The 52,293-nt window shown below is 61.6% G+C and carries 71 protein-coding genes (2 of these 71 running past the window's edge); 57 read left to right on the plus strand and 14 right to left on the minus strand.

Annotation, left to right across the window (positions count from 1 at the left end; all coding sequences use genetic code 11):
• The 3 genes from ACYU0X_RS06375 to ACYU0X_RS06385 all read right to left on the minus strand — a co-directional run.
• Positions 1–558: the 5' portion of a hypothetical protein gene (locus ACYU0X_RS06375; RefSeq protein WP_418908927.1), read on the minus strand. The gene continues 435 nt to the left of window position 1, outside the view; 558 of the gene's 993 nt are visible here — the first part of the coding sequence; its start codon is at positions 556–558; its stop codon lies off the left edge, out of view.
• Positions 558–2,342 carry a hypothetical protein gene (locus ACYU0X_RS06380; protein WP_418908928.1) on the minus strand — a complete coding sequence of 595 codons (1,785 nt, stop codon included), beginning with the start codon at positions 2,340–2,342 and terminating at the stop codon, positions 558–560. Before ACYU0X_RS06380 ends, ACYU0X_RS06375 begins: the two co-directional genes overlap by 1 nt.
• Positions 2,343–2,444: 102 nt before the next feature.
• Positions 2,445–2,783 carry a helix-turn-helix domain-containing protein gene (locus ACYU0X_RS06385; protein ID WP_418908929.1) on the minus strand — a complete coding sequence of 113 codons (339 nt, stop codon included), beginning with the start codon at positions 2,781–2,783 and terminating at the stop codon, positions 2,445–2,447.
• Positions 2,784–3,035: 252 nt separating this feature from the next.
• On the opposite strand from ACYU0X_RS06385, the gene ACYU0X_RS06390 reads away from it, so the two are divergent.
• Positions 3,036–3,452 carry a helix-turn-helix domain-containing protein gene (locus ACYU0X_RS06390; RefSeq protein WP_461902459.1) on the plus strand — a complete coding sequence of 139 codons (417 nt, stop codon included), beginning with the start codon at positions 3,036–3,038 and terminating at the stop codon, positions 3,450–3,452.
• A 425-nt stretch (positions 3,453–3,877) separates the two neighbouring features.
• On the opposite strand, the gene ACYU0X_RS06395 is transcribed toward ACYU0X_RS06390, so the two are convergent.
• Positions 3,878–4,216 carry a hypothetical protein gene (locus ACYU0X_RS06395; protein ID WP_418908931.1) on the minus strand — a complete coding sequence of 113 codons (339 nt, stop codon included), beginning with the start codon at positions 4,214–4,216 and terminating at the stop codon, positions 3,878–3,880.
• A gap of 388 nt (positions 4,217–4,604) precedes the next feature.
• The gene (locus ACYU0X_RS06400; protein ID WP_418908932.1) at positions 4,605–5,129 is read right to left on the minus strand and encodes a phosphoribosylamine--glycine ligase; all 525 of its coding nucleotides are present in this window, start codon (positions 5,127–5,129) and stop codon (positions 4,605–4,607) included.
• A gap of 112 nt (positions 5,130–5,241) precedes the next feature.
• Between ACYU0X_RS06400 and ACYU0X_RS06405 the strand changes: the two genes are divergently transcribed.
• Positions 5,242–5,973 carry a TIGR02391 family protein gene (locus tag ACYU0X_RS06405; protein ID WP_461902460.1) on the plus strand — a complete coding sequence of 244 codons (732 nt, stop codon included), beginning with the start codon at positions 5,242–5,244 and terminating at the stop codon, positions 5,971–5,973.
• A 53-nt stretch (positions 5,974–6,026) separates the two neighbouring features.
• Here the strand turns inward: ACYU0X_RS06405 and ACYU0X_RS06410 are convergent, their stop codons facing one another.
• Positions 6,027–6,203, minus strand: a complete 177-nt coding sequence (locus ACYU0X_RS06410; RefSeq protein WP_418908934.1) for a hypothetical protein — start codon at positions 6,201–6,203, stop codon at positions 6,027–6,029.
• A 254-nt stretch (positions 6,204–6,457) separates the two neighbouring features.
• The gene (locus tag ACYU0X_RS06415; protein ID WP_418908935.1) at positions 6,458–7,999 is read right to left on the minus strand and encodes a recombinase family protein; all 1,542 of its coding nucleotides are present in this window, start codon (positions 7,997–7,999) and stop codon (positions 6,458–6,460) included.
• On the opposite strand from ACYU0X_RS06415, the gene ACYU0X_RS06420 reads away from it, so the two are divergent.
• The 4 genes from ACYU0X_RS06420 to ACYU0X_RS06435 all read left to right on the plus strand — a co-directional run bounded on the left by ACYU0X_RS06420 (position 7,987) and on the right by ACYU0X_RS06435 (position 10,997).
• Positions 7,987–9,003, plus strand: a complete 1,017-nt coding sequence (locus ACYU0X_RS06420) for a CpaF family protein (protein WP_461902461.1) — start codon at positions 7,987–7,989, stop codon at positions 9,001–9,003. The two genes, ACYU0X_RS06415 and ACYU0X_RS06420, sit on opposite strands and share 13 nt — an antisense overlap.
• Complete coding sequence (locus ACYU0X_RS06425) at positions 9,000–9,851, plus strand: type II secretion system F family protein (protein WP_461902462.1); 852 nt, start codon at positions 9,000–9,002, stop codon at positions 9,849–9,851. Before ACYU0X_RS06420 ends, ACYU0X_RS06425 begins: the two co-directional genes overlap by 4 nt.
• Positions 9,848–10,789 (plus strand): type II secretion system F family protein, encoded by a 942-nt coding sequence (locus ACYU0X_RS06430; protein WP_461902463.1) that lies wholly within the window; start codon positions 9,848–9,850, stop codon positions 10,787–10,789. Before ACYU0X_RS06425 ends, ACYU0X_RS06430 begins: the two co-directional genes overlap by 4 nt.
• 67 nt (positions 10,790–10,856) lie before the next feature.
• On the plus strand, positions 10,857–10,997 hold the full coding sequence (locus ACYU0X_RS06435) for a hypothetical protein (protein ID WP_461902464.1): 141 nt from the start codon (positions 10,857–10,859) through the stop codon (positions 10,995–10,997).
• On the opposite strand, the gene ACYU0X_RS06440 is transcribed toward ACYU0X_RS06435, so the two are convergent.
• The 4 genes from ACYU0X_RS06440 to ACYU0X_RS06455 all read right to left on the minus strand — a co-directional run bounded on the left by ACYU0X_RS06440 (position 10,994) and on the right by ACYU0X_RS06455 (position 14,894).
• Positions 10,994–12,451, minus strand: coding sequence for a recombinase family protein (locus ACYU0X_RS06440; protein ID WP_461902465.1), 1,458 nt, complete (start codon positions 12,449–12,451; stop codon positions 10,994–10,996). The genes ACYU0X_RS06435 and ACYU0X_RS06440 overlap by 4 nt on opposite strands.
• Positions 12,452–12,544: 93 nt before the next feature.
• Positions 12,545–12,946, minus strand: a complete 402-nt coding sequence (locus tag ACYU0X_RS06445; RefSeq protein ID WP_461902466.1) for an ImmA/IrrE family metallo-endopeptidase — start codon at positions 12,944–12,946, stop codon at positions 12,545–12,547.
• Between the two features lie 129 nt (positions 12,947–13,075).
• Positions 13,076–14,269, minus strand: a complete 1,194-nt coding sequence (locus ACYU0X_RS06450; protein WP_461902467.1) for a hypothetical protein — start codon at positions 14,267–14,269, stop codon at positions 13,076–13,078.
• Positions 14,262–14,894 (minus strand): helix-turn-helix domain-containing protein, encoded by a 633-nt coding sequence (locus tag ACYU0X_RS06455; RefSeq protein WP_461902468.1) that lies wholly within the window; start codon positions 14,892–14,894, stop codon positions 14,262–14,264. The genes ACYU0X_RS06450 and ACYU0X_RS06455 overlap by 8 nt, the downstream gene beginning before the upstream one ends.
• Before the next feature lie 555 nt (positions 14,895–15,449).
• Here ACYU0X_RS06455 and ACYU0X_RS06460 point away from each other — a divergent pair.
• The 38 genes from ACYU0X_RS06460 (at position 15,450) to ACYU0X_RS06645 (ending at position 40,712) form a co-directional block, all read left to right on the plus strand.
• A complete protein-coding gene (locus ACYU0X_RS06460; protein ID WP_461902469.1) occupies positions 15,450–15,719 on the plus strand; it encodes a hypothetical protein in 270 nt (89 codons plus the stop codon).
• A 386-nt stretch (positions 15,720–16,105) separates the two neighbouring features.
• Complete coding sequence (locus tag ACYU0X_RS06465; RefSeq protein ID WP_461902470.1) at positions 16,106–16,252, plus strand: hypothetical protein; 147 nt, start codon at positions 16,106–16,108, stop codon at positions 16,250–16,252.
• Complete coding sequence (locus tag ACYU0X_RS06470) at positions 16,249–16,599, plus strand: hypothetical protein (RefSeq protein ID WP_461902471.1); 351 nt, start codon at positions 16,249–16,251, stop codon at positions 16,597–16,599. The genes ACYU0X_RS06465 and ACYU0X_RS06470 overlap by 4 nt, the downstream gene beginning before the upstream one ends.
• Entirely contained in the window at positions 16,583–16,885 is a 303-nt protein-coding gene (locus ACYU0X_RS06475) for a hypothetical protein (protein WP_461902472.1), read from the plus strand. Before ACYU0X_RS06470 ends, ACYU0X_RS06475 begins: the two co-directional genes overlap by 17 nt.
• Positions 16,882–17,202, plus strand: coding sequence for a hypothetical protein (locus ACYU0X_RS06480; protein ID WP_461902473.1), 321 nt, complete (start codon positions 16,882–16,884; stop codon positions 17,200–17,202). Before ACYU0X_RS06475 ends, ACYU0X_RS06480 begins: the two co-directional genes overlap by 4 nt.
• Positions 17,202–17,435, plus strand: coding sequence for a hypothetical protein (locus ACYU0X_RS06485; RefSeq protein WP_461902474.1), 234 nt, complete (start codon positions 17,202–17,204; stop codon positions 17,433–17,435). The genes ACYU0X_RS06480 and ACYU0X_RS06485 overlap by 1 nt, the downstream gene beginning before the upstream one ends.
• A gap of 47 nt (positions 17,436–17,482) precedes the next feature.
• Positions 17,483–18,994 carry a ParB/RepB/Spo0J family partition protein gene (locus ACYU0X_RS06490; protein WP_461902475.1) on the plus strand — a complete coding sequence of 504 codons (1,512 nt, stop codon included), beginning with the start codon at positions 17,483–17,485 and terminating at the stop codon, positions 18,992–18,994.
• Positions 18,994–19,410, plus strand: coding sequence for a hypothetical protein (locus ACYU0X_RS06495; protein ID WP_461902476.1), 417 nt, complete (start codon positions 18,994–18,996; stop codon positions 19,408–19,410). The genes ACYU0X_RS06490 and ACYU0X_RS06495 overlap by 1 nt, the downstream gene beginning before the upstream one ends.
• Before the next feature lie 19 nt (positions 19,411–19,429).
• Positions 19,430–19,726 carry a WhiB family transcriptional regulator gene (locus ACYU0X_RS06500; protein ID WP_461902477.1) on the plus strand — a complete coding sequence of 99 codons (297 nt, stop codon included), beginning with the start codon at positions 19,430–19,432 and terminating at the stop codon, positions 19,724–19,726.
• Entirely contained in the window at positions 19,723–20,997 is a 1,275-nt protein-coding gene (locus ACYU0X_RS06505; RefSeq protein WP_461902478.1) for a DNA polymerase III subunit beta family protein, read from the plus strand. The genes ACYU0X_RS06500 and ACYU0X_RS06505 overlap by 4 nt, the downstream gene beginning before the upstream one ends.
• Before the next feature lie 47 nt (positions 20,998–21,044).
• The gene (locus ACYU0X_RS06510; protein ID WP_461902479.1) at positions 21,045–21,416 is read left to right on the plus strand and encodes a BRO-N domain-containing protein; all 372 of its coding nucleotides are present in this window, start codon (positions 21,045–21,047) and stop codon (positions 21,414–21,416) included.
• 2 nt (positions 21,417–21,418) lie between these two features.
• The gene (locus ACYU0X_RS06515; RefSeq protein ID WP_461902480.1) at positions 21,419–21,580 is read left to right on the plus strand and encodes a hypothetical protein; all 162 of its coding nucleotides are present in this window, start codon (positions 21,419–21,421) and stop codon (positions 21,578–21,580) included.
• A complete protein-coding gene (locus ACYU0X_RS06520; RefSeq protein WP_461902481.1) occupies positions 21,577–21,861 on the plus strand; it encodes a glutaredoxin family protein in 285 nt (94 codons plus the stop codon). Before ACYU0X_RS06515 ends, ACYU0X_RS06520 begins: the two co-directional genes overlap by 4 nt.
• 2 nt (positions 21,862–21,863) lie before the next feature.
• Positions 21,864–22,436 carry a hypothetical protein gene (locus ACYU0X_RS06525; protein ID WP_461902482.1) on the plus strand — a complete coding sequence of 191 codons (573 nt, stop codon included), beginning with the start codon at positions 21,864–21,866 and terminating at the stop codon, positions 22,434–22,436.
• 113 nt (positions 22,437–22,549) lie between these two features.
• Positions 22,550–22,903 (plus strand): hypothetical protein, encoded by a 354-nt coding sequence (locus ACYU0X_RS06530; RefSeq protein ID WP_461902483.1) that lies wholly within the window; start codon positions 22,550–22,552, stop codon positions 22,901–22,903.
• Positions 22,896–23,300 carry a hypothetical protein gene (locus ACYU0X_RS06535; RefSeq protein WP_461902484.1) on the plus strand — a complete coding sequence of 135 codons (405 nt, stop codon included), beginning with the start codon at positions 22,896–22,898 and terminating at the stop codon, positions 23,298–23,300. Before ACYU0X_RS06530 ends, ACYU0X_RS06535 begins: the two co-directional genes overlap by 8 nt.
• Positions 23,297–23,530 carry a hypothetical protein gene (locus tag ACYU0X_RS06540; RefSeq protein ID WP_461902485.1) on the plus strand — a complete coding sequence of 78 codons (234 nt, stop codon included), beginning with the start codon at positions 23,297–23,299 and terminating at the stop codon, positions 23,528–23,530. The genes ACYU0X_RS06535 and ACYU0X_RS06540 overlap by 4 nt, the downstream gene beginning before the upstream one ends.
• The gene (locus ACYU0X_RS06545) at positions 23,527–23,745 is read left to right on the plus strand and encodes a hypothetical protein (RefSeq protein ID WP_461902486.1); all 219 of its coding nucleotides are present in this window, start codon (positions 23,527–23,529) and stop codon (positions 23,743–23,745) included. Before ACYU0X_RS06540 ends, ACYU0X_RS06545 begins: the two co-directional genes overlap by 4 nt.
• An 84-nt stretch (positions 23,746–23,829) precedes the next feature.
• Positions 23,830–25,227 carry an HNH endonuclease gene (locus ACYU0X_RS06550; protein WP_461902487.1) on the plus strand — a complete coding sequence of 466 codons (1,398 nt, stop codon included), beginning with the start codon at positions 23,830–23,832 and terminating at the stop codon, positions 25,225–25,227.
• Positions 25,227–25,982, plus strand: a complete 756-nt coding sequence (locus ACYU0X_RS06555; protein WP_461902488.1) for a hypothetical protein — start codon at positions 25,227–25,229, stop codon at positions 25,980–25,982. Before ACYU0X_RS06550 ends, ACYU0X_RS06555 begins: the two co-directional genes overlap by 1 nt.
• A gap of 593 nt (positions 25,983–26,575) precedes the next feature.
• The gene (locus ACYU0X_RS06560) at positions 26,576–27,112 is read left to right on the plus strand and encodes a hypothetical protein (RefSeq protein WP_461902489.1); all 537 of its coding nucleotides are present in this window, start codon (positions 26,576–26,578) and stop codon (positions 27,110–27,112) included.
• Positions 27,113–27,127: 15 nt separating this feature from the next.
• Positions 27,128–28,573, plus strand: coding sequence for a hypothetical protein (locus ACYU0X_RS06565; RefSeq protein WP_461902490.1), 1,446 nt, complete (start codon positions 27,128–27,130; stop codon positions 28,571–28,573).
• Positions 28,551–28,733: a hypothetical protein gene (locus tag ACYU0X_RS06570; protein WP_461902491.1), complete on the plus strand. Its 183-nt coding sequence runs from the start codon at positions 28,551–28,553 to the stop codon at positions 28,731–28,733. The genes ACYU0X_RS06565 and ACYU0X_RS06570 overlap by 23 nt, the downstream gene beginning before the upstream one ends.
• Complete coding sequence (locus ACYU0X_RS06575; protein ID WP_461902492.1) at positions 28,730–29,881, plus strand: phage portal protein; 1,152 nt, start codon at positions 28,730–28,732, stop codon at positions 29,879–29,881. The genes ACYU0X_RS06570 and ACYU0X_RS06575 overlap by 4 nt, the downstream gene beginning before the upstream one ends.
• Positions 29,827–30,597: an HK97 family phage prohead protease gene (locus ACYU0X_RS06580; RefSeq protein ID WP_461902493.1), complete on the plus strand. Its 771-nt coding sequence runs from the start codon at positions 29,827–29,829 to the stop codon at positions 30,595–30,597. The genes ACYU0X_RS06575 and ACYU0X_RS06580 overlap by 55 nt, the downstream gene beginning before the upstream one ends.
• Positions 30,598–30,690: 93 nt before the next feature.
• Positions 30,691–31,902: a phage major capsid protein gene (locus ACYU0X_RS06585; RefSeq protein WP_461902494.1), complete on the plus strand. Its 1,212-nt coding sequence runs from the start codon at positions 30,691–30,693 to the stop codon at positions 31,900–31,902.
• Positions 31,903–31,978: 76 nt separating this feature from the next.
• On the plus strand, positions 31,979–32,389 hold the full coding sequence (locus ACYU0X_RS06590) for a hypothetical protein (RefSeq protein WP_461902495.1): 411 nt from the start codon (positions 31,979–31,981) through the stop codon (positions 32,387–32,389).
• Positions 32,390–32,391: 2 nt separating this feature from the next.
• Positions 32,392–33,162 carry a hypothetical protein gene (locus ACYU0X_RS06595; RefSeq protein WP_461902496.1) on the plus strand — a complete coding sequence of 257 codons (771 nt, stop codon included), beginning with the start codon at positions 32,392–32,394 and terminating at the stop codon, positions 33,160–33,162.
• The gene (locus ACYU0X_RS06600; RefSeq protein WP_461902497.1) at positions 33,159–33,629 is read left to right on the plus strand and encodes a hypothetical protein; all 471 of its coding nucleotides are present in this window, start codon (positions 33,159–33,161) and stop codon (positions 33,627–33,629) included. The genes ACYU0X_RS06595 and ACYU0X_RS06600 overlap by 4 nt, the downstream gene beginning before the upstream one ends.
• A gap of 9 nt (positions 33,630–33,638) precedes the next feature.
• On the plus strand, positions 33,639–33,806 hold the full coding sequence (locus ACYU0X_RS06605; RefSeq protein WP_461902498.1) for a hypothetical protein: 168 nt from the start codon (positions 33,639–33,641) through the stop codon (positions 33,804–33,806).
• On the plus strand, positions 33,803–34,828 hold the full coding sequence (locus ACYU0X_RS06610) for a phage tail tube protein (RefSeq protein ID WP_461902499.1): 1,026 nt from the start codon (positions 33,803–33,805) through the stop codon (positions 34,826–34,828). Before ACYU0X_RS06605 ends, ACYU0X_RS06610 begins: the two co-directional genes overlap by 4 nt.
• Positions 34,828–35,409 carry a hypothetical protein gene (locus ACYU0X_RS06615; RefSeq protein ID WP_461902500.1) on the plus strand — a complete coding sequence of 194 codons (582 nt, stop codon included), beginning with the start codon at positions 34,828–34,830 and terminating at the stop codon, positions 35,407–35,409. The genes ACYU0X_RS06610 and ACYU0X_RS06615 overlap by 1 nt, the downstream gene beginning before the upstream one ends.
• Positions 35,410–35,415: 6 nt before the next feature.
• On the plus strand, positions 35,416–35,787 hold the full coding sequence (locus ACYU0X_RS06620) for a hypothetical protein (protein ID WP_461902501.1): 372 nt from the start codon (positions 35,416–35,418) through the stop codon (positions 35,785–35,787).
• A gap of 80 nt (positions 35,788–35,867) precedes the next feature.
• Positions 35,868–35,996, plus strand: coding sequence for a hypothetical protein (locus tag ACYU0X_RS06625; protein WP_461902502.1), 129 nt, complete (start codon positions 35,868–35,870; stop codon positions 35,994–35,996).
• 14 nt (positions 35,997–36,010) lie between these two features.
• The gene (locus ACYU0X_RS06630; RefSeq protein WP_461902503.1) at positions 36,011–38,002 is read left to right on the plus strand and encodes a phage tail tape measure protein; all 1,992 of its coding nucleotides are present in this window, start codon (positions 36,011–36,013) and stop codon (positions 38,000–38,002) included.
• Positions 37,992–38,756, plus strand: a complete 765-nt coding sequence (locus tag ACYU0X_RS06635; RefSeq protein ID WP_461902504.1) for a hypothetical protein — start codon at positions 37,992–37,994, stop codon at positions 38,754–38,756. The genes ACYU0X_RS06630 and ACYU0X_RS06635 overlap by 11 nt, the downstream gene beginning before the upstream one ends.
• 9 nt (positions 38,757–38,765) lie before the next feature.
• The gene (locus ACYU0X_RS06640) at positions 38,766–39,839 is read left to right on the plus strand and encodes a hypothetical protein (RefSeq protein WP_461902505.1); all 1,074 of its coding nucleotides are present in this window, start codon (positions 38,766–38,768) and stop codon (positions 39,837–39,839) included.
• Positions 39,840–39,845: 6 nt separating this feature from the next.
• On the plus strand, positions 39,846–40,712 hold the full coding sequence (locus ACYU0X_RS06645; protein WP_461902506.1) for a hypothetical protein: 867 nt from the start codon (positions 39,846–39,848) through the stop codon (positions 40,710–40,712).
• Here the strand turns inward: ACYU0X_RS06645 and ACYU0X_RS06650 are convergent.
• Positions 40,709–41,131 carry a hypothetical protein gene (locus tag ACYU0X_RS06650; protein ID WP_461902507.1) on the minus strand — a complete coding sequence of 141 codons (423 nt, stop codon included), beginning with the start codon at positions 41,129–41,131 and terminating at the stop codon, positions 40,709–40,711. The genes ACYU0X_RS06645 and ACYU0X_RS06650 overlap by 4 nt on opposite strands.
• A gap of 228 nt (positions 41,132–41,359) precedes the next feature.
• Here ACYU0X_RS06650 and ACYU0X_RS06655 point away from each other — a divergent pair, with 228 nt between their 5' ends.
• From ACYU0X_RS06655 to ACYU0X_RS06670, 4 genes are read left to right on the plus strand one after another with little or no spacing between them, the layout of a single operon-like run.
• Positions 41,360–41,872 carry a hypothetical protein gene (locus ACYU0X_RS06655; protein ID WP_461902508.1) on the plus strand — a complete coding sequence of 171 codons (513 nt, stop codon included), beginning with the start codon at positions 41,360–41,362 and terminating at the stop codon, positions 41,870–41,872.
• Positions 41,873–41,881: 9 nt separating this feature from the next.
• Positions 41,882–43,753 carry a pyocin knob domain-containing protein gene (locus ACYU0X_RS06660; protein ID WP_461902509.1) on the plus strand — a complete coding sequence of 624 codons (1,872 nt, stop codon included), beginning with the start codon at positions 41,882–41,884 and terminating at the stop codon, positions 43,751–43,753.
• An 8-nt stretch (positions 43,754–43,761) separates the two neighbouring features.
• Positions 43,762–44,019 carry a hypothetical protein gene (locus tag ACYU0X_RS06665; RefSeq protein ID WP_461902510.1) on the plus strand — a complete coding sequence of 86 codons (258 nt, stop codon included), beginning with the start codon at positions 43,762–43,764 and terminating at the stop codon, positions 44,017–44,019.
• Between the two features lie 3 nt (positions 44,020–44,022).
• Positions 44,023–44,460 (plus strand): hypothetical protein, encoded by a 438-nt coding sequence (locus ACYU0X_RS06670; RefSeq protein WP_461902511.1) that lies wholly within the window; start codon positions 44,023–44,025, stop codon positions 44,458–44,460.
• A gap of 28 nt (positions 44,461–44,488) precedes the next feature.
• Here ACYU0X_RS06670 and ACYU0X_RS06675 read toward each other — a convergent pair whose 3' ends face one another.
• Positions 44,489–44,683: a hypothetical protein gene (locus tag ACYU0X_RS06675; RefSeq protein WP_461902512.1), complete on the minus strand. Its 195-nt coding sequence runs from the start codon at positions 44,681–44,683 to the stop codon at positions 44,489–44,491.
• 156 nt (positions 44,684–44,839) lie between these two features.
• Between ACYU0X_RS06675 and ACYU0X_RS06680 the strand changes: the two genes are divergently transcribed.
• The 3 genes from ACYU0X_RS06680 to ACYU0X_RS06690 all read left to right on the plus strand — a co-directional run bounded on the left by ACYU0X_RS06680 (position 44,840) and on the right by ACYU0X_RS06690 (position 47,184).
• The gene (locus tag ACYU0X_RS06680; RefSeq protein ID WP_461902513.1) at positions 44,840–45,784 is read left to right on the plus strand and encodes a peptidoglycan recognition protein family protein; all 945 of its coding nucleotides are present in this window, start codon (positions 44,840–44,842) and stop codon (positions 45,782–45,784) included.
• Between the two features lie 12 nt (positions 45,785–45,796).
• The gene (locus ACYU0X_RS06685) at positions 45,797–46,102 is read left to right on the plus strand and encodes a hypothetical protein (RefSeq protein ID WP_461902514.1); all 306 of its coding nucleotides are present in this window, start codon (positions 45,797–45,799) and stop codon (positions 46,100–46,102) included.
• Between the two features lie 200 nt (positions 46,103–46,302).
• The gene (locus tag ACYU0X_RS06690; RefSeq protein ID WP_461902515.1) at positions 46,303–47,184 is read left to right on the plus strand and encodes a hypothetical protein; all 882 of its coding nucleotides are present in this window, start codon (positions 46,303–46,305) and stop codon (positions 47,182–47,184) included.
• A gap of 393 nt (positions 47,185–47,577) precedes the next feature.
• Here the strand turns inward: ACYU0X_RS06690 and ACYU0X_RS06695 are convergent, their stop codons facing one another.
• A complete protein-coding gene (locus ACYU0X_RS06695; RefSeq protein WP_461902516.1) occupies positions 47,578–48,270 on the minus strand; it encodes a hypothetical protein in 693 nt (230 codons plus the stop codon).
• 183 nt (positions 48,271–48,453) lie between these two features.
• Between ACYU0X_RS06695 and ACYU0X_RS06700 the strand changes: the two genes are divergently transcribed.
• The 6 genes from ACYU0X_RS06700 to ACYU0X_RS06725 form a co-directional block, all read left to right on the plus strand.
• Positions 48,454–48,846 (plus strand): TadE/TadG family type IV pilus assembly protein, encoded by a 393-nt coding sequence (locus ACYU0X_RS06700; RefSeq protein WP_461902517.1) that lies wholly within the window; start codon positions 48,454–48,456, stop codon positions 48,844–48,846.
• Positions 48,839–49,294: a hypothetical protein gene (locus ACYU0X_RS06705; protein WP_461902518.1), complete on the plus strand. Its 456-nt coding sequence runs from the start codon at positions 48,839–48,841 to the stop codon at positions 49,292–49,294. Before ACYU0X_RS06700 ends, ACYU0X_RS06705 begins: the two co-directional genes overlap by 8 nt.
• Before the next feature lie 58 nt (positions 49,295–49,352).
• Positions 49,353–49,754, plus strand: a complete 402-nt coding sequence (locus ACYU0X_RS06710; RefSeq protein WP_461902519.1) for a hypothetical protein — start codon at positions 49,353–49,355, stop codon at positions 49,752–49,754.
• A gap of 62 nt (positions 49,755–49,816) precedes the next feature.
• Positions 49,817–50,932, plus strand: a complete 1,116-nt coding sequence (prfB, locus tag ACYU0X_RS06715; protein ID WP_418908942.1) for a peptide chain release factor 2 — start codon at positions 49,817–49,819, stop codon at positions 50,930–50,932.
• A 138-nt stretch (positions 50,933–51,070) separates the two neighbouring features.
• The gene (locus tag ACYU0X_RS06720; RefSeq protein WP_461902520.1) at positions 51,071–51,850 is read left to right on the plus strand and encodes a CoA transferase subunit A; all 780 of its coding nucleotides are present in this window, start codon (positions 51,071–51,073) and stop codon (positions 51,848–51,850) included.
• Between the two features lie 4 nt (positions 51,851–51,854).
• Positions 51,855–52,293 carry the 5' portion of a CoA transferase subunit B gene (locus ACYU0X_RS06725; protein WP_461902521.1) on the plus strand. Its footprint extends 191 nt past the window's final position, so the window shows 439 of its 630 coding nt (coding positions 1–439); the start codon lies at positions 51,855–51,857; its stop codon lies beyond the right edge, outside the window.

Raw genomic sequence — 52,293 nt, forward strand, 5'->3', positions numbered from 1 at the left:
CTGGGCGCGGGCCTGAGACCATATGCCCGCGCTGACTGGCCTGCGCGTGAACGTCACCCAGTGGTCGAGCAGGATCTCGTACCATCCGTGCTCCTCACGCAGCACGCGCTTCGATGATGCGATGCCGTGGTGATGGAAGTTGTCCGGTATCGCGGCCACGAGGTGATAGCCCCGACCGGACATCGAGGTCTCGGAGTACAGGAACCCGGGCAGTGCGAGCAGATTGGCGGCGATCTCAGCCGGGCAGGACGGTTCGACGTCGATGACCATCAGGCCATCTACCGCCGCCTGCAGGTAGAAAGCCGCATTGGCAGCGTTCGGAAGCGAATCCGCCAGATCCTCCAGTGTGACGAGGCACTGGTCGCTGATCGACCAGGCCCCGCGCACCCGACCAGTATCGAGCAGGGCGCGCATGTCGATGGGCGCCTTGCCCTTCGCAGTGATGTCGTTGCCCAGGCGTCCGGAGACCGTCCAGCGATGCGCCCCGGCAAGGGCCTTGATCGCCGAGTTGCCATAGAACTCGGGGAAGAGAGACGTGGGTGAGACGTAGAAGCTCATTACTGTCCGACCTCCTGGGCATCAACGCGGTCGGCGACGATCCGGTCGAATGAGGCGAGCGTCAGGCCCAGCCGGCCCAGTTCGTCGAAGAGGCGCTGGTCGATGGACTGCGAGGCACGGGCCATCGACTGGAGACTTGCTTCTCCGTGGAACTTGGGACTCTCCCTCAGCACCAGCGCTCGTTCGCCAGCGTCCCCGGGATGCATGCCGTCGGCGATGAGGCGTTCGGTCCACCGCGCGACGTCGAGCTCGTGCAGCTCGCGAGCTGCCTGCACGACGGCGATGTCAGCGGCAGTGATGAGATCCGCGCCAGGAGGCACCAGGACCCAGGTCTTCGGGCGCTTGCTCTTCGGGTCGGGCACGACCTGCTCGACGGTCCAGCCGGCCTTGCGGAGGTCTGGGGCGACCTTCTTGAGCTTCCCGCTGACGCCACGCTGCTCGGGCCAGAACTTGTCATCGAGGGGTCGGGGCAGCAGTGCGTGCAGGTCCTTGCCGGTTCCTTCCCAGCGATCGGTGATCTGTGCAGAGATCGCAGAGAGGAACTTGTCGGTGGCGACGATCTCCTCGGAGACCAATTCCTGCGACCGGACGTAGTGCTCCAGCCCATTCGTGCCGGTGGCGAGATCGACTGCCGCCAGGATCTCGGCGAAGTCCGCCATGCGCGGCTTCTCGTCGAGGTCCACTTCCGGAAGCTTCTCGAGGGTCATCGCGACGAGGTCGAACAGTCCGCCGACCATCGAAGGATAGGCCTCGTCCCACATGGCATTGAGTTCGCGTTCTGAGCGGCGCGAGCTCCTGGAGATCACGCAGAGGTCGGCCCAGACGCACCGCTCAGCGAAGTCCCCGGCGAGGGCTCCGACATCGATGCCGGTGAAGCCGACCACGCCCTGGAATGCGATGATGCGCTGTTCGTCGTCGGTGTACAGCGCCCTGTCGACGTCCGAGCCGCCGGTGACGGCCTGGCAGAGGATGTCCGACATCCACTTGGGGATTGACGACAGGTTGTCGAAGCCGGAGGACCTCGATCCGTGCAGCGAGTGAAGGAGCTTGCTGGCGTCCTTGGGCGGCATCCGAACTTCGGCCTTGGTCGGGTCGAAGAGCTGGAAAATCCTACGCATGGCGCTCGACTTGGCAGTGCCCTGTTCTCCGAGCAGTGCCAGGACAGGGCAGGGGAGACCGACGAGCATTACGGCTCCGACGAGCCAGCCGCGGATCACCTGCCGGTCGTGCTCGCGAGGCGAGTTGACGAAGTTCCAGAGCAGATCGAGGTTGCCCCCAGACATCGGGGTCGGCAGCGCGAGGGTCAGGGCCGAGCGGCGGAAAAGAACTGGGACATCGGCGTCGCCGTCGAGGATTTCCCAGCCGGCGGCGGTGATCCGGACGACGCGTTCGGTCTGGTCTCCGAGGTCGACATAGACTTCGCCGTCGTGCGGCCGTGCCACCCTCACCGCGAGCTCGACCGGCTCCGTCTCCGTGGCCTCGAACTCGAGGACATCCAGCGCCTCGGCCAGGGCGTTCTGCGACGCGGTCTTGCCGCTCATGCGGTAGAAGAGGCCGCCCAGCTCCTTCCGGAGCGATCGCTTGCCGCCCTTGAGCGGGCGCGTCACGTGGCCTCCCTTGCGTACGGCGAAGGGCTTGTCGTCGGTGTCCACGCCGAGGTCGTAGCACTCTAGCGCCAGCGCGACGAGCTGCTGCGCCGCCGACTTCTTCCCGGGTGCGCGGCTTGCCTCCGAGAAGTCCTGGTTGTCCTGCGCAGCGTTGCTGCGCGCAACGGGTTCTGACATAATGGTGTTGTCCTTTCGGATCGTCCACGAGCGGCCACTCGTGATCTGATTGGGTGATGCATTTGAAGAGCCCTCGCTTCGGCGGGGGCTTTCTTCGTGGAATCAGGAAACGGCGACAAGCCTACTCAGTTCAGCCTTGAAGTCTTCGGGCAGGCGAGGCCAGAGTTCGATGATGCGCTCGGCGAGCCAACGCGGGTCGACGGGAGAATGGCCGCTGATTTCGGCAGCTACGACCGGATGGACGACTCTTTTGAGATCTGACTCGTAGACACGGAATTCTGATCGCATGCCGATGCCGACCCGGTGCGCCGGCAACAGGCCGGAGTGGATGTATTCTCGAACGGTCTGGGGGTGGCGCTTCAGCCGTCGCGCGACCTCGGGAACAGTCAGTTCGTCGTCTTTGCGGTGATCGATAGAGCTGGTGGCAGGAGTCGCAGCCATCGCGTTCGTCCTCTCGGAGAGATCGTATTCTCGATCCGAGTCCGCGCCTGCCTCAGCCGCGACGGCCACTACGACCGAACGCTCTTGTGCGGCCGCATCCTTCAGAGGACGCTAAGCGATTGGCCGCACGCGGAGGGCTGCACTTCCGAGTGCCGCCTTACTTCCATCCTAAACCAACTGTGTTGGTCCATCAACTACTGAGTCCATGTAATGTTAGATCAACACATGCGGTCAAGTAGACGAGGAGCAGGTGTGCCAAAGTACAGTGAAGTGTTCGCTGGACGCCTCAAAGAAGAGCGTCAGAATGCGGGCATGAGCCAGGCGGAGTTGGCGGAGCGAACGTCGGCGATACTGAACGTCAATCTCGATGCCAGTGCGATTTCGAGGATCGAGAACCCCAACTCGGGACGCATGATCAAGCTCGATGAAGCCGCGGCCGCTGCCGAGGTGCTCGGGATTGCGCTCAGCGCCCTCGTGAGCAACGGCGGGAGGATCGAAGCCAGGATCGCCGAACTGCACCATAAGCTCTCGAAACAGAGCGAGCGCGCGAGCGGTGCCGAGTGGGAATTCCACCAGGCACAGGCCGCGATGGTCGCCATCGAGCATGAGATCGCTCAACTGGAGGAAGGGCGAGGCGACCGGACGCCCGGCCAGTACCGACAGAATTAACTTGAGCAGTCGTCTCGTCGTGGTGCACCGTCCGTCCGTCCAAGTGCGGCTCGGGCGGCCTGCACAAGCGCCGGCTTCGGCATAGATGCCGCGGAACTGCGGAAGTTTTCCACCTGCTTCTCTTTGCATGCAATGCCCCTATCTTCTTTTCGACCAACAAGGAGAGAAATAGGGGGATTCCGTCCGCATTTCCGCGCAGCTGCGCCGCTTTCGTGAGCGTCACCTGCGCAAATGGGTGCCGGAAGTCGGTGCGGAACGCAAATCGGAACCCGTAGCGCAGCGAGTTCCGCCGTGGGTTCCGCCGAATCATTCGACGCTTTCCTGCATCATCCAGTCACGGCACGAACGGGTGTGAAGCCTCGGGCAGAAGATGCCCTTGCCCGTTCTGAGGCGAAGCGCTGGACCCCGCTAGCCGGTATGAGGATCTAGCGGCGATCCTTGAACCAGTTCAGGATTCCTCGCGCGTCCTTAACCTCGGTACTGGACTCGCCGCTTTGGCCGTCATCATCCTTGTAGGAATTGTTAATTCGTATTCCGACCTCGTCGGTGAAAGTATCCGTGGTGGTCTCCACCCGGGTGTATTTCCCGTCTGAGCTCCAGCCAGTATAACTGCTCGTCCGAGTTTCCGACTTGCCCCGATACTCGTCGTAGCCGTCGACGAAGTCATTCAAGAATCGTGCCTCGTCGTCCGTCAATCGTGCGTTCGAAACGTCAATGTGCTCGCTGATGTGCTCGCGCATTTTCTTTTTCTCGTTGCGATCCATGATCTCTCCAAAAGTGATGTTTCAGCGACCTTCGAGTACCGGTCATTTCGAATTAGTGACCCTCTACAAGCTGTGCAGAGTTGAAGTGAGGAACGTGTTTGTGGTTAGCAGTGGCCTGTAATCATGCATACAACCTTACTCATGAACTAAGTGAGCAGGACTATTCAAAGTTCGGTCTAAATAAATTGCTTCGAGATCGACGATGCGGCGCGACGGCTTGCCACGGCATCAACTAGGACTTGAACGCGACGTTCTATCGAAGCTCCTTGTCGCGCCGTTCCTCGGGCGATGATCTACGGCAGTCGATCCGGTAAGTCAGTCATCCCACAGGGTTGCGAATGGACCTTGTCCCAAGTGCGCCCTGAGCCTTGCTGAACCTTCACGATAGTTAAGCTCGAAGCGTTCGACGGGTTTTGATCGACTTCCCTGTGCCCAATTGGGCCGACATGTAGACCCCGGATACTTTCTCTCGGAGAACTTCACGTGAAGAAGCTATCAGTCTTGTGGCGTGGAGATAGTCGACATACCAGCTGGAATTTGCGCCGGGTTCAAGTTTATATGGCAGATCGGGACCAATTAATTCACCCAAAGGTACAAGTGACATGGTGCCGCCTCGAGGAAATAACGTGATTTTCTCGATAATGACAGGTGCGCGTCCATGGTTAGTAATCTGGATTCCAATGGCTTCAACTCCGGAAATGCCCTGTTGGAGCAGTCCGTCCAAACTGCGCTTCTTCTCATCGCTCCCAACCGGACCCGTGTATGCCGCAGCGCTAGACACCAGCCCATGCAGAAGCGTTGCCTTGGGCCGGCCTGCTGACAGCAGGTATTGCGCGATCTGCCATCCTATTGAAAGTGCGGCTATGACCAAGGACAGCAATGAGATGATGAGCGCAATCGACTCTGTATTCATAATCAAAATGCTAGCCAATGAGACCAGCGAAATAAGCCAATAATTTGAGCGAGGTGCAAAGTTCTGGATTGAAACTTCAAGATTTTTCTAACAGCCGGTATTAATTAGACTTATGACGAGATTAGACACCCAGTGGGCAGTTGCCGAAATTGATGCGTTCCTGAAAGTCACTGCACAAGTGACCCCGAATATGGGGCCAGGAGTTGCTTACTTCGGTACGGTGATGGTTGGCCCCAAAACTGAGGCAGCACAGCGGGCACACGTCATAGAACAGATTCTCGATCGCGTACTGCCGGGGTGGGCTAACGACCGCCCTGCGAAGGACAAGGATTACACATGGCTTCGTGACCAAGCATCCAGAGCCAGAGCCGCCCACATGCGGCAGGACGAATTGGCTGAAAAGTTGGGCGACAATGCCCCAGACATGGATGCCGCTAACCTCCACCCCTGGGCATGGGAGAATGGCCGATCGTATTGGAACACGGGACACTATCACCAAGCCGTGATGCAAGCCGCCATCCGGATCAACGCCGAGACTCAGGCGAAGCTTGGGAGAATGGACATCTCCGAGACTGCGCTTTTCAATGAGGCCTTTTCGCTGGCCGAGCCCAAGGACGACGCCCCTAGGCTCCGAGTAGCAGAAGACGACGGCGGTAAGACGTACCAGAATCTCCACCGAGGTGCTCGGGCATTCGCGGAAGGCCTCTATTCGGCCATACGCAATCCTGGTATGCACCAGCCCTCGACTGACTCTGGGGGACAAGAACAACTGGCCCTGGAGCAATTGGCTGCATTCAGCCTTCTGGCTCGCTGGGTCGATCAAGCGAAAGTTGTGCGTCCTTGATGGATGCACCGTCGCTGGACGTAGCGCTCAACCCAGATAGTTGGGTATGGAGATCATGCCGCCTTTGAGATGCGGATTGCGGGTTCTGCGTTGGATTGCTGGGGCCTCAGCGCCGCCCCTAGCCGGTCGCGCATCTCATCAGTGAACGCAGGGCGGGTGGCGAGGAAGCGCTCGATCGATGCTTCGAGATACTCCTCGGCGGTGGTGTGCTCGGCGACTGCAGCGGGCATGACGGTCCCTCCAGGACGTGTCATCCGGAGCCGTGCCCGTCGTGGCCGTGTCGCCGATCCATTGACGGGTGCGGCGGTCGCCGCTCGCTCCATCCCGGGCCGAGCGTCTAAATGAGAAGTGTTCGGGTCGCTCGTCCCTGCGCTTTGTCGTCGTTGGCCCCGCGGCCGATCTTCGCGCTGATCCCATTATAAAAATTCATGGCGACAGGCGCAGTCCTCGGTGGCAGCGTGTCGCGCTCACGGTGAAGCGGCGATCAGCCGCCGGCTCCGTCCCACTCGACCCTGATGCCCCTGTAGGGATTCGCCCCCGAGGCCGAGAAGGCCCCGGGACCGATCTTGTCCACCGTGATCGTCAGGCCGGTCATCTCGATCAAGGCGCGGAGCAGCAGCCGCTTCTTCTCGACCGTTGCGGCGTCCCACGCGGCGGCAGCCGAGGATCCCGTGAATTCGTCCAGCCCGTCGGCCGGGCGCGCCGACCTCAGCCTGGCCTGCTCGGCCTCGAGCTGCGTCGTCAGCCTGGCGTTCTGGCGTCGGAACTGCTCCTCGTCCATGCCGCCCTCGCTGGCCGGGGTCATCACCAGGTCGGAGAGCAGGGCCTTCCTCGCCTTGATCTCCTCGATCCGCTGCTGGGCTTCGTCCACGACCGCTTGGTCGCCGCCCAGCATGCGCACGCCCTCGGTCTCCAGGAGGCGGACGACATGCCGCTCGACGAACTCGTCGACCACGTCCATCCGGCGCGTGATGCCGTGGCAACCTTGATGCGCGCACGTGTACTTCGCGTAGTAGTGGCGTTCCCTGCTCGGCGATTGCGATCCGTCAGCGCGCGTGTAGCCCTTCACGGTGTACTTGTAGCCCTTGACGCCGACCATGGGCCTGCCGCACACGCCGCACAGGACGATCCACGTCAGCAAGTACTTCAGCGCGGTATCGCCCTTGTTGGTGATCCTCGACGGGTCGGTCAGCTTCGCGAGGACCCGCTCGTGGGTCTCCCGATCGATGATGGGCTCCCAGGCCGCTTCGAAGAGCTGGGGCTGCCCGACCCACTGGCCGTCCTTGTACTCCTGGTGCTTGCGGTAGCCGGCCTGGGTCCACCGCATGAGCATCCGGCGCAGCGTCTGCGTCTGCCAGGCATTCCCTGCGGCCGTCTCGATTCCGCGGGCGCTCAGGTCCTTGGTGATCGCCCAGAGACTCTCGCCGTCCAGAACCCGGCGCGCGCACTCCCGGATGACGGCCGCTTCGGCCGGGTCGACGACCAGCTGCTTGCCGGAACCTCTGATCGTGGAGCCGTCCTGGTCCGCTGCGAAGCGGTAGCCGAACGGCCTGGGCCCGATGTACCGGCCGGCCTCCGCCATTTCCTTGTGCTTGGCGCGTTGCCGCCGGGCGACCGTCTCGGCTTCGAGCCGGGCGAAGACGCCCTTCATGCGGGCCATGGCCCGGCCCTGCTCGGTGGCCAGGTCGATCTCGCCGCCGACGCTGGCCAGGCTCAGCCCGAGCTTGTTCGCGTGGTCGATCCAGTCCTCGAGCTCGCGCGGCTTCCTCGTCAACCGGTCGACGTCCCAGACCACCACCGCGTGGACGCGCCGGGTCTCCACGGCCCGCATCATCTGCTCGTAGGCCGGCCTCGGCTTCTTCTTCGAGGCGGAGACGTCGTTGTCCGTGAAGACCTCGACGACGCGCCAGCCGAGACGCTCGGCGAGGGCCCGGCAGTCCTTCTCTTGGCGCTTGACCCCGAGTCCCTGGGCCTCGGAGTCCCGTGAGATCCGGACGTAGATCGCGGCATCGATTGGACTGGTCATGGGTCGATACTAGCAAGAGAAGTTTTGAAGTTCGTGAGCCGCATCAGGTCTTTTGCGCACGCAGCGGCCAAAGCGAGTTAACGCATATCCGACTGGATGCTGGTCAAATCGCGGATCTGGTCGAACGCATGCTGAAAATGTCGGGGCGACGGCTCGACCTCTCACAACCCTTCGTCGACTGCCAATTGCCCGACGGGTCGCGTCTGCATGTGGTCATTCCCGACATTACCCATGAGCACTGGGCCGTGAACATCCGCAAGTTCGTGGCCCGCGCGGCATCGCTGGAAGATCTCATCGCACTGGGCTCCATCAGCGAAACGGCCGCACAGTTTCTTTCCTGGTCGATCGCCGCCGGCATGAATATTGTGGTCACTGGCCCCACGCAGGCCGGTAAAACGACCATGCTCAACTGCTTAGCCTCCGCGATTGGCTCCCGCGAACGAATTATCACCATCGAGGAAATTTTTGAGGTGAAGCTGTCCCATCGAGACGTGGTCGGGCTACAGACCCGCTTGCCGAATCTCGAAGGCACTGGAGAAATCACGATGCGGCGTCTGGTCAAGGAGGCGTTGCGAATGCGCCCGGACCGCATCGTGATCGGCGAGGTCCGCGAGGCAGAGTCGCTCGACATGCTGATCGCGTTGAATTCCGGGATCGCCGGTCTTTGCACCCTGCATGCCAACTCCGCGCGAGACGCCATCACAAAGATCTGTACACTGCCGCTACTAGCGGGACCAAACATCACAGCTGACTTCGTAACGAAGACGGTGGCGTCCTGCATTGATCTTGTCGTGCACTGCACAAGAGACGCTGAAGGGCAGCGCTACGTGGAAGAAATTATCGGCCTGAAGAACCGTGTCGAAGACGGCGGTCAGATCGAGACGTCGACACTCTTTGAACGGCACGGCGACCGGCTCGTTCCGGCGGGCGGCGCGGATTTCAGCCATCGTAAGTTCGAGTTGGCCGGTGTGAACATTTCCCAAATGTTGGGGGACCGGATATGAGCCTGCTCATTGGCGCCACATTGGGGTTAGGAATCGCCTTGGCTGTGGACTGGTTACTGTTCGACCCTTGGCGCAAACCGGTGCGGAAACCGTCGCGAATCCGGCAAGCCTTACTCCGGGCCGGCATTATCGGACTGAGTCCGGCGAAATTTGTCATGATTGCCTTCGCCTGCGCCACCGTCAGTGCCCTGCTGACGATAGCGCTGACCGGTTCGATGCTTTTCGCAGCCATCTTCTTCCTCTTTGGCGCCGGTGCGCCATGGGCCTACCTGCGGCATCAGGCCACGAAACGACAAGCCTTGTTGCGCGAACAATGGCCCGAGGTTGTCGACCACCTTCGCAGTGCGATCCGAGCCGGTCTGTCGTTACCCGAGTCGCTTAGCCAACTCGCTGAGGTTGGGCCGGAGATATTGCGCCCCGCTTTTCATGAATTTGCGCTTGATTACCGGGCAACGGGAAAGTTCACCATCGCCTTGGAGCAGCTCGCCGACCGCCTCGCAGACCCGGTGGCGGATAAGATTCTGACCACATTGCGAATCACTCGTGAAGTCGGTGGCACCGATCTGGGGACGACGCTCAGCACGCTCGCCGCATTCCTCCGCGATGAGGTACGCACTCGTGGTGAATTGGCAGCCCGCCAATCGTGGATCGTTTCGGCATCTCGTCTGGCCGTCGCGGCACCGTGGATCCTATTGCTAGTCCTTGGCACACAAGACGCGGCTCAACAGGCGTACACAAGCCCAGCCGGGGTGATGCTACTCATCGGCGGACTGCTCATCTCGCTAATCTGCTACCGCATCATGCTGCGCCTAGGCACCCTGCCAGTGGAAGAGCGGGTACTGACATGAGCGGCTATTTCGGGTGGGCAGTCTTGTGCGGGCTCGGCATCGGCGTGGGATTGTGTCTTGTCGTGGCACGGGTTCCAGCTTGGCGCTCAAGTACTTTTGTCGACCGCATTGCCCCGCATATTCGTGTCGGTCAGCGCCCTTCGCGGCTGCTCGTCGAAGGATGGACACAACACCACAACCGTTTGGCTCTGGTCCAGTTCCTTGATCCGCTCGTTGAGCAGATCCGTCGTCGCATTCGAACCCATAATCCCGGAAATCAGGTATTGCGTAAACGACTGGCCGCTGCCGGTTCGCAGATGTCGGTCATCGATTTCCGAACACAACAGGTACTGAGCATGATGGCAGGCATCTTCCTCGGGGCAGTAGTGGTGACGTTGGCAGGGTTCGGCCGCAGTTTGGACCTAGTGCCATCTGTCTTCCTCGTCGCCACCTGTGGGGTAGTGGCCTACCTGTTCAGAGGTTGGATCCTCGGTGAACAAGTGGCAAGACGTCGACGCAAGATCCTGACACAATTTCCCACCGTGGCCGAGGTCATGGCCTTGGCCGTTGGGGCCGGTGAGTCAACGGTAGGTGCCATTGAACGGATCTCTGCAACGTGCCGTGGAGTTATCGGTGAAGAATTTGCGGCCATGATCAACGAAATTCGTGCTGGCTCCTCCGTTGCCAAAGCACTGAATGAGATGGCCGACCGAGTCCAGGTCAGTGCGATCACGCGCTTTGTCGACGCGGTCAACGTCGCCACAGAACGCGGAACTCCCATTGCGCAAGTCCTGCGAGACCAAGCCCAAGACGTTCGAGATGCTGCGAAGCGTGAACTCATGGAAGTCGCTGGCAAAAGAGAAATCAGCATGCTGGTCCCCATAGTGTTCGGCGTTCTGCCCCTTACCGTCATTTTTGCGGTCTTTCCTGGCCTCGCATTGTTGGAGGTGAGTTATTGACCAATTCCTCCGTCGTTCATCAATTTCCCGCTACCCTAACCGATCAGGAGAACTCACCATGGACCGCATGACCACCATCTTTTTCCAACTACTGAACACATTGCGCCGGATCGTTGAACGTACGTGGGCACGCTGGGCGCCCACCGTGCGCGATAGCCGTGGAGACGTACCCGGCTGGGTAATGATTACTCTCGTGAATAGGGCCTAATTGCTACTACGCCCTGACTTGGCCGTATCCTCCCATTTAGCCACAATCCTAACCTCCGACTGCGGCCGTTTCGAGGTCACGACAATTTTTCCCAGGACACGGGACAGGATCTCTCGCCGTACCGTCAACGGCATCTGATCCCAGTGGTCCATCAAATCCGGTGCGAGCTCTACGGCAGGCTTCCGCGCATTCACCCGGGCCTCCATCAGCTCACTCTCCAACCGGCCCTTCTCCGCCAGCAGCTCGTCCCGCATCCGCTGGTACACGTCCGCCGGGATCAGCTCATCAATGAACCGCGTGGTGAGGTTGTCCAAACGCGCGCCGTTCTTGATCAGCTGCCGATTCAGCGACGCAGTACGGTCCGGCAGTGCCGGCATCTTCACAGTGGCGCTCGCCGCCTGGGCGTTGAGTTCTTCGACAAGTTCACCGAGCCAGGGGAGCAGCGCTGCCATGATGACTTTCTCGGTGACATACCCGCCGGAGTGGATACGGAAATTGGCGGCACCTGAGCAGCGGTATTTGAGTGTGCGGTTGTGGCCGAAGAGACCGGCATACATGCCGTAGCCGCACTGGCCACAGTAGATGTACCCGGTAAGCAGGTACTGAGTCTTTTCCCCACGGCGGTGCACATAACGGGCTTTCCTGCGCACCAGATACTCTTCCCACTGCTCCTCGGTGATGAGCGGTTCGTGGATACCCTTGTGGAGTTCGCCCTTGTGTGTGAACTTACCGGCCGAGAACGGGTTGTCCAGGACTCGCTGGATGGCGCGATCGGACCAAAGCCCGCTCTTCGTGGGGCCGTAGCCGGGGCTGGGGCGGACGTCGGTGCTGTTCAGCCAGGCGGCGATGGTCTGGAAGGATTCACCGAGCAGGTAGCGACGGTAGCTTTCCTGGACGATTGGGCCCTCGACGGGGTGTGGAGTGAAGCCTGTCGCTCGGTCGTAGTTGTACCCGAACCGCTTCCTGCCGCTAGCTGGTCGGCCGCTCTCGACGCGGCGCCGGTGTGCTTCGCGCCAGGTGTCGCCGATCCTCTCGGATTCGAAGGCAGCGAACTCGGCGAGCATGCCGCGGGCGAAGCGCCCGGTCGAGGTGGAGACGTCTACGGACTCTGTCGCGGATTCGATCCGGCCGCCAGCGGTTTCTACCTTGTCGATGGCCACAGCCCAGTCCAGCCGGGCGCGAGAGAGCCTGGACCACTTCCACAGGACGATGACCTCAGCGTCCCCGTTCTCGATCATGCCCATGACGCGCTGCACTGCGGGGCGGTTCCATGTGCGCCCGCTGATACCAGGGTCGGCTTCGACAGCGACGACTTGGTATCCGGCCTGCTCGCAGTAGCGTCGGCCGGCATCTTCCTGTAGTTCGAGACTGATTGAGTCCTCGCGGGCGATCGACTGCCTGAGGTATAGCACGGCGCGGGGCCGTATTGGAGTTGTCTTTTTCTTTGTCTTCATGATGAGTGCCCCTCGTTTCATAGGAGGTTTCTCTGAGTCTGGCGCGGCACACCATTGGCGAGGCGGGATGCAGAGCGAACTGTGGATCTCTGCTCATGCGACGTGGTCACTTGGCGGCCACAGCTGCTGAATCTGGTCGCCGTCGAGGGTCTGCAGCCGGTCGATGACCACATGCTCGGTAACCCCCAACTCCTCGGCCATATCCGCCGGGCAAGTAGCCCAACCAGCAACACGGCGAAGATCGTTGAACGAGACCAGAATACGAGCGACTTCGAGGCAAACCTCGCGCTCAACGGCTGGCGGCTGGCAACCACGATGACCACTACTGACATGGAACATTTCGTGCATCAAGGCGCAGCGGATCTCCGCACGGCTCAGATCAGGATCAATCCAGATGCGCTCGCCGTCGGTAGCGGCGGGCATGGTGGGGTTGGGACGCTCCCAGATGATTGTTGCTGGGGCGATACGGGGTTTGTGTGTCGACTGGTGCAACATGATTAGAAGATATGTTCGAATACATGCGACCTCAAATGTTACATGCTGGAATTTCTAGTTCAGTGCGACAAAGTACCTGAAATTATTGATGGAAAATCGTCTAGGTTGTCGCGGAATATGACGCCGGGACTACTGCCCTTTTTGCGTGTTCCGCAACATCTCGGCGAGAACCGGGATCAGTGACGAGGCGCTGTCATTGGGTTGACTCGAGCCGACCTCCGGGTTGGGTTCGTTCCCGAAAACGCGTCTGGAGAACTCGGCCCTGAGGATGTTCTTCTCAGTTGGGTCAGTGATGTCGGCGGTGTAGGCGTCGAAAGTGTTGAGCTGAACGACGATCGAGCGTGCCCAAGTTGCGTGCGCTCGGAAGTGGGAAGCCTGCTTCAGGAGTAAGCCGCCAATCGCGACGGCCCCGGAGACTAGAGCTATTCGCCAGGCAACGCTCGCCCATAGCTCGCCGCCTGCGGAACTGTTGGGGTTGGTAATGACGCTGGTAAACCGGACGGCCTCCCAGCCGGCAATAATGAAAATAACAACGCCTATGCCCAAGAATAGCCAGTAGCCGGACGAACTTCTCCTAGCATAATTCTTATAGTGCCGTGAAACCTTATCAGCCCCTTCCTGGTGGCGGAGTTGCTTAAGTTTCTTCAGCTCACTCTCGTACTCCATACGGGAAGACGCCAGCGCCGCAACCTGTTCTGTTGTGGAATCGCGGAGTTTATCAATCGTGGATTCCCAAGTCTCCGCCTTCTCGTTCAGCTCGAGGAGCTGAGTTTCGGCTTTTCGAAGCTTCTGCGCATACAGGCGAGCACGCATCGCGATCATAGTTTCCCGCCCAGAATTAGTTACGGCCGAACCTTGAGGGCCGGAACTCTTGGCCATGCTCTTGATGTCTGAATCAAGCTCGGCCTGATACTGGTACGGGCCACACAGGGCCGAAGATATATGGTCTGCGACTTCAGCCGCTGACACGAAGATCTTCGGAAAGGAGCTCATGTAATTTTTGCAGAAATCGAAAAACTGCAACAACGAATCAGGGACTGAGGGGAATCCAACTTCAAGCCAATCGCAAATTTCGCACGTATCCCGAAGGAAGTCGCCGGCGGCGTCGATGTTAAGCGGCACTTCGTTCTGATTAAGCGCATCTAGCCAAACGGTAGACGATCCTGACAGCATGTCGACGAGCCGAACATAAATATCAGGCTCGATGATGGCAGGGTCGTTTATCCGGCCAGAGCGATACATTCGGCATAGGTCTACCACCTGCGTCAAAGCAACTGAAATATCCTCGCGAAGCAGCGACTCGTGATTCAAAGCTTCACTCATGATTGCGCTCCTGGCTCTCCTCGCCGCGCTCGCCGTGCAGGCGCTCGAACTTCTGTGCTTCTGACTCGAATGGTGGGTGGGCGGCGAGGCGCTCGTCGTGTGGCGTGGGGTGCTTTGAAGCTTCGCCCTTGTGTACTTGTTGGAATCCGGCTTGCTCTAACTCGAGCTCGATGTCATTGGGGCGCGGGTATCCGTCATCGCTCTTCTGTCCCGCGCCAGGGCGATCGGCCGGCGCCACGGGGCGAATGCGCAGTCGGTGCGGTTGAGATGTGCTTTGGTTGGTGGATTCAATGTGCTGTCCCTTTGCGGAAGACAGTCGCAAAGCAAGTTCCGTGAGAATCTGCTGGTCCGAAGCTCCACTCAGTGCCTGGGTGGCCGGTAGGGAATCTACTGGCACCCCGATGGCTTGTGCGCTTACCGTCAAAATTTCCACGGGGTTCACGTCTAGCGCGCGGGCCAAGCCGTTCACCGTTTTTCGTTGCGGGGTTTGGTCCATGTGCTCGCGACTGTCGTTGATGAGGTTGTACACGGTTTGGCGAGACAGGCCAGAGCGACGGACTAGCTCGGAGACTGTCCACCCTCGGTCATCTATCTTGCGCTGTAAGTAGCGCCCCAACTCGTGCATAAATCCACCTTCATCTGACGCCGCGACTCGTGTCCATCGAGTATCGACAGACCATGTCCACCACGTTAAAGATAGTTCAATCCCGCATTTGTAAACCAAAAGGCGCGCCAGTTGCCACGTTCGGCCCGAATATTCGGGGGTTATGGGGAGAAATGCGGTTGACAAGATGTAAACCGACTATGTACGTTTGTTCCTAGCAAGGTTGACAACCAAGAGGGAGTGAAGAAAGATGATGGCTACACGTAAACGTCGAGCGATGGCGAGGGGGAAGTGGATGAAGTTACGTGACCCAGCGGTTCTGAAAGCGTTTATCGGAGCCAAAGCTGGGATGAATCAGTCCAAGCTGGCTGAGTATGCGGGATGCGAGCGGCAGTTTATTAGCGCACTGGTGCGAGGCCGCAAAAATGGGTGCACGCCCAAGCTGGCCGAGGCCATCGAAGATGTTCTAGGTGCGCCCAGGGGAACTATTTTTTCGCCCGGACAGTCCATCGAGAATGTGCAATCTTGCCACTCTCGTAGTCAAGTCAAGCGGGAAGCCGGAAAGTTGAGGGTGGCATGAGCACCGAAGCAGAAGTTCAAGACCTCAACGACCGCGCCACCTCCGCGCTCGCCGAGTTCAAGGCCGCGCAGGAGCAGGTCCGGTACGCGGCAGTCAGCATCGCAGACTGCGTATCAGCCGGTGGTGAGTTTGTGCCCGGACGCTTACAGGAGGAATACCAACGCGCACGTGAAAACGAGCGACGGTGCATCACGCTCATGCTCGAGGCCCAGCGTCAGGCAACTGAGGCGACCAGAGCGTGGCTGAACGGCGGCCGTGATGAGTAAGGAGATTTCGGTTGGCACGCTTGGGGATCCGCGCTCCGTATTTCGAGCGCAAGGACATCGGGTCCCCGAGATCTTTCCGCATCCGGCCAAATGCACTGACGGATCGCCAAGGGCGGTAATGATCGCAGTTCGAGACCACCATGATTGCCGGATCTGCGGAAAGTCGGTCGCCCAAGGAGAACCAGTCGTGTGGCACATGTGCTCGATCTGGAAGACAGATGCAGCGTATGTCACCGCCCACGAGGAATGCATTAAGGAGATCCGATCTGACCGATCCATTGCCGAGCGGCTGTGGGTTGAGAACCACATGAAAATGCCCTCACCAGTTGCAGCTGGTGAGGGCGACGAAACCAAACCCGAATAAGCAGTTTAGGAGTGTGATTTCAATGTCCAGTCTACAAGCACAGGGTGTGAAGCCCGAGGCCGGTGAATCCCGGGCGGCGTGCATCGCGGGGGCCGCCGGCGTGTACGCGTCGTGGCTCGCCGAGGTAGCTGCACAGGGCGGGCTCGTGTCCGAGGAGGTGGCGGCATGATCTTGGAGATCCTCCTGGCCGTGACCCTGACCGCTGGAACGGCAGTTATTGGTATCAGCGGTTGGCTGGCCGTCGAGGCCATCAAGTCGATCAGAACGACGCGTGCTCGCGACGAAGCTACCAAGGCCGAGGCAGAGAAGTGCGCCAAGGCCTTCGAAGCTGCTCAGGCGAGCATGACCGAGCTCGGCCGCAAGCTCGCCTCGGGAGCGTCACTTGAAGACGCTGCCAAGGTCGCCGGAATCAAGATCATGTCACCGGCCGAGGTTGCCGCGGACCTGCAGTTGATGCCGTGCGCTGATCCGAACTGCCCGTCATGCAAGGGGAAGCGGGGTGGCCGCAATGTCTGAGCGCTTCTTCCCGAAGTTGGCCCAGGGTAAGGCCCCGACCCCTCGTGATGTAGCGGCGGCCTCGGCGGCGCACCGCCAGCGCGAGGCGCACCAGGCCGCGAAGGTTGCCACCGATCGCCTGCGCGAGGCGCTGCGTGTCTGGTTCGACTTCGACAGCACCGGCAATATTTCCGGGGCGATCAGCCACACCATCGTCCGTGGGGAAGAGCTGGTCGAGCGGCTACGCGAGCTGCAGGACGTGGCCGAGCCTTTCCGTGACCAGCCAGCAGCGGGTGATCGGTCGTGAGCACGCATACCGGCAAGGTCCGCGTGATCCCGGCCGGCCGCGCTCATCACGTCGCCGAGCTCGATATCAAGTGGCGCCGCTACCCGAAGTCCGACAAGGCCATCCAGGCACGCAAGGCTGCTGCGCTGTGGGCCCGGAATTTCTACAAGTCCGCCAAAGGTGAAGTGTTCGTGGAGATGGGCACCATCTCACCGGACACTGCTGAGGGCAAGGGCTCGATCCACGTGGGCAAGATGCAGACGCACTACTACGTGGTGATCGACGACCTGCCGGACCCGGTGCCTGTCGCGGACCTCTTCACGGAAGGCAGTCGGTAATGCGCCGCGCTGAGCGGATCCGTGCCCGGGCGGAGCGCCGCATGTGGCTCGGGTACCTGCCCGCCATGGTCCTGATGCTTATCGTCACGATCCTCACCGCGGCCATGCCCACGGGTGTGAGCACGCTGATGATGCTCCTCTCCGGAGGGTTGGCCTTGGGCGCCTGGTGCGACCTCGCTCATGCCGAGGCCATGGCCAATGCGGCCGACCGCGCCGACCTCACCGCCGCCTAGCCGGCACTCTTTCAACCACGTTTTTACCTGTACATAGGAGGGCTCCCGTGTCCAAAAATCACGGCGAGATTCAAGAATTACCGCTCTCAGCGGTGCACCCAGACCCCGACAACCCCCGCAAGGACATGGGCGATCTGGACCGCCTGGCCAAAGAGCTGAAGGCCATCGGCCAGATGGACCCGATCACCGTGTACCCACACCCGGACCTCGAGGGGCAGTACCGGATCCAGGGCGGGCACAGAAGATACCAGGCCGCGCTGCGCGCCGACCTGGCCACGATCCTGTGCCGCATCATCCCTACCCCGGCCGCCCCGAAGGCTGACCTGTTCGCCGAGGCGCTGACCACCGGCACCAACCACGCTCCCTTGTCCACGACTGAGCAGGGCGTGGCGATCCAGGGCATGCTCACCGAGGGCAAGTCCGAGGCGTGGATCGCCCGAAATTTCGCGATCCCTAAGGCCGAGGTGAAGGCCCGCGCTGGTCTGGGCAAGCGCCCGCAGCTCGCCGCTAAGCACGACACCGGCAAGCTGGACCTGCTCGGTGTCGCCAAGCTGATGGAGTACGAGGAGAAGACCGGCGCCACCGATCTGGTGGAGAAGGTCACCGCGGAGATCGCCGACGCCTCACGCCCATGGATGCGGTACGACGCTGCCGGCGTGGAGCGCGAGATCGCCCTGGCAGAGTCGGCCGCGATCAAGGCGAAGATCCGTGAGGAAATGACCGGGCTTGGCGCCGAGGAGATCGAGTCGGAGGACCGCTACTCAGGCAAGTACCGCAAGACCGACAAGGTCCTGAGCCACCAGGAGCACATCGCTGCCGGCCACCTGTACGAGGTCGAGCGGGATGGGGTGACCTGGTGGGAGAAGCTGGCGAAGTCCGCACCGAAGCTCGACCCGGTGATCGCCGCGCAGAAGGAGCTGATCCGCCGGCTCAACGGCATGCTGCCGGCCGCGCAGCGCGCACGCCGCGCCTTCACCATCGAGAAGATCCGCGACAAGCAGGCCCTGGCCGACATTGAAGACCGGCTGATGTTCGCCCAGCACATCATGGCCCACTGCCAAACCGGCGTCCAGTGCCGTGCCGTCGGCGAAGTCATCAGCCTCGCATCGCCGGAGCCGGAAGGCGACGAGCAGGAATACTCGGGATCCTTGTCGAAGCGCCGGAACGAATGGCGCGTGAAGGCCGAGGGCTTGGTCATGAAGCTCACTCTTGGCCAGCAGATCCGCCTCTACCTGTGGCTGCAGCAGATCGAAGCCGAGGAAGAGAGCTATCGCTTCAATTGGTACGACCGCGGCTCGTGGGAAAAGCGCAACCGCTGGCATCCATTGGCTGTCTGGTACAACCGCCTAATCTGCTTCTTCGGGTACATCCCGGATAGCGACGAGGTCGCGGCGATCAATCTCGGACGCCAGCTCGACGATCGGGGCCCGGACGATGAAGCCTACAACGTGAATTTGCCGGCGGAGTGTGAGCAGGTGTGTGGCCGGTGCGGTCAGCAGTCGATCGCACACGGCGAACCTGGCGCACCGTGCCCGACCTGCGAGAGCGAGGGCAAGTAATGACCACGCCAGCACGTGAGGTCAGCGCGGAGGAGATCCGCCGGCAGATTTGCGTGGCGAAGCACCCTGCCTCTGCGGCTCCGGCGCCGCGCATCATCGATCGCGACCGCGGCAAGACGCCTTTCACACACCAGGATTCGGCTGCAGTGACTTGGCCTCGCGCTGGTATTCGGTGCATCCCGGGTCTCGCGGCGGGGGAACGCGTCTGGCTGGTGACGGTTTGGGACTCCATGCAGGATCCGATCTGGCGGAAGTCCTTCAGCGACGAGGCGGAGGCGATCCGTGAAGCCGAGAAGCAAGTGCGGCAAGCGCGTGCGTTCCGTGACTCGGTCGAGTGGTTCTTCGCGGAGTTCGTCGACTGGCTTCCGTATCTCTCCAAGGGCAGTAGTCGCCCAGAGATCGAGCCACCATGCTGAGCCGAGGCAGGCGAGATCCATGAGGCATCAGCCGGACACACATTCAAAGTCGGGGCACTGGACCGAGCAGGCTGCCTGCGCGACCTACCGGGTCAAAGACGGAGATGATCCGTGGTTCCCGCGCCCAGGGCGCGTCGAGCAGGAGGGCCGGAAGGCCTTCGAGACCTGCTCCGAGTGCCCGGTGCGGGAGATCTGCCTGGACAAGGCGATCGAGCGCCGAGAGCGCGACGGGATCTTCGGAGGGATGACCCCGAAGGAGCGCAAGCGCGAGCGTGAAAGAAGACAACGCAAAGAGCGGAAGGACAAGGACCAATGAGCACGCAAACCACCGAACACGCCACGATTACCCCATTCAAAGCGACCCATCCTGGCAAGGACTGGCTGGAGCTCCTGGCCAAGGTCCTGCCGCCGGGCCGCCTGCCGGCACCAAGTGCTGGGATGGTGGTGCTGCGCTTCGCAGGCCCTGCCGTCGCGGCCAGCACCTTCGACTACCAGACCGCGCTCACGGCGGGTCATGGCCAAGGCCCGACGGGCGCAGCCGGCACGACGAAGGTCGCTCATGCACACGGCCTCTACCGCACGCTCCGCGAGGTGCTGAAAGTTGTGCCGAAGGATTCGGACGTCACGCTGAGCTGGGAGGAATTTCAGGGCCGCGAGGCACTGTATGTCGAGGTCGAGGGCTACCGCCTCGCTGTCCCGCACAGCATGGCCGGCGCCGTCGAGAAAGACGGCCTCGACAAGATCGAGCGCCCCACCCTTTTCGCTGGGCTGGAGCGCGGCCCTCAGGCCGCGGTGGATGTCGAAGAGTTCATCCGGACCATCGATCGTGTCATCCCGTTTGCATCGAAGGACGATACGGTGCCCGTGCTGACCTGCGTGCAGATCCGCATCGAGGACGGGAAGCTGACTGCGTACGCCACCGACCGGTATCGACTGGCGCGGGCAAGCATGCCGGTCACGCTCATCCATGCCGGCGACCTCGGCGGGCAGCCTTCTACCAAGGCGCTGATCCTGGGCAAGGAGTGGCCGCGGCTGAAGAAGATCCTGGCTGGCGGCGAATTCGATCTGAGGCTGGGCGGTGCACAGCGAACAGGCGAGGCCGTCGCTGTGGCCATGACGGGGGCCGGGTTTGAAGCGCGCATGCTTTGCCAGCAGGGAAGTTACCCGGATCTGGCCAGCCTTTTCGAGGATCAGGCGAAGAATCGGACGCGAGTGCTCATCGATGGCGTGGGGATCCAGAAGGCCACGCAGGTGATCGAGGCACTCACGCCAAGAAATATCCCGATGAGGCTTGTCTCGACCGAGGGCGGCAATGCCGTACGGATTGTGGCGACCCTGCCTGACGGCGAGGTGCAGGAATCCCCGCTGGTCGACGCCAACATGTCGGAGCCATTCGAGATGGCGTTCAACCCGACTTACTACTTGAGCGCGATCAAGGCGCTCAGAGCGCAGCGCCTCCGGTTCTCGATGTATCGACCTACCAAGCCGGTGCACCTGAGCGACGCCTCAGTGCCGGTGGACCAAGTGACTTTCGAGCAGCTGATTATGCCGACCAGGCTACCCAGCGTGTCGGATGCACAGGGCTAGCACCTTGTGTACCGCTGAACAAACTCTAGGGATTGTAGGAGGGAATCATGAACGTTCGTAGTGAAGTCGCTGTACACATCTACGGCGATGAGAAAGTGCGCACGCTGCTCATCGATGGGCAGGTGCACTTCATCGCCGCCGACCTCTGCGAGGTGCTCGGCCTTGGCCGAGTCCACGACGCGGTGCGCGGTCTCGACGAGGACGAAAAGGGTGCGGATACTATCCGCACCCTTGGCGGGGCCCAGACGGTCACGACGGTGACCGAGGCCAGCATGTATTCGATGGTGCTGCGCTCCCGGAAGCCTGAGGCGAAAGCCTTCAAGCGGTGGGTCACGCACCGCGGCGCCGGTCGCCTCTGGGACGCGGCCGTGGCCCGCCTCCAGGCCGGCGAGCCCCTTGTCGCACGGAAAGCGAGCTGACCATGAACGAGGAAGAGTTCGCGACCTCGGCCGAGTGCCGGGAGATGAAGCACAAGTGGTGCTACGGCCAGGCATTCGACGTCGAAGCCGACGAAGAGACCGCTTGCCAGTGCAACTGCCACGAACCCGAAGAATCCATCATCCAGGAAGGAGTAGCGGCATGAGCTTGAGCATCACCGTCTACACGAAAGACCAGTGCGGCGAATGCGTGAAGACTCGAAAGTTCCTCGAGAACCGTGGCATCCCGCACCTGGTTCAGCACGTCGCGGACACCGACGAGTCGGCGATCGCCACGCTGAAGGAGATCGCCGAGGGCATGGGCGTCGCACCGTCGATGCCGTACGTCCGGGTCCACGACGAGGCCACCGGAGACTCGGTGGCCTGGTTCGGGCACCGGCCAGACCAGATCGTCCAGCACATCACCTCCCAGAGAGCGAGGAAGTAACCATGACCGCAGTAATCACACTGTCCGACCCAGACAACCGCGCCGACGACTGCAACTTTGTAATGACCGCCCCCGTGCAGGACTGCATCCCGTACCTGCTGGGTCCGGTCACCAATGACACGCTCCCGGCATCCCGCTGGGTCATCCGGGCAGCTGTTCAGGCACTGCTCAGCGGACGCTTCGCCGAGGCCAAGCACTACGCCCGGCAGGTCGGCATCTACCTCAGCGCCGAGAGCAACCATGTCGAGGCCGTCACCGTCCAGGAACTCGGCGACGGAGGCGACTTCTGGGTCGTCACCGGCACCACGGACGCGCACAGCGCCGAAGAAGCCGTCCGAGCCCACTGCGAGTGGCTCTACGGCGACACTCTTGAGGAACTCGCCGGCGAAGACCACGTCGAGCTACGGGTCTCGCGCCAGGAGCTGATGCGCTGGTCAAACCTCAACGACGAGGGGAAAGCTGACGATGGCTCACGGCTCCTCCGCCGCGACCGCTGGGCCCTCGCAAGCCGCGACGAGTGGCGCGAGTGGTTACCGCTCAGCGCCCCATTCGACGGATTCATGGTGCAAGCATGAGCCGGGACCTAAAGCAGATCCGGAGGCGCGCTGCCGCAGCCACTGCACTGCATGGTTGTAGTTCGGATCCATGCGGGTCGACGGCATGCGAGACCGCTCGTGACCGTGACGCTTTGCTGACCCATGTCGATGCGTTGCAGGCGGCTCAGCGTGAGGATGCCGTGCGAATGCTCGCGGTGGGCGTGGTGTTCGGAGATCTGGTGAAGCTTCACCGTCCAGTGAAGCGGTGGCAGACCCACGAGGCGGATGAGGGCAGCTTCGACACTGAGGCGGACGCCCGGGCCGCGTACCTGGACGAGAACGACGAGGAGTTCGAAGGCGAAGTCCCGTACTTCGAGATCTGCGCCGAGTGCGGCCGCATCGAGGCCGGCCAGATGGCGGAGATAGGCGCCGAAGTCTGGAACTACCGGGAGGGTTTGTGGCCGTGCCGCACTGCGAAAACCTGGGGAGCTGGCAACGATGAGTGACCAGCTCAACCCGAAAGCACTCGAAGCGGCGGCGCGTGCACTCAACGCTGTGCACTATCCCGATATATCGGCAGACTGCGCGTGGAATATGCGGACAGATGATGGTCGCGACGAAGTGCGGGAAGAAGCAGCAGCGGCCGTGTCCGCTTATCTGGCCGCAACAGTGGATCCTCGCTCATCTCCACAAGGTCACTACGACGCTTGGTTGGATACCGGCGATGGGTACACGCAACGCAAAGGGTGGACGCTCTCTTGTTTGTGGTGTGACCGCGAGTTTGTTGGGGCCACCAAAGCAGAGGCGCTCAAGGGGTATCACGCTCATGAAGAAGAGATGCGGCAGGAGCTACGGCGCACTGACGCGAATCGTAGTGTGAGCCTCCCGGGGGCGAGTGAATGAGCGCCACCAAAGACGCCAGGCACCTCTCCGGAGCCGACCTCGGCCGCCACATCACCGCACAGATACCCGGCGGCAAGTACGCCGGCCCCTGGCAGCTCGCCGGGACGATCATCAGCGTGAAGCACTTCGCCACCGGCGACGTGCAGATCACCGCCCAGGACCAGAGCCAGATTCGATTCGGTGTCATCCCCGGCACCCAGCCAGTCACAATTTCAGGAGTAGCCAGATGACCAGTCACCAGCGCCGCCGAGGCGCCACCCGTGCCCAGGTCTACGCGACCCTCGTATCCCTCGCTCGCAACCGCGAAACTGCTGAGGGGCGACTAGCACTGGCGCAGATGATCCGCCGCGCACGCCTCCACCGCTGGTCTTGGCCAGCGCTCGCCGTGGCGTTGCGCGTCACCGAGGAGACTGCCCGGGCGTGGGCGGAGGTCGGCAAGCGATGAGGTGCCCCGGCAGGGAGCGGCCGCCGCCGGCCCACCTCGTTTCCGGCCCACAACAATCTGATCCATTTGAAAGGAGGAAAAGACTTGCCATTCTTCCAAGTTGACGACCAGCTCCACGCCAACCAGAAAGCCTCCGCTCTCGCCGAACAAGCGATCGGTGGCGACCTGGTCGGCGTCGCAGCCCTTGGCCTGTGGACGATGGCCGGCAGTTACTGCCAGGCCGCGCTCACCGACGGCCTGATCTCCCACGTGCATCTGATGAAGATCCTGCTCAACAAAGACGCAGTAGATCTCTTGGCTGCACGCCTGGTCGAGGTCGGCCTATGGCACGCCACGGGGCACTCTTGCGAGCAGTGTGGGCCCGTCAAAGAAGGGCACTATCTTTTCCATGACTGGTTCCAGTTCGAGTACGACACCGGCGACAACGTCCGCCTGGCCAGAGCCAAACGCAAGGAGCTCAAGGATCCGCAGATCCGCGCCGACGTTTGGGCCAGAGACGCCGAGGACTACCCGAAGTGCTCCAGAGGGAAATGCCGTTATTGCGGCGTCATGGTCTTCAAGAAGACCAGTAAGGGCGAGACTCGCCCAGAAATGGATCACGTCGACCCCACGCTCGCAGTCGGTGTGCGCAACATCGTGCTGTCCTGCGCGGGGTGCAACCGGACCAAGGGTCGGCGTAAACCGGAGGCCGCGGGCATGACCCTGCGCCCTGCTCCAGTCCGTGAAGCTGCTCCAGCTCCGTCGAGCTTGACGACCGCGCCTTCGGGCCAGCAGGACGTCGCTCCGGAGCCGTCGAGCGCATCACGGGCTGTCGAGCGTGGGGCGCAGGATCTGGCCGCCAGCTTCGGCCTGCGCCTGGGCGCAGCGTCAGATACCACTCCAGCTCCGTCGAGCTTGACGACCGCGCCTTCGGGCCAGCAGGACGTCGCTCCGGAGCCGTCGAGCAGTGCGGCGCCAGACCAGGACAACGACGAGGATGCACGGTGGGCGGATGAAGACCCTGATTTTCCGGCCGCGCTGACCAAATATTCGACCATCGATGGTCCGCCCGAGCCAGCATCAATGGTCGAAGAGCCTGAAGCTATCCACGGGCGCGCTCATGCGCGTGCACGGGCTGGCAGGGCAGGGCAGGGCAGGGATGGGTTAGGGGCAGGGTCTGGCCAAGGTCAGCCCGACGTAACCTCAGACCCGGCTAAGCCCAGAAGACCTCGATCCAGACGTAAACGAGGCAACAAGAGATCTGATACCCGGAGGACTGGACAGGGCAACTCTCAGTCTCCGGAACCAATGCAGACTCAGTCCCATGATGCTGGTGAAGCTCCGCACGCACTGACCGGTGGCCGTCACGGGTCACCGTTCTACGGAGTGAAGGGACAGCGCGTTGATCCGCAGAATTCGACGTGCGAGATTCACCAGCTGCATCTGCCGTGCCGGAAATGCCAGGACGCGGCCGAGAGACGATATACCGAGGAGGGGCGTTGATGCCTGAGCATGTCGATAGTCCGGATTGTGGGTGCTGGGGTTGCATCTCCGAGCAGGCGCATGGTGCTGGTGTGTGCGTGGTGCACGCGGTAGACCGTGGCGATACAGCGGTGCCGGCCGTAGCGTCTGGTTCGCGGATCTGCTCAGGCTGTGAGGACTCGATGCGTGCCGCGCTGCGCCTGGTGGTGGACCGCTGGGACGAAGCTCAGGAAGCATTGCGTCCAAGCCAAGGCGGGTCGAGCAGTGAGCGGAAGACGCCCAGGGATGAACCGCCGGCACCTGTGAACCTCAAGGTGGTCGATGCGCTGCGCAAGACATCCAAGGCGGTCCATGAACTGGCTAGCCGAGTGGTGGACTCCTGCGAGGCAGCCCGTCTGCCGGAAGACCAGGGAACGCAGCGGCTTGCCGAGTGGCTGTATCGGTCGATGATCCCGCGCATCGCCGAAGTGCCTGATGCTGCGTGGGTGCTTTGGGCGTACTGGCTGGCGGTCGATGCAGCCGAGTGGATCAAGACCGTGACCGAGGGCGTGGCGCCGGTGGACCCGGTTCCGGATAAGTGCCGGCACTTGGTGCATGGCTCGGCGTGCGGTGCTGACTTGGTAGCGGTCGACGCTCCGAGCGGCAAGCGGGTCGTGGTATGCCAGCGTGTGGCTGGGCATTCGGTGCCGTGGGATGCGTGGGCGAAGTCGATGGCAGCGCGCAAGCCCAGAGGGGCGAGACCCCGGAATCATGCGGAAGTTAGCTCCTTGACTTAGCATGGCAGAATAGATGATGTAATGGCATTCGTGTCAAAGATGAAACCCCGAGAACCTCACTGGTCTCGGGGTTTCGTCATGTCTGGGCGGGGGGTGCGGATGCTCGGCGAGTGGGACCCGCGGCGTGGCCGCACCGGCCGTCCGTGGCGCAGGCTTGTCGCCCAGTACTGCAAGCCTGGTGCGGTGTGTGCCTGGTGTGATCGTGAGATTGTCTTCGGCCTGCGGCCACGGCATCCGCTCGGCCCGTCGCTTGATCACATCATCGCGCTCGAAGACGGGGGCCACCCGACCGCGCCATGGAATCTTCAGCCCATGCACCTGGGATGCAACAGCAAGAAGGAAGCAGCCCGACGACGCGCAAAGAAGCGGCCACCACCTCGGCCAGTCACGAAACTTGCGCAACTCAGAAGCCGATGACCATGATCGGCCAGCCCGGAAGCCCGGTTTTTTAGGAATCCGGCGTACGGGAGACCCGCGCGTGTTCCATTTTTTCTCTCTCCCCGATTTTCCCGGGTAGCGCCCTACACGTGTAGGCACGTCAGCCGCCGATTTCGCCGAGAATCCGGGCGACCGAGACACAGGCAGGAGGAGCAGTGGACGACGAACGCATACCCTCGATCCCGTACCGTCACGGCGGCATCGGACCGGGCATCTCCGGGTACCGCAAGGGCTGCAGGTGCGCCGAGTGCCGCAAGGCCAAGCGCGAGGACCAGGCCGCGTACCGCGCTCGCCGGAAGCTGCGTGAGCAGGGCGGCGAGGTCGATCTGGCTGAGGCTCCGGAGCTGCCGCCGATGGTGGAGCCGTCGAGCGTCTCGCTGGACTGGCAGGCCAAGCCCGGGCAAATCGAGCAGGTGCTGACCGGTGAGCTCGGCAGGATCGTTGGCGAACCGCCGTTCAAGAAGACGCTGATCGTGCTGGCCCGGTACAACGCCCGGGTGCTGGACCAGATCCCGCGCATCGACCGCCCGGACCTGATCTCGGGCATGGAGTCCCGGCTTTTCAACGTGTTTGACCGGCTGCGCAAGGTCACCGACGGCGGCGATAAGGCGGCACTGTCGCCCGAGGAGTTCCTCAAGGGTCTGCTCAGCGACGACGAGAAGCCGCCCGCGTCGGCTGACTCTGGCCCGTAATCGTGGAGGTGGTGGATGCTCGACTCCAAGCCGCGTAATCCGCCGCCACGCTTCGCCACCCAGCGCAACCCGCACCGGGCTACACGTGGCCCGCAGGTCGCCAAGATCATGAAGGCGATGGGCAACTCCCCGATGCCGTGGCAGCGCGACGCCCTGGACGTGGCGTGCGAGATCGACCCACGCACCGGAGGCTACTGGTACGACACGGTGATCGTCATTGTGTTGCGTCGAGCTGGGAAGACCACGATCAGCCGCGGCAAGCTGACCCACCGGGCCCTAACCACCCAGGACGCCCGGTTGATCTACACCGCGCAGAATCGCCTGAAAGCGCTCAAGCGCCTGAAAGACGACTACTACCTGCCGCTGCACCGCTCGGCGCTGGACATGTTCCTATCCAAGCCGCGCTGGCGCGGCGGGGAAGAAGCCGTCCGGTTCATCAACGGGGCCGAGATCGCCATCGACGCGGTGAAGCGCGAATCCGGCCACGGTGACGCGAACGACGAAGCACACCTTGACGAAGCGTATGCGCACCGGGACAACATGCTTGAGGGTGGAATCCAGCCGACCATGATGACCATCATCGGGTCGCAGATGTGGGTGCTCTCTGCCGCCGGCGATACGTCCTCGGCATACCTGCGAGACAAGGTGGAGCTCGGTCGGGCCCTGATCGAAGCCGGCGTCGAGTCCCGCACCTGCTATATCGAGTACTCGGCCCCAGAAGACGCCGACCCCGATGACCCGGAGACCTTGTTGAATTGCCACCCGGCGATCGGCTGGACCATCGAGGGCGACCGCGTGATGAACCTTCGTGTCAATTCGACGGACAAGACCGAGTGGGAGCGCGCCTGGCTGGGATGGTGGCCAGCAGCTAAAGGCCCGCCGAAGCTGGTGCCGATCGCGGCCTGGAAGAAGAACTTCGTGGCGGAGGACGCGGTTTCCTGGAATGGGACCCCGTTCTGGGCGATCGATGTCTCTCCGGAGCGTGAGTACGCCACAATCGCTATGAGCGCCCGTGCCGTGGACCGGCGAGCCAATGCGTACGTCGAGGTGTACGACCGGATGGACGGAACCCGCAACGTGGTCCCCGAGCTGAAGAAGCTACGCACCGCCCTCGGCGGCAACCTCGTGGCCATGGACGGCAACGGCTCTGCCGTGTCGCTCATACAGGACCTGGAAGAGGAAGGCTTCGAAGTCGTCACCGTGACCGGACCTAACAGGGTGGCGGCCTGCGGTGACTTCTACGACAAGGCCCTCGTCGGTGAACTGAGGTTCCCCGACGACGCACTGCTGAACGACGCCATGGGCGACACCACAAAACGGATCGTCGGCGACCGTGCCTTCGTCTTCGCCCGCGGACGCGAGCTCAAAGACATCACGCCCATGTACGCCGCCACGTTCGCCCGGTGGCTCTACATCGAGAAGCGAAAGGACGACTACGATGCCGAAGACACGATCCTCTAACGCCTTGCTGACCACGCTGCTCGACCTCATCGGCTCCCTGCTCATCATCCTCGCCGTGGCACTCGCCGTGGCCATGGTGAGCCTGCCGCTGGCCCTGGGCGCCGCAGGCGTGCTGCTCATGCTCCTGTCGTGGCTGGTGGATCGGAGGTCGCGCCCATGAGCCTGTTCCGACGCACCTCTGAAGAGCATCGATCTTCTGACGGCTGGCACAGCATCTTCGGCATGGGCAAGGATCTGGATAAGTCCATGAAGGGCGCGCTGCGCCTGGTCCCGGTGTACGCGGCAACCAGCCTGATCGCCGACTCGATTGCGATCATGCCCGTCGCAGAGTACGAATCCACAGGAGGATCGAAGCAGAAAGCCAAGACGCAGTCCGCGCTCCTGCTAGACCCTCACCCGTCCCCGACCATGACCCGCGTGGAATGGCTGGCGCAGTTCGCCACCAGCTTCCTGCTGCGCGGCAACGCGTACGGGCTGATCACTAGCCTCGACTCGGCGGGTATCCCTGCAAAGATCGCTTGGCTGCATCCCGACGAAGTCGAGGTCGACGAGTCCAAAGGCCTGCCGCGCTACAGCTACAAGGGGCGGAAGCTGGACTCGGCCACCGTGGTGCACATTCCCTGGTATGTGGTGCCGGGCTCGGTCGTGGGGCTCTCGCCTATCGGCCAGTTCCGCGAGGTGCTGAAGACCGGGTACTACGCACAGAAATACGGCATGGATTGGTTCGATAACGGGGCCGCTCCGACCGGGCACCTGAAGTACGGCCAAGGCAAGCTGGACTCGGAACAGGCCGCCAAGGCCAAGGCTCGATTCAAGGCCTCGGTGGCCGAGAACGACATCTTCGTCTCCGGCAACGACTGGGAGTGGACCCAACTCTCGGTCAACGCCAACGAAGCCCAATTCCTCGAAACCATCAAGGCCACCGCCAACCAGATCGCCGCGATCTACCGGGTCGACCCCTCGGACGTAGGCGGCGAATCGGGCAACTCGCTCACCTACTCGACGCTGGAAATGAACCAAATCAAGTTCCAGACCCGGGCCTTGCAGCCGATCTTCACCCGCCTTGAGCACCACCTCTCCCGGCTCCTGCCGGACTTCCACTACATCAAGTTCAACCCGGACGCCCTGGTGCGCACGGACACCAAGACCCGCGCCGAGGTCATGAAGCTGCAACTCGAGGCAGGGCTGCTCATCAATGACGAAGGCCGCGAGCTCGAAGAGCGACCTAAGCTCACCGCCGAGCAGAAGGCTGAGTGGCAGAAGTACTACGGCAAACAGCCCGCACCCACGAAGGAGGAAACCTCGTGAAAACCAAAGACATCGAGCGGCGCTTCCACACCGCCAAGATCGAGCTGCGAGCCTCCACCAACGGGGTGGGCATCCTGCACGGCTACGCCTCGGTCTTCAACCGGTACAGCCAGAACCTCGGCGGTTTCGTCGAGCAGGTCGACCCGGCAGCCTTCAACAAAACCCTGGCCGACGGCGTCGAGGTCCTGGCACGCTTCAACCACTCCGACGACGCCCTGCTCGGCACCTCACTGGCAGAAACCCTTCGCCTGGGCGTCGATGGCACCGGCCTCTGGTACGAAGTCGACCTGCCAGACACCAGCGTCGGCCGCGACGTCAAAGCGCTCGCCGAGCGCGGCGACCTGCGCTTTTCGTCCTTCGCGTTCCGCACGATGGAGGACGACTGGGGATACACCACCGAGGACTTCCCGCTGCGCACCCTCAAGGCCGTGCAGCTGGTCGACGTGGCCCCGGTGGTCAATCCGGCGTACCGGGACACCACTACCGGCCTGCGTTCCCTCGCCGAGCGTTTCGAGGTGGATCTGGACGAGGCCCGGGCCGCGGCCGAGCAAAACGCGCTGGCACGGCTGCTGCACGACAAAGAAGCTTCTCGAGCCCACGGGCGCGAGGAAGAGCCGGCGGAGGGACAGGGCGCAACTCATCCCTCCATCGGCGAATTACGGGCGAAGCTCGACGCAGCAACGCGTCGGGCCCAGCTCGCAGAGCACTGGCTCTAACCCCGTGGGCAGGTAGACAACCACCCGCATTCCGAAATCAACCGAAGCCCGGCATTCCCGGGCTTTCGTCATTTCTGAAAGGAATGATCACCCATGGCCAAGAAGATGGCCCAGCTGCTCATGGAGCAGCGCAAGAACGTCGAGGCGCAGATGCGTGCGCTGCTCGACACCGCCGAGACCGAGGAGCGCACGCTCACCGCGGAGGAGACCGAGCAGTTCGAGCGCATGAGCTCGGACATGGACTCCCTGCGCTCCCAGGCCGACAAGCTGGTGGAAGCCGAGGAGCGCAACCGCGCCACCGAGGACGCGCTGAACCGCGCAGGCGTGAAGGGCGGCCAGGAGCGCGGCAAGGACGAGGAGGGCGTGGAAACCAAGCTCCGCTCCTTCCTGAGTGGTGAGACCCGCTCCTTCGAGGCCTTCGGTACCCAGGAAGAATGCCGTGCCCTGTCGAAGGGCACCCTCGGTGCTGGCGGCGCGACCGTGCCGACCACCTTCTACGGCAAGCTCATGGAGCACGCCATCGAGGTGGCCACCCTCCTGGTGGGCGGAGCCACCCAGTGGAACACCGCCAGCGGCGAGAACATCGACGTGCCGGTGACCGTCACCCACCCAACGGGCGCCCAGGTGTCCGAGGGCGGCACCATCCCGCAGTCCGACCCGGCGTTCGGCAAGCGCACCCTCGGATCGTACAAGTACGGCGACCTCATCGAGGTGCCGAAGGAACTGCTCACCGACACCGGCGTGGATCTGGAAGGCTACCTGGCACGCGCCGCTGGCTGGGCTGTCGGTAACGCACTCGGTGAGAAGCTGATCACCGGTACTGGCACCAGTGAGCCGGCCGGCATCGTCGGAAGCTCCACCATGGGCAAGACCGCCGCGACGCTGACCCCGACCTTCGATGACGTGATCGACCTGTTCTACTCGGTCATCGGCCCGTACCGCAACCGTCCTGCCGCTTCGTGGGTCATGGAAGACACCACTGCCGGCTACCTGCGCAAGCTGAAGGACGCGAACGACAACTACATCTGGCAGGCTTCGGTGATTGCCGGTACCCCGGACACCATCGAGGGCAAGCCGGTGCGCACCGACCCGTTCATGCCGGTCATGGGCGCCAATGCCAAGCCGCTCCTGTTCGGTGATCTGGCCTCCTACGTGGTGCGCCTGGTCAACGGGATCCGCTTCGAGTCCTCGGAGCACTACGCGTTCAACCGCGATGTGGTGGTCTTCCGCGCCCTGGTGCGCGGTGATGGCCTGCTGATGGATCAGTCCGGCGCCGTGAAGCACCTGCTGCTGCCGGCCGCCTAACCCTCTCCTGAACCTGTGGCCCGTGCCGATTCGGCGCGGGCCGTGGGTTCGCCCTCATGACTGAAAGGACCAGATCATGGCTCCAGAAATTCGTATGCGTGCGCTGATCTCCGGATCCCGCAACGGCAAGAAATGGCCCAAGCCCGGGCAGACCCTCGAAGTCCCCGAAGCCGAGGCCGCCCAGCTGATCGCCCAGGGCATCGCCACCGCCGTCGAAGCCGAAGAAAACACCAGCGCACCGAAGGCCAAGATCGAGACCGCCGTTACCGGCAATGTCTCGCTGGCCGCAGCGCGCAAGGCTGAAGCCGAGCTCAAGGCAAAGATCGAGGCCGAGCTCGCAGAGGCCGAAGCAGAGGCCAAGGCAGGCGCCGAAGCCAAGGCCGCAGAAGAGGCGCAGAAGGCCGAAGCTGAGGCCAAGGCCAAGCAGGCCGAGGAAGAATCTGCCAAAGCGGCAGCGGCCAAGCCAGCAGCTAAAGGCAAGGCTTAGCGATGGCGGCGGTTGACCTCGGCTCGATCCACACGATCGAGTGGAAGACCCGGCCCGAAGCGTCGACGATCTCCGCCGAGGTCACCCGCCCCGACGGCCAGCTCGTCACGCCCGTCATCGACCAACCAGACGGTACCGCGACAGTCACGGCCGATCTGCCAGGCCGCTGGCGGATCCGCTGGGAAGCAGGCACCGGCGAGGTCGATACCGACATCTTCGACGTCTGGCCCGATGACCCGCGCTACCTGATCAGCTTGGACGACGCACAGGCCAGCCTTGGCGCGGCACGCGCCTCGGCGTCGTACTTGCAGGACCTGCGCCTGTACATCGCCGCGGCCACCCCGGTGATCGAGGACATCACCGGCCCGATCCTGCTGGCCACCACCCAGATCACCACTGCCGGCGGCGGGAATCTGATCATGCTGGACTGGTCAGCCACCGTCACACAGGTGACCGTGGACGGCAACCCGGTCGAGCGCTGGTACACCGAGCACGGAATCCTGTACGCCGGCAGCCGCCAGGATCCCGACACCTTCCCGGCCGGCACCCTGACCGTCACCGTCCAGACCGGATACGCGGCCATCCCTCCCAACATCCGCCTCGCCGCGCGCGAGCTGGTGCGCCACTGGGTGCAGATCGGCAAGCAGAGCTCCGGCGGCTCCTCGGTGCGCCAAGACCCCACGGACGAGGTGTTCACCCCGTCCGGGTTCGCCGTGCCGCGCCGCGTCGTCGAGCTGTGCGAACCGAATAAACAGATCGGAGGCTTCGCATGAGCACCTTCACCGCAGGCCTGGCGTTCAAGGCCGCCCTCTACCAGGCGTGCAAGGACCTGCTTGCCGCCGACCCTGACACGAAGGACGTGCTGGTCTGCCCGGGCACCCCCGGTTCGTTCCAGCCCGCCGACATCGTCGCCGTCACCCGCCTCGAGGTGCAGCAGGACTTCGCGGCCATGGGCACCAACCGGTCCCGGGAGGAGACCCTCGCCGTCGACATCGTCTTCTCCTGCCTCATCGAAGGCGACGGCGAGCAGGAGCTACCAGCGCAGCAGCGGGCCTTCGACCTGCTCGGCAAGATCGAGCACCACGTCCGCATGACCGACACCACCCTCGGCGGGACCGTCCGCCACTGCCTGCTCACCGGAGTGCAGACCGACGGGCAAACCCCCGACGAGTACCTGCACGCAGGCCGCGGCGTCGACGTCATCGCCACCTTCACCGCCCGCAACCGGGTCCGAGGATAGGAGCCCTTCATGGCCACCAAGATCACCATCCGGAACGTCTCTCCGCTCGGAGACCTCGACGTGCCCCTGCTCGGCCAGGTCATCAAGCACGGCGAAACCATCGCACTGCCCGAGGCCGCAGCCCTCAAGCTGCTCGCCCAGGACCGCAACTTCGAAGAAGTAGGAGGCACCCGATGACCACCCAGCTTGATTGCTCTCTAGGCTTCGGCCTCGAATCCGGGTACGGCATCCCCGCCACCCCGCAGCAGTTCCCCGAGTTCGTCTCCGAAACCCTCGCCTGGAACCCTGAGATCGTCCAGGGTGAAGGCCTACGGCCAGGGCACCGCGCACCACGCACCGCCCGCCGAGCCCTCGTCCAGGAAATGTCCGGCGGAGACATCGAAGTCGAAGCCACCACCAAGGGACTCGGACTCTTCCTGCACGCGATCTTCGGCGCCAGCACCAACACGATCATCGGAGCAGGGCCGGCCTACCAGCAGGTCCATACCCTGGTGAAAGGCGCGCTGCCCTCCTACACCATCCAGAAGGGTGTGCCGCTCATCGGCGGCGGGGCCATCCAACCCCACACCTTCCACGGCGCCGTGGTCGAATCAGCCGAGCTCACCGCAGCCGCCGGCGAAATCGTCAAGCTCTCCACCACCTGGAACGCCCGCGAAATCGTCACCGACACCCCGTACGTGCCGACCGTGTACCCGGCCGACATGGAGCTATTCACCTTCGTGCACGGTTCCATCAGCATCGGCGGAACCGTCACAGCACCCACCTCCACCGCGCTCGCCGCCGGCGGCACGGTGGCGGCGACGATCACGGAGTTCTCCCTGTCGCTGTCCAATGGCATCGACGAGGGCGGATTTACTTTCGGGTCGGAGGGTAAGCGCGGCCGCCGCCCAGAGGTCGGTCTGGTCGAGGCTACCGGCTCGATGACCGCCGAGTACCAGGACAACATGCTGCGCGACGCGTTCCTGAATCAGGAACCACTCTCTGTGGTGTTGACCTTCGAAGCGGGCCCGGAGATCCAGGCCGGTGTGCGCTCGACGCTGCAGATCTACCTGTCCTCGGTGAAGCTCGACGGCCAGCTGCCGGCATCCAATGGCGGCGAGCCGATCACCCAGGCGGTGGACTTCACCTCGCTGGACGGCCTGATCGCTGGCGTGGAGCCGATCTACGCGGTGTATCGCTCGACTGATACGGCGTTCTGATGAGCGACGGCCCCGAGATCGACTTCGATCTGAAGAACCTGCGCACCACACTTGAGCGGGTCCGCGAGGAGCAGGGGCCGAAGATGCTGCGGAACCTGCGCCGCAACCTGCGCGGGGTCGGCGATGGAATCATCGCCGACCAACGCCGCATCCTCAGCGCACCACCACCAGGTGTCGCCCAGTCCGTGGGCAAGAAGATCGTACGCGTCAAGCCACGCGATGGCCGCAAGGCCTACCTGCGGGCGGTCAACGTGTACGAGGCGCGGCAAGCCTCGCGCACCCGCTCCACGGGCCTGCGCGATGACATCAAGAAGTCCCTGAAAACTCGTGTGGTTGCCGGCAAGAAACGCTCCGGGATCAGGGTCGAAGCCACCAAGACGCCGAGCAAGACCGGCGGGACAAAGCACGACATGGCCAAGGTCTGGAACAAGAAGACATTCCGGCACCCGACCTTCGACCAGGGCAAGTACGTCACCCAGTACGGCCAGCCGTACTGGTGGGCGCCGATCCAGAAGGGCGCCGCGGCCGCCCATGCACAAGCCGCCAAAGCAATCGACGACGCACTGAACGGAAGAGGGTAAGCAACCATGAAGCTTGTGGTCAGCGGGAAAGAGTATCCGCTCAAGGAAGGCATCGGCAAGGCCAGTCTCGGCGACCTGTACACGCTGAAGATCAAGTCGGGCCTCGGAGTGAAGCGCATCATGCAGGCCTTCCAGGGCATGAAGAATGCGGAGTCGCAGTGGGATTTCTTCGAAGAGGCAGAGAACATCCAGGCGCTGCGGGCCATGATCTGGCTGTGCCGGCGCGCAGCCGGTGAGCACGTCGACTTCGACGAGGCCACCAGCATGCCGCTCTCGGAGATCGGTTTCATCAAGGACGAGGCCGAGGTGACCGAGGCCGACCCAAAAGCAACCCCGACGGATTCCGCAGCGGCCGACGGCGAGCCTCTAGCCGACTAGACGCGCATATCGAGGACATCGAAGCCAGCGTCTTCAAGTGGCTGCCTACGATCTCGCACGTGTGGCCAGGGATCCACCCCATGAATGTCTGGGAGATGTCCTACGACATGTGGCTGCTGTACGTGCGGCACGCCGAGAAGTGGTCCGAAGAGCAGAAGAAAGCTCGGGAGAGCAAGAAGGGCCGCGGGCGCGGCCGCCGCCGTCGATGATCAGGAGGTAGCGCGTGGCTGTCCAGAAGCTCATGTTCGACATCATCGGCAACGCCGACAAGGTCGACAAGACCTTCGACGAGATCGTGCAGTCGGCCGAAACCATGGGCGGCCGCCTGAAATCGGCGGGCAAGAACATGTTCGCCGGCATGATGGACCCGAAGCTCGGCATGGCCGCCGGCGGCCTTGCTGGCGCAGCCCTGACCAAGGGGCTGTTCCAGGCGCTGGATGCGGACAGTATCAACCGGGAGATCTCCGCGGGCCTGGGCCTTGACCCGGCCCAGGCGGAGACCGTAGGCGCGGCCACTGGTGATCTCTATGCGGATGCGTTCGGAGAGTCCCTCGCTGATGTAGGGTCAGCGGTCGAAACCGTCATCTCTACATTCCCGGCGATGAAGGCTGCTGGCGAAGACGCGATCGAGGACCTGACCGGGCAGGCGATGTCTTTGGCCAAGACCCTGGACAGCGACGTGCAGGACGCGGCAAAGGCCGCGGGCGTCATGGTCGAAACCGGCCTGGCCAAGGACGGCACCGAGGCCATGGACCTGCTGGCGGCCGCCTCGCAGAAGGTCCCCAAGGCCATGCGCAGCGAGCTGATCCCGATCCTCAGCGAGTACTCGAAGGACTTCGAAGCCCTCGGCATCCAGGGCCCGAACGCTCTGGGGCTGATTGCCGACGCGGCCGCTGGCGGCGAGATCCAGATCGACAAGACCGGCGACGCGCTCAAGGAGTTCATGATCCGCGCCGGCAACCTTGGCGACAAAGGCGCGCAGGATGCGCTGAAGGCCATGGGCCTGAGCGGGCAGGAGATGGCCAACGACTTGCTGGCTGGCGGTGACCGCTCGGCCAAGGCCTTCAAGCAGATCACCGATGGCCTGAAGGGCATCAAGGATCCCAGCAAGCAGGCCGAGGCCGCGGTGGCCTTGTTCGGCACGCCGCTGGAAGACATCGGCATGAACAAAATCCCCGGCTTCCTGGATGCGCTTACCTCCGCCGACGGCGGGCTGGGCAAGACCGCGGGCAAAGCCAAGGAACTCTCCGATGCCCTGGGCGAGGGGCCAGAGGCCGCGATGACATCTCTGGGCCGCGAGGCCGAGAGCGTGCTCGGTGGCATGGTCGCTGGCGCGCTGCCCGTCCTGACACCGCTGCTCGAGGGACTGCGGCAGTTCGCGCCGATCCTCGGCCCGCTGGTCGTGGCTCTGGGCGCGTTCGCTGTGGCGCAGGGCATTGCCAATGCGGTGATGTGGGCCAGCCCGGTCACGTGGATCGTGGCTGGCATCGTGCTGCTGCTCGGCGCCCTCGCCTTGCTGATCGCCAATTGGGACTCCGTCGTCGCATGGGTCACGGAGATCTGGGGCGGATTCATGGCCTGGCTCACCGAAGCCACAGCGGGATTCGTCGCTGGATGGAACGCCATGTGGGGCGCGGTCGGCGCGTTCCTCGCCGGGCTCTGGCAGCAGTTTGTCGACGGCGCCACGCAGATGGGCTCGGACCTGGTTGCATTCTTCACCGGACTGCCGGACATGATCCTCGGCGCCCTGAAAGGCGCAGGGTCGTGGCTGGTTGAAACCGGCAAAAACATCATCCAAGGCCTGCTCGACGGCATCTCGTCGCTGGCCGGCACGATCGGGAACTTCTTCCTGGATCTGCTGCCGGACTGGATCGTGGGCCCGTTCAAGGCGGCGCTCGGCATCCACTCTCCGTCGAAGGTGTTCGCCGGTTTCGGCGAGAACATCGGCGAGGGCGTCCTGGTCGGCGTCGAGGACATGGCCCCGGCGATCGACGACACCATGGCACACCTGGTCGAAGTACCAGACGGGCCGGGGCCGGCCTCGTTCGCCCAGGCCACTGCCCCGGCCTCGACCGGCACGCAGGTGGTGGAGAAGAACACGACCTACGCGCCGGTGTACCAGGTCGACGGAGCTGACGCCGAGGAGCTGTTCCAGAAGCTCTGGCGGCAGTTCCGCGAGAAGGCACGCGAGGAGGGAGCAGACGTTGGCGAATGACCTGAGCGTCATCATCGACGGGCTGGAGCTGAACAACCCGCACGACCGGTACGGGCACCTCGAGGTTGACGACATCGACGGCTGGTGGAAGGCCCCGTCGCGCAAGACCCGCGACGAGGCCCGCCAGACCGCGGATGGTGACTACACTTCCATCGACTACTTCGAGGCCCGCTTCGTGACCCTGAAGCTCGCGTTCGTGGCCAAGAGCGACCCGGACCGGTGGGTGGGCGCGCAGCGCCTCACCTCGCTGCTCTCCGGCGGCCCCGCAGTGATGAGCGTGCGGGCAGACGGGATCCGGCAGTGGGCGAGGGTGAAGCTCGTGGACAACGGCGATCCGAAGTGGACCGCGTACAGGCTGTTCGAGATGACCTTGCAAGTCAAGGCCGTCGACCCGCGCAAGTACGACCAGGAAACTGAGTTCGCGACCAGCGCGGGTGGCGCCGCAGCGGCCGTGTACCACCGCGGGGACTACCCGGCCAGCCCGATCCTGACCGTCACTGGGAGCATGCCCGGAGGGTACCGGATCATCAAGGGCGGCAAGGTCATCAGCGTCGACGCCGCACTGGGCGCATCGGCCCACACGATCGACCTGGACACCGGCATCCTCCGCATCGGCGGGGCCGTGGCCGTAGGCGGAATCAACCGGTACGAGTGGGACACCATCGCACCAGGCACCGCGCAGAGCGTCACCATCGAACCGCAAACCACCGGCACGGCAACCCTCAAGCTTGCCGTCACCGACACCTACATCTAAGGAGGGCACATGGCTGGCGTCCGCGTATGGGCTGTATCCACGACCGACTGGAAAACCAAGGCGCTCATCAAACCGACCGACGCGCCATGGTCGCGGCAACCCAACGCCGGGGCGACGCACACGCACCGCTTCAAGGTCAGCGACCCGGCCACGGCCGCGCACATCGGCGCCGGCATCCTCGACCCGCTCGAGAGCGTGATCGTGATCGAAGACGCCGGCGTTGTGATCTACGCCGGGTTCATTTGGGAGGACTCCTACAGCCTGGAAGAGCAGGCGCTGACGGTCACCAATGAGGACATCTGGTCGCTGCTGGACTTGCGCTTGATCGCCCAGGACCGCACCTCCACGATCACCTCATGGAAGCAAACCTATTCGGGGCTCTCCTACGACACGATCGCCAAGCGGATCATGCAACTGGCCACCTCCGGTATCGGCCGCACCATCCCGATCAACTACGAGTCCGACTACACCGGCGGCGAGACCCGCACCTATTACGGGTACAACCTCGACACCGCACTGGACGCCCTCACCGAGCTCATGGATCTGGACGACGGCATCGACATCGACTTCCGCCCCGAATGGGCGCCAGACGGGTCGCTGCAATGGACCATGCGAACCGGATCCCTCAGCCCGGAATCGCAGACCATCGAAGTCAACATGGTCGCCCAGCACAACGACGTCAAGGGCGTGACCTACAAGCGCTCAGCGCGCGAGCTGGCCACCGTGCAGCTCGGCGTCGGCGAAGGATCCGGAGTCGACATGCTCGTCCGATCCGCCACCGCGGCCGGCCCTCTGCAAATCGAAGTCATCGACGAGTTCAAGAACGTCAAGGACGGCACCCAGCTGCAACGCAATACCACCGCAGCGCTCGCCGCCAGGAAGCTCATTGAGCAGATCGATTTCAGCATTCGGGCGGATTCGCCGCGGATCGGCAACATGTGGAATCTGAAACCGGGCACCCTGGTCCGCTGGTACAGCCTGGGCGATCCGCGGATCCCGGATGGCTGGCACCTGTGGGAGATCATCAAGTATTCCGGCAACGTCACCAGCGACTGGATCAAGCTCGAGCTGCAGGAAAGGTAGGGGAGCATGCCACGGGTTCGTAATCTGAATAACGGCAATTTCAAGCGTTTCAAGAAGAAGCAGCGCGTCCTGGCCACCCAGACACCGCTCTCGTCGACAGCCGTGGAACGAGGCCGCACCCGCTGGCTGAACGGCAGCACAGTCGTCATCGAGGGTCTGTTCGACCTGACTGGCACAGGCAACGTTTCCGGGTCGCTGAATGTTTCCGGCCAGCTCAACGTTGGAGGCACCCTCGATGTCACCGGAACTTTCAACGGCAGCGGGACCAACAACTTGGACGGGACGAACAACCTGTCAGGAGCGAACCATCTTACTGGGCCCACCGACGTCAGTGGCAGCTTGGATGTCACCGGCCCAACGAACCTTGACGGCACCTTGAATATCGGCGGAGATACGACGATCACCGGCCTGCTCGGAGTGCAAGGCGACACGACTGTATCGGGCAAGCTCGACGTGACCGGGCCTATGTCCACCGAAGGCACCCTCGACGTGAAGGGCGTCACCACGCTCAGTAACGACCTGAATGTGGTTGATGGCGGTGTGGTCAAAGCTGGTCAGGTTGAAATCAACCCGAACAGCGATGGCGGTTCAATAAGCTTCGCCGGGGCTGGTATTACAAATGGTGGATCTGTAGGGTTCTCATTTACTGCAACTACTCAAGATGCTCAAGTGGAGAGTATTGCCGGGAAAGCAACTCTAGTAGGAAGTGGATCTACGGTTGTGGCCAGATCCGGTGCCATAGATTTGACGGCGTCTGCTATCAATCTGAGTGGCCCAGAGATTCGCCTGTCGAATTTGCCGACGACGCAGAATCCACCAAACTTGTATGTCACATCGCTTGGACGAGTCTACAAATCCAGCTGGACGCCCTAGCTCGGGGGACAAAGCGTAGGGATTGCCGCACGCATGATGATCCCCTGATATTCGTCTTCCAACGGATCTCCAGTATTAGAGGCTACTTGTAAATCCCCAGATTCGAAGTCAGCGCACTTTTCATTGCCGACTTTGAGCCAGTACTTCTCGCTCTTGATTTTCTCGTCGAGGTCGGCGAAGTAGTCCTCGTGTGGTTCGACTGCGACCCGTACAGCCTCGAGAAATTCTTTCTCAGGAGTTTCACCCTGCGTTTCAACTCGCGCGCTTACTTTTCCTTCGCCTACTGGCGCTGACTGCACTTCGGCCTTGGATTCGTTGGGAGTCGGCTCAGCTGGTGCCGGTGCACTGCTGCATGCGGTGAGAGCAAGCGCGCAGACGGCTAGAGATACAAGAATTTTAGGGCGCATATTCCAAACCATATAAGAAAGGGTTCCCCCATGACAGATTCACCCGATGACAATCAGGTAACAAATGACCAGGCCGACCTAGCTATACCTCGACACCAACTCGCACTCGCCGAACACGTCATAAGCCAATACAGGCAAGCGCTCGCCGATGTCCAGTTCCAGCTCGCGCAGGCCAAAGCGCAAGCAGATACTACTCAACCCACCGAGTAACTCGGTGGGTTTCGCATTTAAGGAGGCGCGATGACTTCCGCAACCGTATCGGGCAGTGTCACCGACATTGTCGAGCAGATGATGGCTGACCGGGTGGTGCAGCTCGTATTTCGGCTGCAGGCACCGAACGTGCAGACCGGCGCCGGGACGGTGGGGCGGATCTATCCGACAGCCGAGCACCGAGTCACGCCGAATGCGACGTCCGGGTTTTTCTCGGTCGACCTTGCGGTGACCACGGCGATGCTCATCGATGGCTGGTATGAGCTGGGCATCGTGTGGGCAGACAGTGAAGGGCCAGTGTGGGACCACCCGCAGTGGCAGATCCGTGTCCCTGACGGTGGCGGGTCGATCAACAACCTGATCACTCTCGGCCCGCCCGGTGGAGGGTGGGGCGGACAGCTGCCGAACCTTTCGTTGGTTCTGGTTTCGCTGACCAAACCGGACAACCTCCAAGTTGGTCAGCTATGGCTCCAAGCGGCCGCTGGTGAGCATGCAAGCGCTAATCCGGCACTGAATACCGGCAAACTTTACAGGGGAGTGTGAGAGCATCCGATGGCTATTGCTACCAGTGTTGTAGAGGTCGCTGACCTCACGGGCCCTGCCGGCACTACCGAAGCGAACGCGAAGTTCGATTCGCTCGAGGCGACGAAGTTCGTGCGCGGCACCATGCCGTTGGGCACGAACGTGAACAATCTGCGGGTCCCGGGCTTGTATATCGTGCCGAGCCAGACCTACGCCGAATCCATGGTGAACCTGCCGGTCGTGTATCCGGGCGTTTTTCTGGTGTACGCGTACAACGACTCGTCGGTGATCGTCGCGAAGCAGACCTACACCACGTACGGAAACGCGCGGGGTGAAGAGTATGTCCGAGTTTCGACAGGGTCCACCACCTGGCGTGGTTGGGAAGACAAGGGCGCGGACTACGGCATCGCGCCGGCCGGATTAGATTTGGACACTTTGGGGCAGGGCAAGATCGGGGTGCAGGCGCCGAATCACACCACGATCGTCAATGGACCTCCCGGGGCAGGGCCTGGCATCATCATGACCGATGTGAGCCGACAGTTCACGATCATGAAAGTCCAGCGGTATTACGAGTACGGCGGCACTGGCGGCCAAGGCGGCCTGGTATGGGTGCGCACCTCGGATAGCTTCACCACCTATGGGCCGTGGAAGGACATCACTGCAACTGGTGGGGGAACCGGAATCGACTACGCGGTGGAGAACCCGTGGGCGAATGAGCAGCGCAAGCAATGGTTCATTCGCCGGCGTGGTGGGTTCATCGGTACTGGAGGAATGGCCGCGGTGGCGATTCGTATCGATCATGGTGCGGTGAACATGAGGGACTTGGTGTTGAATGAGCTGGTAGCCCGGTCTCTGCCATGGGGTATGGCGATCAACCCGGCCCAGTCCCGACTTGATCTTCCAGAGAACGCAGGGGTTACGTGGTCGGATTACAACGACTGGGCCCGCATCAAGGGCATGGAGCCGTGGAACCACTCGTATTCCCACTCAAACGCTGAGACCACGAGTGCGTTTATGCAGCAAATCGTCGGCGGCAGGGATCTGCTTCAGCAGAACATGCCGTCGTCGGCGATCGAGGGGTGGATGGTGCCAGGCGTCGGCGCTGGAGGGTACTTAGGCCAGTCCTCGACGAACCAGATCGACTCGTTCTTCGCATACGAAGCTGGCCGAATCATCATGTCCTCGCACGCTGTCTCCTCCGGGTACGGCGGCGGCGACATACGACCCCAAGTTGGGGCACTGGTGGACGGGCAAGACCACTACGGGCTAGACGGTGCAACTGATGCCTCCGTCGTTGTGGCCATGATTCAACAGGCCCAAGACACTGGTGGGCTGGTGCAGCTGTTTCTGCATCCATCACAGATAGGCCTCACTGACAAGACCACTGTGAGCGTCTTGAACCAAGTCTGGGATTACCTTGCTGCCGAGCGTGACGCAGGCCGACTGATGATCTTGTCACCCTCAGGACTCCTGCTTGCTGACCCCTCCAAAGAATCTCGAGCGAATTTGCTCCGGTTCAGTGACTTCCAACCGTTGGCCGGTCGAGTCTGGAGCACAACGTGGGAAAACACGACCGGGTGGACCCAAGGCGCAGGCGGGGTTTCGACAAGTACCGGTGGAGTGCTGACACAGCTGGTACCTGAGCATGCGATCAAGCATGCCCGAGGAGCCCTATATGAGGTGATCGCCGAGGTATCTAGCACAGGCGGCGCAATGGCACGCATCGGGTCAACTACGCTGGCTGGCGCCACGAAAGACATCACGGTGCCCGCAGGCCAGACACTAACGATTCGGCAGCACGTGACAATCCCACTTGACTCGTCAGCCGATTTCAACGTTTCGATTGGACGAGTTTCCGGGGCAGACCTGACCGTGAAAACTGTCGCACTGCAACCCGTATAGGAGGAGCCATGACTGAATACAGCATCTTCGCATACCGGTTCGAACCCGACGGCACATCTGGCACCGTGCAAAAGATGACCGAGACACCAGTGACCGGAGAAAGCTTCTACGACGCTGTAGAGCGATTCGTGGACACCCTCCCTGAACAAGAGAGAGAACAGTGGATGGAAATGTACAACGGGGCGTGGGAATTCAACGGCGTACCGGTATTCCCACACGAAGAGTCCGCGGCAACCTGCGGGCAGCCCGAAGCGTCGGAGGGGTAGCCTGTGCCACCAATCCCTGAATTCTTGGGAGGCCCGAATGGCTGGCTGTTTTGGGTCTGCGCGCTGGTTTTGATCGGCGGGCTGTTATGGAAGCCGGTCAAGGGGTTTGCTCGCATCATCAAGGCGGTCGCTAAGGTCGCCGAAGATTGGAACGGCACCGAGGACCGCGTGGATAAATCCGGGGCAGTCGTAGAGAAAGGGCGCCCCGGTGTGCCTGCGCTTCTCGAAACTGTCCGTGCTCAAGTGCAAAACTCACACAGCGCTAACTTGCGAGACGACGTGGATAAGGTCATCGATATTTCGGAGCAGAACGCCACCGCAATCAGGCATCTGGCGGCCAAGCTCGACCAACACATCGTCATCGCCAAGGAATCCGACCAACGCCAAGACGAGACCGCCGCGAAGGTGGACCGGCTGGTCGAGAAGTACGCCAAAGAGTGACGGCCTACGCGCTTCGCGTCATGTGCGGTCAAGACTTCGGCGCGGCCCATGTCCCGCAAAATTTCAAGGGGGCGCGGCTGAGTGCATTGGTCTCACAACAGGTAGTGCTGTTCGGGCTGGTCAGCCGATAATGCCAATCATGATCGTCATAGGTGCGGAGGTCCTCGCGTGAGACCATCTTGCCTGCATCCGGGCCATCGATAAGTTCAATATAGGTGCTCATGTAACCAGCATCCACAGGAACCCATGGAGTGTAAATACCCCATGATTAGCCGCAATTAGCGGGCCTGTCGAATAAGCCCGCATTAGAAATATCCAACTAATTAGCCCCGAGCAAACTGCCGGGGCTTTTCTTATGCCCGAATTTAGGAGGGAACTTATGGTCTGGTATACAGGCCTGGCCCGTGTCGCCAAGAAAACCGGGTATCCGGTGATCGAGGTGGACGGGTGGAAGAAGCGCGGCCACGGCCCGATGCGCGGCTGCAAGACGATCGTCGCTCACCACACCGTGGGCCCGAAGACCGGCGACTACCCAAGCTTGCGGGTTGTACGTGACGGTCGCCCGGGCTTGCCGGGTCCGCTGGCGCAGATCGGTCTCGGCCGCGACGGGACCATTTACATCATTGGTTCCGGCGTCGCGTATCACGCGGGCCGGGTCTCCAAGACCGCCTACAGCAATGGCTTCGCCCTCGGTATCGAGGCCGAGAACGGCGGTACAGGCGAGGAGTGGTCGCGGGAGATGATCGACTCCTACGTGAAGCTTTGCCGTGCCCTGCTCGACGAGTTCAAGCTGCCGCTGTCGGCAGTGCGGGGGCACAAGGAGATCTGCTCTCCGGCCGGACGCAAGATCGACCCTGCGTTCATCGACCCGCGCATGAGCATGGCAGACTTCCGCGGGCACGTGAAGCGCGGCTACTACATCCCGCCGCACGGTGACGCGAAGCCGACAGGTAAGCCGGACAAGGCCAAGCCGAAGCCTGCGGTAAAGCTCTGGCCCGAAGTCGCACTGCCAGTCAAGGGCAAGCACACCACCGCCAGCCACAAGGCGTGGGTGAAGCTACTCGCTGACGTCGGCTACAAGGACAAGTCGCTCACCACCGCAATACAGCGGTGGCTGAAAGACCTCGGCTACTACAAGGGCATCATCGAGGAAGACCACGGCAAGCGCCCTGTCTTCGGTCCGATGCTCACCCTCGCGTTGCAGAAGTTCCTCCGCGCCAAGGGCAACTACTCGAAGGCGTACCTGCTCGATGGGAAGCGCCAGTCCGCCACCATCAAGGGCGAAATCAAGTACCTCAACAGCCAGATGGCTTTCTACAAGTAAGGAGCACACACCGTGCAGAACTGGGTATCTCTCATCCCGCAGCGAGTCCGCCTCGCCCTCTACCTCGTCTTCGGCATCGTGTCCGTGGCTATCGGTGCGGTGACTACGTGGCACGCCACGGTCACCGGAACCGTCCCGGCATGGGTCGGTGGAGTCACCGCCGTCGTCGTCTATGTCGGTGGCGCATTCGGATTCGTCGCCGCCGGCAACGTAGACGCCGGCCCCGGTTATATCCCGGACCTTGACCACGACGATTACGACGTGACCGACCCCGACACCGGGGAGACCGAAACGCATATCGGCAAGCTCGGCCAGTAGACCCCCGCGCCGTGGCGGGGCGAGACCACGGCACCGCCGGGGCCGGGCAATCCATGGCACCGTCCGGCCCTAGCATCACCTAAACAGCCGCCCACCTCAATCGAGGTGGGCGGCTTTTCGTTGTTATTCTGTGTGCCCAATTTTGATCATTGGACGTTTAATGAAATATTCCCAGATAATTACTACTTCTGGGAGTGCAAATGGATGATCTGTCCGAGCTGAAGGTAGCACAGAGCTTGAAGCCTTACTTGGCCACCATCGATCCTGCCAAGCTGAAATCGAAAATAGCTCGATACGAGAGGCTGGCGCGCCAGCCGCGGACACGAGAACAGATAGACCGAGATATTTATGAGGTTCTGCTGAGTCGTCATGAAAATGGAACCGCCAGCGCTGCATTTCCAGCTAATACGAGACGATTCGAACGTGGAACCAAGTTATATAGGGCTCGAATCCTGAATCATGTTGATGACGTCAGTCAGCTCTCAGACGTATGGGAAGCCCCTGAGCCATATGTTAGGGCAGGCAGGTTGAATATTCCACGGGAACCCCTGATCTATACGAGCGTTCACAATCCGAGTACTGCGGCATTCGAAGTGCGTATGAAGCCAGGAGATATATATGCAATGATCGAATATAAAATGCAGTTGGATACGAGTTTTGCACCTATAGGGGAGTATCCGAAGAACAAGTATTTAACTATGGCGGAGGGTCGAAAGCTGGATATGCTTCATGGGTTCATGGAGGACATCTTTACCCAAAGAGCCGATCCGAATGACGAGCACATCTATATCGCGCCGGAACTGCTCGTCAAGAATTTCTTCGACTGGCCGCTTGAGATGTCCCAAGCATGGGGGTATAGGTCTTTGGCAGAGCCCGGTGGCAATGGTTACAACTTGTGCTTCCGCCCTGAAGTAGCCAAAAAACATCTTGAGGTAGATCATGTGGTGATTGGGGTCTGTGAAAAGTTTACAGATGAAGGCATTCACTTCAGCTCTTTGAAGTTTCTCCAGCCTGTGGTCGGGTCCTCCAAATTGGAGCCTATATTGACCACAGTTGAATGCATGCCAGATTCAATCGCTTAGTAACCGAATACTGCTTTCGCGGACTCCTCATTGGGAAACAGTCGGCACGCCCACATCGTCCACGATTGCAATGTATCGTTCCATCTGATCCAAGGCCCTATTTTGGGATCTCGAGCTAGTGTGCGTACGGCTTCGTCGAACGTGGCGGCTTCGATGGGAGAGCAATTCAGTCGAGTAGTAGGCACGATATTTCCCATGTCGTTAGATCCGGATGCCCAGATGTCCCACTGCAATGGCTCCTCCCTTCTCAACGAATGGATCTAGCTTCGATTGTGTCAGCATTGCGCGAGGATTAAAAGCGCTAGGACGCGTACCCTCTGGACACTTGCAAAGGCGGGCTGACCCTCGTCGTCATGGTGAATAGCGCAGGACCCCCTTTGGCCTGAACAAGAACTATTCCTCTACGAATTCAGGGAGTCCGCGCAACACTAGACGCTCGTAGTAGCTGTCATGGTCGCTAGTCGATGCAAGATTGAGGGCACGGTAGATCTGCATATTCCTAGCGTGAAGTGGCTTGTCAAAAACATCACTGAATCTCTGCGCAATATCTGGCGAAGGATCCACTTTACCTCCGTGCAGATCATATTCGCGCAGAGCTTCGGTCATTTGGTGAACGAGACTTCCAAGGAATTGAATACTTGAGCGTCGGTTGGGAGTTGAATTTATCTCCTCGTCAAAGCGCAGTTTGGAAGCTTTGAGCACCCAGTTAATGGCAGCGTTAAAACGATCTCGATCTAGATGCGGACCGGCCGCCAGTTCAAACAGAACAGACTGCTGGTAAGTTTCAACTCGGTCGGCATTATTATCTCTCGATGGGTCGGCTGATCGTGCGAAAAGGGTATTGATTGACCGGATTAGCGCAGCAGTGGCGTCCCTTACCTCCTGCCTCCTGTGCCGCGCTTCATCAGCCTTGACTGATCGGAATGAGATGAAGGCGGCAGCCGCGGCAAATACAGCGGCAGCACAGGTGCCAACCGAAGACCAGAGCTCCGGCGCATTAGTAGCACTTGTGGAGCAGTTAATCACCGTCTCTTTGATTGCGTCGGACGACGGAATGCGGCAAGAAATATTCTCAAAGGGGATCACAAGCTTATCGTATATGCGTCGGGACAAGCCCTCATATGGTGAAGTCAGAAATAGAAAGGGAGCATTGACAGCGCAGTCATACTGATGTCCGCCGTGTTGGTGGCCGCGCTCCTGGCGGTGGCCGGTCCTCGATTGGCTGATCTTTTCAACCAGGCGATCGACCGGGTTTCCGGTCTGGGTTAAATGTTCGACTGGGTCCGCCGAACCAATGCAGAAGATGGTTCGGCTGTCGCCGAGTTCGTGATGGTCAGTGCCTTGCTACTGCTGCTGAGCTTTAGCATTATCCAGCTGGCGCTGATCATTCACGTGCGCAATACGCTAATCGACGCCGCCTCAAACGGCGCGCATTTTGGAGCACTCGCGAACCGAGAAGTCGTGGATGCCCGTCAGCGCACGGCGAATCTCATCGCAAACTCGCTACATTCCGGCTTCGCCACTGACATTAGCGTCGAACAACAGTCGCTCGCCGGGGAAACGCTGGTTGTTGTTACGGTACACAGTCAAGCACCGCTCCTAGGGCTAGTGCCTAACGGCTGGGAGATCACGGCTAAAGGACAAGCGGTGCGCTATGAATAGAATCCACCAAGCGGTAGCCAAACTCATGCGCTGGGTACAGTCGAGAATCCACGACGACCAAGGTAGCTCGCTTGTGGAGTTCATCTTTATTTCCACAGTGCTCATGATTCCCATGGTGTATGCGGTGCTGACCGCGGGCGCAGTACAGGCTGCGAGCTATGCCGTGACCGGTGCCGCCGACCACGCTGCCAAAGCCTTCGTCGGGGCAACAACTCCCGCTGAGGGACAGGCCCGTGCCCACGGCGCCGCCGATCGAACGATGGAAAATTTCGGGCTCAGTGGACACGAAGTGTCGATCAGCTGCGAGCCGGGCTGTCTACAACCCGGAAGTACAGCGACAATCCACGTCGAAATTGCGGTCCCGTTACCCTTCCTCGAAGGCTTTAGCAACGTCTCTATCGCCTATGTCGATTCAACCTCCACGCAACGGGTGGATCTCTATGGGTAGCCGGCCTTCAGTTATTGGTCAGTGGCGGGCTCGGTGGTCACAGGATTCTGGCCAGAGCATGGTTCTTGCCATAGGGCTCACAGCCGTCACCTTGCTTGTCATTTCTGCCGTCATGGCAGCAGCCGCGGTAAACCTCAAAGCCCGGCAACTGCTGGCGCTCGCCGACTCAGCAGTGGTAGCCGCCGTTGACGAGTTCGAGTTTCACACCGATGAGCAAGGGGCACAATTGGTGCTCTCTGGCAATCAAGTAGAGCAGGCGGCTTCAACGTACTTGTCCGACGTTCACGCGGCGGATCGCTTTGTCGGACTTCATATCAAGTCGGTCGTGCTCAGCAGTGATCGACAGGGCGCGACCTTGCACTTAGGTGCTAGTGTCTCGCCGCCCATCGTCGGGTGGATCATTCCTGACGGGATACCGATCAGCGTCGCCAGCAGCGCACGCTCCATCCTCTCCCGATGAACACTACGCATAAGTGTGCGAGTAAGTAGGCGTCGGGACAGATGGCGTAGTCTATAAAGACCATGGCACATACTGATTTTCCCGCTGAGATCCGCGCACTACGTGCAACATACGCTTCCATTGAAGAAGTAAGCGACGTCGCACAAATGAAAGCCGACATCGCAATGCTTTCTGAGGAAGCTGGTGCACCGGACCTTTGGGATAACCCGGCCGCAGCACAGGCCGTGACGAGTAAGCTGTCGCACCGGCAGTCGGAACTCGAACGTCTTCAGAAAATCTCTACGCGCATTGACGATCTGGAAGTGCTCGTTGAATTGGCCGAGCTAGAAGACGATGCAGACTCGCTGGCCGAAGCGGAGTCGGAGTTGGCCTCCATTGCCAAAGCACTTGCCGATCTCGAAGTCGTCACCCTACTAAACGGGGAATTTGATGCGCGTGGGGCAGTGGTCACCATTCGCTCGGGCGCTGGTGGAGTCGACGCCGCAGACTTCGCCGAAATGCTATTGCGCATGTACATTCGCTGGGCCGAAAAGCGGGGATACAAAGCGCAGATTATGGACACGTCCTATGCCGAAGAAGCCGGCATCAAGTCGGCGACCTTTGAAATTGATGAGCCTTACGCCTTTGGCACGCTCTCGGTCGAGGCTGGGACACACCGCCTTGTACGGATTTCGCCGTTCGATAACCAGGGACGACGACAGACCAGTTTCGCAGCCGTTGAGGTTGTGCCGCTCATCGAATCTACTGACTCCATCGAAATTCCTGAATCAGAGATTCGAGTCGACGTGTTCCGTTCGTCAGGTCCTGGCGGCCAGTCCGTGAACACCACCGATTCTGCGGTTCGTATGACTCACATTCCCACCGGCACGGTGGTATCGATGCAGAACGAAAAGTCGCAGATCCAGAACCGTGCCGCAGCCTTACGCGTCCTGCAGTCGCGCTTGCTCTTGCTCAAAAAGGCGGAGGAAGACGCGAAGAAGAAGGAACTGGCGGGCGATGTTAAGGCGTCGTGGGGCGATCAAATGCGTTCCTATGTGCTCAACCCGTTCCAAATGGTCAAGGATCTACGCACCAACCATGAGGTTGGCAATGCGCAGGCGGTACTGGACGGAGAGCTCGATGACTTCATCGATGCCGGAATCCGCTGGCGCGCCACGCAACGTCGTCCCGAAAAATAGTCGACGACAAGACGGCGACGAGCCACGCCAGGGTGAGGTACTTCACAACCCAGTGGCCCGCGCTCTAGGATGAGCCAGTAGGCAAAGGTGCCGCGTGAGATCCTCGTGGCATGCGCCTGACAAGGAGCTAGAGCGGGAATGATAGATAAAACCTCACCTTCGGCGGCTCACGCGGTTGCGGACATCGGCGACGGATCCTCAATCGCGGTGGGCGGTTTCGGGCTATCGGGAAATCCGTCCGAACTTATCGATGCACTACTGGACTCCGGGGTGAAGAACCTTGCGATCGTCTCGAATAACTGCGGCACCGACGATCTAGGACTCGGCGTCTTGCTGGCAGCAAAAAGGATTTCGAAGGTCACCGCCAGCTATGTGGGCGAAAACAAGGAATTCGAGCGTCAGTATCTCAGCGGTGAACTCGAGTTAATTCTCACTCCACAAGGTACCTTGGCGGAAAAGCTTCGTGCCGGTGGTGCCGGCATTCCCGCATTCTTTACCCGAACCGGGGTCGGAACCCTCGTGGCCGAAGGCGGCCTTCCGCAGCGCTACTCCTCCGACGGGTCAGTTCTGCAGGCCAGCGAGGCCAAGGAAGTCAGGTCCTTCGAATTCCGCGGAGTCGAGCACGAATATGTGCTTGAAGAGGCGCTGACCACGGATTTTTCCCTTGTACACGCAGCGGTTGGCGACACGCACGGAAACTTGATTTTCAATAAGGCCGCCGGCCAGTTCTCGGTTCCCGCCGCGATGGCAGGGCGCGTATGTATTGCTCAAGTAGAGCAGCTGGTTCCCGCAGGCACATTGGACCCGGCCCAAATCCATCTTCCCGGTGTGTTTGTGCACAGAATCGTTGACGTTGCTGGGATGCACCCCAAACCCATCGAGAAACTGACCGTTCACGCGGATGAGGAAGGGCACTAATCCCATGGCTTGGACCCGAGAACAGATGGCAGCTAGGGCAGCACTTGAGCTGGCCGATGGTTGGTACGTGAATCTAGGTATCGGTATGCCCACGATGGTGCCGAATTACTTGCCCGAGGACGTGAGCGTAGTACTCCAGTCGGAAAATGGAATACTTGGGGTCGGACCGTTCCCTCGCCGTGACGAGGTAGACCCAGATCTCATCAACGCTGGCAAGCAAACGGTGACTACCTTGCCGGGGGCCAGCTTTTTCGATTCAGCCACGAGCTTCGCAATGATCCGCGGAGGAAAAATCGATGCAGCGATCCTCGGCGCCATGCAGGTCGCGTCCAACGGCGATCTGGCGAATTGGATGATTCCCGGAAAGATGGTCAAGGGACCCGGTGGGGCAATGGATCTTGTGCACGGGGCAGGCCGTGTGATCGTCCTCATGGAACACTCGG

The organism is Glutamicibacter sp. X7, assembly GCF_054889245.1.

Excerpts from the sequence above, each read along its gene's own strand:
- ACYU0X_RS06400 (WP_418908932.1), bottom strand. The coding sequence starts at position 5,129 with ATGAATACAGAGTCGATTGCGCTCATCATCTCATTGCTGTCCTTGGTC.
- ACYU0X_RS06430 (WP_461902463.1), top strand. The coding sequence starts at position 9,848 with ATGAGCGGCTATTTCGGGTGGGCAGTCTTGTGCGGGCTCGGCATCGGC.
- prfB (WP_418908942.1), top strand. The coding sequence starts at position 49,817 with ATGGCACATACTGATTTTCCCGCTGAGATCCGCGCACTACGTGCAACA.
- ACYU0X_RS06700 (WP_461902517.1), top strand. The coding sequence starts at position 48,454 with ATGTTCGACTGGGTCCGCCGAACCAATGCAGAAGATGGTTCGGCTGTC.
- ACYU0X_RS06510 (WP_461902479.1), top strand. The coding sequence starts at position 21,045 with ATGAACGTTCGTAGTGAAGTCGCTGTACACATCTACGGCGATGAGAAA.
- ACYU0X_RS06720 (WP_461902520.1), top strand. The coding sequence starts at position 51,071 with ATGATAGATAAAACCTCACCTTCGGCGGCTCACGCGGTTGCGGACATC.
- ACYU0X_RS06495 (WP_461902476.1), top strand. The coding sequence starts at position 18,994 with ATGACCACGCCAGCACGTGAGGTCAGCGCGGAGGAGATCCGCCGGCAG.
- ACYU0X_RS06595 (WP_461902496.1), top strand. The coding sequence starts at position 32,392 with ATGGCGGCGGTTGACCTCGGCTCGATCCACACGATCGAGTGGAAGACC.
- ACYU0X_RS06570 (WP_461902491.1), top strand. The coding sequence starts at position 28,551 with ATGCCGAAGACACGATCCTCTAACGCCTTGCTGACCACGCTGCTCGAC.
- ACYU0X_RS06680 (WP_461902513.1), top strand. The coding sequence starts at position 44,840 with ATGGTCTGGTATACAGGCCTGGCCCGTGTCGCCAAGAAAACCGGGTAT.
- ACYU0X_RS06520 (WP_461902481.1), top strand. The coding sequence starts at position 21,577 with ATGAGCTTGAGCATCACCGTCTACACGAAAGACCAGTGCGGCGAATGC.
- ACYU0X_RS06385 (WP_418908929.1), bottom strand. The coding sequence starts at position 2,783 with ATGGCTGCGACTCCTGCCACCAGCTCTATCGATCACCGCAAAGACGAC.
- ACYU0X_RS06425 (WP_461902462.1), top strand. The coding sequence starts at position 9,000 with ATGAGCCTGCTCATTGGCGCCACATTGGGGTTAGGAATCGCCTTGGCT.
- ACYU0X_RS06410 (WP_418908934.1), bottom strand. The coding sequence starts at position 6,203 with ATGCCCGCTGCAGTCGCCGAGCACACCACCGCCGAGGAGTATCTCGAA.
- ACYU0X_RS06650 (WP_461902507.1), bottom strand. The coding sequence starts at position 41,131 with ATGGTTTGGAATATGCGCCCTAAAATTCTTGTATCTCTAGCCGTCTGC.
- ACYU0X_RS06505 (WP_461902478.1), top strand. The coding sequence starts at position 19,723 with ATGAGCACGCAAACCACCGAACACGCCACGATTACCCCATTCAAAGCG.
- ACYU0X_RS06525 (WP_461902482.1), top strand. The coding sequence starts at position 21,864 with ATGACCGCAGTAATCACACTGTCCGACCCAGACAACCGCGCCGACGAC.
- ACYU0X_RS06470 (WP_461902471.1), top strand. The coding sequence starts at position 16,249 with ATGATCTTGGAGATCCTCCTGGCCGTGACCCTGACCGCTGGAACGGCA.
- ACYU0X_RS06445 (WP_461902466.1), bottom strand. The coding sequence starts at position 12,946 with ATGTTGCACCAGTCGACACACAAACCCCGTATCGCCCCAGCAACAATC.
- ACYU0X_RS06460 (WP_461902469.1), top strand. The coding sequence starts at position 15,450 with ATGAGCACCGAAGCAGAAGTTCAAGACCTCAACGACCGCGCCACCTCC.
- ACYU0X_RS06380 (WP_418908928.1), bottom strand. The coding sequence starts at position 2,342 with ATGTCAGAACCCGTTGCGCGCAGCAACGCTGCGCAGGACAACCAGGAC.
- ACYU0X_RS06600 (WP_461902497.1), top strand. The coding sequence starts at position 33,159 with ATGAGCACCTTCACCGCAGGCCTGGCGTTCAAGGCCGCCCTCTACCAG.
- ACYU0X_RS06710 (WP_461902519.1), top strand. The coding sequence starts at position 49,353 with ATGGTTCTTGCCATAGGGCTCACAGCCGTCACCTTGCTTGTCATTTCT.
- ACYU0X_RS06455 (WP_461902468.1), bottom strand. The coding sequence starts at position 14,894 with ATGCACGAGTTGGGGCGCTACTTACAGCGCAAGATAGATGACCGAGGG.
- ACYU0X_RS06465 (WP_461902470.1), top strand. The coding sequence starts at position 16,106 with ATGTCCAGTCTACAAGCACAGGGTGTGAAGCCCGAGGCCGGTGAATCC.
- ACYU0X_RS06435 (WP_461902464.1), top strand. The coding sequence starts at position 10,857 with ATGACCACCATCTTTTTCCAACTACTGAACACATTGCGCCGGATCGTT.
- ACYU0X_RS06535 (WP_461902484.1), top strand. The coding sequence starts at position 22,896 with ATGAGTGACCAGCTCAACCCGAAAGCACTCGAAGCGGCGGCGCGTGCA.
- ACYU0X_RS06485 (WP_461902474.1), top strand. The coding sequence starts at position 17,202 with ATGCGCCGCGCTGAGCGGATCCGTGCCCGGGCGGAGCGCCGCATGTGG.
- ACYU0X_RS06640 (WP_461902505.1), top strand. The coding sequence starts at position 38,766 with ATGGCTGGCGTCCGCGTATGGGCTGTATCCACGACCGACTGGAAAACC.
- ACYU0X_RS06605 (WP_461902498.1), top strand. The coding sequence starts at position 33,639 with ATGGCCACCAAGATCACCATCCGGAACGTCTCTCCGCTCGGAGACCTC.
- ACYU0X_RS06540 (WP_461902485.1), top strand. The coding sequence starts at position 23,297 with ATGAGCGCCACCAAAGACGCCAGGCACCTCTCCGGAGCCGACCTCGGC.
- ACYU0X_RS06645 (WP_461902506.1), top strand. The coding sequence starts at position 39,846 with ATGCCACGGGTTCGTAATCTGAATAACGGCAATTTCAAGCGTTTCAAG.
- ACYU0X_RS06665 (WP_461902510.1), top strand. The coding sequence starts at position 43,762 with ATGACTGAATACAGCATCTTCGCATACCGGTTCGAACCCGACGGCACA.
- ACYU0X_RS06405 (WP_461902460.1), top strand. The coding sequence starts at position 5,242 with ATGACGAGATTAGACACCCAGTGGGCAGTTGCCGAAATTGATGCGTTC.
- ACYU0X_RS06620 (WP_461902501.1), top strand. The coding sequence starts at position 35,416 with ATGAAGCTTGTGGTCAGCGGGAAAGAGTATCCGCTCAAGGAAGGCATC.
- ACYU0X_RS06545 (WP_461902486.1), top strand. The coding sequence starts at position 23,527 with ATGACCAGTCACCAGCGCCGCCGAGGCGCCACCCGTGCCCAGGTCTAC.
- ACYU0X_RS06675 (WP_461902512.1), bottom strand. The coding sequence starts at position 44,683 with ATGAGCACCTATATTGAACTTATCGATGGCCCGGATGCAGGCAAGATG.
- ACYU0X_RS06500 (WP_461902477.1), top strand. The coding sequence starts at position 19,430 with ATGAGGCATCAGCCGGACACACATTCAAAGTCGGGGCACTGGACCGAG.
- ACYU0X_RS06585 (WP_461902494.1), top strand. The coding sequence starts at position 30,691 with ATGGCCAAGAAGATGGCCCAGCTGCTCATGGAGCAGCGCAAGAACGTC.
- ACYU0X_RS06450 (WP_461902467.1), bottom strand. The coding sequence starts at position 14,269 with ATGAGTGAAGCTTTGAATCACGAGTCGCTGCTTCGCGAGGATATTTCA.
- ACYU0X_RS06515 (WP_461902480.1), top strand. The coding sequence starts at position 21,419 with ATGAACGAGGAAGAGTTCGCGACCTCGGCCGAGTGCCGGGAGATGAAG.
- ACYU0X_RS06615 (WP_461902500.1), top strand. The coding sequence starts at position 34,828 with ATGAGCGACGGCCCCGAGATCGACTTCGATCTGAAGAACCTGCGCACC.
- ACYU0X_RS06655 (WP_461902508.1), top strand. The coding sequence starts at position 41,360 with ATGACTTCCGCAACCGTATCGGGCAGTGTCACCGACATTGTCGAGCAG.
- ACYU0X_RS06415 (WP_418908935.1), bottom strand. The coding sequence starts at position 7,999 with ATGACCAGTCCAATCGATGCCGCGATCTACGTCCGGATCTCACGGGAC.
- ACYU0X_RS06590 (WP_461902495.1), top strand. The coding sequence starts at position 31,979 with ATGGCTCCAGAAATTCGTATGCGTGCGCTGATCTCCGGATCCCGCAAC.
- ACYU0X_RS06575 (WP_461902492.1), top strand. The coding sequence starts at position 28,730 with ATGAGCCTGTTCCGACGCACCTCTGAAGAGCATCGATCTTCTGACGGC.
- ACYU0X_RS06625 (WP_461902502.1), top strand. The coding sequence starts at position 35,868 with ATGAATGTCTGGGAGATGTCCTACGACATGTGGCTGCTGTACGTGCGG.
- ACYU0X_RS06690 (WP_461902515.1), top strand. The coding sequence starts at position 46,303 with ATGGATGATCTGTCCGAGCTGAAGGTAGCACAGAGCTTGAAGCCTTAC.
- ACYU0X_RS06660 (WP_461902509.1), top strand. The coding sequence starts at position 41,882 with ATGGCTATTGCTACCAGTGTTGTAGAGGTCGCTGACCTCACGGGCCCT.
- ACYU0X_RS06705 (WP_461902518.1), top strand. The coding sequence starts at position 48,839 with ATGAATAGAATCCACCAAGCGGTAGCCAAACTCATGCGCTGGGTACAG.
- ACYU0X_RS06440 (WP_461902465.1), bottom strand. The coding sequence starts at position 12,451 with ATGAAGACAAAGAAAAAGACAACTCCAATACGGCCCCGCGCCGTGCTA.
- ACYU0X_RS06610 (WP_461902499.1), top strand. The coding sequence starts at position 33,803 with ATGACCACCCAGCTTGATTGCTCTCTAGGCTTCGGCCTCGAATCCGGG.
- ACYU0X_RS06395 (WP_418908931.1), bottom strand. The coding sequence starts at position 4,216 with ATGGATCGCAACGAGAAAAAGAAAATGCGCGAGCACATCAGCGAGCAC.
- ACYU0X_RS06555 (WP_461902488.1), top strand. The coding sequence starts at position 25,227 with ATGCCTGAGCATGTCGATAGTCCGGATTGTGGGTGCTGGGGTTGCATC.
- ACYU0X_RS06565 (WP_461902490.1), top strand. The coding sequence starts at position 27,128 with ATGCTCGACTCCAAGCCGCGTAATCCGCCGCCACGCTTCGCCACCCAG.